Genomic DNA, 57,671 nt, shown 5'->3' on the forward strand with positions numbered 1-57,671 from the left:
GACAGGCCTATTCAGATTGGTCAGTAGAGAAATTAAAGAGCCGAAGATTAAAAAAACTAAAGAAAGCATTAAATGGTCATTCCATAACCGTAGTAATAGATGAAACGGGAGACAGGAAAAAAGGTAAAAAGACAGATTATGTAGCAAGACAATATCTAGGGAGCGTAGGAAAAATAGATAATGGAATAGTGTCAGTCAATGCTTATGGAGTTTATAACAACATAACATTTCCATTAAGTTTTAAGGTATTTAAACCGAAAGGGACACTCAAAGAAGGAGATAAATATAAAACTAAAATAGAGTTAGCATCAGAAATTATTACAGAATTAATAAATAAAGGCTTTAATATTGAACTAGTACTAGCAGATAGTTTATATGGTGAGCAGCGCGTTGGGCGGCTTTGCCGACTTGAAGCGACTGCGAACCCGAAGGGTGAAAGTAGCGAATTCATTAAAAAATTGAATGAACATGAATTAGCTTACGTCGTAGCAATTAGAAGTAATCATGGAGTCTGGCTACCTTCAGGGCAAAGCGTTAGGGCAAATAAGTGGTGTAAGTTTGAAAGAACATTTAGCAATCAAAAATCAGAAACAAGATATATACGAGAAATAATTTATGGTAAAAAAAGAGCCATAACTTACTGGGAAATAACTACTGACCCAGAAACCATGCCGGAAAATTCTACCTCCTTCGTGATGACGAATCTGCAAGGTAATCTCAAGAAAATTTTAGGTGACTTATATGGATTAAGAACCTGGGTAGAATATGGATTTCGACAGTGTAAACAAGAGCTAGGCTGGACAGATTACCGTTTCACCAATTTTCAACATATTGAGAGGTGGTGGGAGATTATTTTTTGTGTTTACACGATGATTAGTTTAAATTCTTCCGTCTTATTAGGCTTAAATCAATCTCGTCAACTTGAGACTGAGGCACAAGATCTGAGTGATGTTGATTTTTCTAACCATCCGCAATGGAACCATGAATCTGGATGGAAGAATGCTTTAAATAATCTGCGTCTCATTATCCAACCACTTTTACTATTTTGGTTAATTTATCCTTGGTTAAGTATTTTCCCTAATTCACATTTGTTACTGGGATTCAATCATTTAATTGCCGCAATGAATCAATTTAAACCCTATTATGCTTCTGGATGATTTAGCTCCTGAACTACTTGCTTATTCCGGAAAGTGACAGAAGAGGGGTAAGTGGCGATCGCTCTCAAACCAGGGTACTAGCAATTGAGTTACAAAATACTCCAGAAAACTTACTTTATGGAAAGATAAGCTTAACTGGAGTATAAGTTTTTCTATTGCTGAAAAAGTTTTTACTCAACTATTCAACATTAGAAATAAACAATGTAGATATTGCAGCGTAGCCAACAAAAAGAACCACAGCAGATAACATAGATAACTCCTAGTTAGAAAACAATTTAATAATCTTTACATAATTGTAATTTACAACTAACTAATACCTATAACCATCTACTAAAAGAGTATTTTATTAAACGCCTAGAGGATGACTTGGTATTAAAAATTTAAGCCTCACAGTTAGGGTGAAGTATATCTCAAGCATTACAGCAGTTCTCATGTTAAAAACCATCAATTAGTACATGTATACTATTTAATCCATTTGGGATTCAAAAGGTGTGTTCAATTTTAGCGATCGCAACTGGCTCATTTTTGAATAGCGCATACCACTTTTAAAGGTCTAGAACCTCAACATTCCCAGGATTCAAATACAGTTAGCCACAAAAGCAATTGAAATATATAGCTGTAGTCACACCCTTTAGGGCAGTGTTGATAGCTCAAAGCCACCAAGCAATTGGGTTTTCACTCAGCGAGTCCTCAAGCGTCGGAGGGTTTCCCTCCAGGCAAACTTCAGTGACTCAGCACTTTGCTATAGTGCAGAATCAAATCTCGGCAGATAAAGAAGTTTTACTGTTACCTATTGATTTAGATCCAAACTTTTTTCGTAAATAACTACTTTAGATAATTCATATACTACCCAAGTAATGCAGTAAAATACCGGATTTTTCACAGCTATTAGAAAATCTTTCAGTGTTTAAACTGAAGCAGGAGCTAAACGCTCAGAGTACAAATTGTAGTGTAATCGTGTGCCAGAGGTGGGTGAAACATTTACCCACTTCTTTATCTACAAATTATTTATTTTATGAAAGTTATATCGGTTAAAACCCCACACTTAGTAATAGCTATCTTAATAGTTACTAACTATGTACTCTTTATGATGTCACTTAAGTATTTGGATAGTATTAACTACTTTTTCGGTGGTTAATACTCTAATTCACTTACAATCGATACTGCTTCGTCGCAAAGAGTAGTAATGATGTCCCTCAATTGACGTTTGCGATCGCTCTGTCTGGTATTTCCTTACCTAAAGAGGGAATGGCACGCTTGTTATCGGCAAATCCGCTATTCATAAGGATGAGCGGGTGTAGGCTGAGTGGGTGTAGTGAGTTAGAGATTTATTTGTGTCCGTACTCATATTTACTTTTCTTGATTTTTCCCTACACCCCGCACCCAAAAGCCTTATATATAAGGGGTTTGCCGTTATCTTAGTGCCATTCGAGCGATCGCGCTTCTACTCCCAGTCCTAACCACCAACAGTTTTTTTAAATTAGCGTTCTTTTGTTGTGTGAGCGTGTTCTGAATTTTTTTTAAAATGCCTTCTACATGCATTTCAAGGCAAGAGTTCTGTTGAAGATGCTGGCAATCGCGAATGAGCGACCAGATGCGATAAAAAAAAGTGCGATCGCCATACAAGATTGTGTCCCCTGATTGATATTTTTGATGAGGCTATTTGGGTTATAATTTTAGATTAGTCTAATTTTAAAGAAGTTCTATAGTTGTATGTCTAGCCTGAGTTCTGACATGGTACGCATTTATTTGCAAGAAATTGGTCAGTTTCCTTTATTAACATCCGACCAAGAAATAACTTATGGCAAGCTTGTACAGCAAATGATTGCCCTTGAGCAGCAACAGCAGCAGCTCGCTCAACAATTGCATCACCAACCAACAGCATCAGAATTAGCTAATTTTGTCAACCTAAGTGAAGCCCAAGTCACTCAAATACTGAAGCAGGGGAGACGAGCTAAGCAAAAAATGGTGACAGCAAACCTGCGTTTGGTGGTTTCAATAGCTAAAAAGTATCAAAAACGTAATTTAGAATTCTTAGATTTGGTTCAAGAAGGAGCAATAGGTTTGCAAAGGGGAATAGAAAAGTTTGACCCGAACCGAGGCTATAAGTTATCAACTTACGCGTACTGGTGGATTAGCCAAGCAATTACTAGAGCGATCGCCGAGAAATCCCGCACAGTTCGCTTACCGATTCACGTTAACGAGAAACTTGCTCAAATCAAAAAGCAAGAGCGAGAATTGTTTCAAACGCTTGGTCGTCGTGCTACTGTTACGGAAATTGCTCAAAAATTGGAGTTGGAACCTAGCCAAATTCGAGAATACCTCAAAGTTGCTAGTGGAACAATTTCTCTAGATTTGAGGGTAGGTGACAATCAAGATACAGAATTGAGCGAACTTCTAGCGGATGAAGGTATCTCACCCAATGAACTCATCACTCAAGAAATGTTACGGCAAGATTTAAATGATTTGTTAGCGTCACTTAAACCCGTGCAGCGTGAAGTATTAATCTTACGCTTTGGGCTGTTGGATAATCAAGAACGAAGCTTGGCTCAGATTGGAGAAAAGCTCAATGTTAGTAGAGAAAGAGTTCGTCAAATCCAGCAACAAGCCATGACTGCTCTGCGCCGCCAACAATCATCTCTTGGGCAGTATCTCACTTCTTGAAGGAGCGATTGCTCGTGTTGAAGAGGCATTGCAGGATGGATGGTGTGAAAATCCCGCTGGGCTGTTTATCAATTCGTGCAAGAGTGGGGCGCAGGGGAAGAATAACCTCACTTTCGATACCAGTACGTGGTTCAGTTGGGCCAGGAAGCAGCGTATTGTGTATACAATGGAGGGCGAGACAGTTTAATTACGGAATTTACTGTAGTATTCAATGCTTTCGCGCAGCCATGAGGCGCTCCCAGTTGCCGTGGGCGACCTTTGAGCGTTCTTCGCTGTTCAGCGATAAATTCTCTGTCACGCTCGAACACATACGGATAGTCCATCGCGAAAAGGATGCGATCGATTCCAATCACCTGCTTTGCCCAATCCAGGTATGTCTAGCATTCCGTTCTTGTAATGCCATTGGATGAAGCGGACATCTCCCGTTCTTGGTTTCCAAACCCAATTACCCCGCAAGGGGATTGATAATTGAAAGTTTCAATGCGATCGCCAGTACTATAAGCCCCCGTTAGGGGATTAAAATCGAACCAAATTCTTAGCTTTCGTTGCAAAGTTCTTGAATCACTCGTGAGAACTCTTGAGTCAGAAAGTCACAACCAGTTGCACTATAGACCTGCTGCAACTGTTGGTAAAACCATAAAGTTCCTTCCCTACCAGTTTTAAACTGTTGCCAAATACTACTGCCATGTTGTCGGAGGTCGGCTAGCAATGACCTAGCATTGTGCAGCTTATCTGCCAAAGACACCCGCCGAACTGAGGCTGAAGCATGACGCAGATTTTCTAAATACTTTTTCTTGCGTTCTAGCCAAGGTGGTTTTGGGTATGTGTCGGATTCGGTGCAGCCATCTACTATTGCAACGACTATCTCACCAAAACGCTGGCGTATTTCCTCACGGGTAGATTTGCCGCCTTGGTCTTCTACTGCATCGTGCAATAGACCAGCGATCGCTTCTTCTTCGGTTCCGCCAGCTTCCAGTACGAGTGCCGCCACACTCAGCAAGTGAGCTATGTAAGGAACGCCGCTAATCTTACGTGTTTGGTTGGCATGAAGATGAGTTGCATAGACTAATGCTTCTTCAAATTTTGCTGTTAACTGTAATGTATTCATCAGAAAGTTCAATCTTGGTGATAAAGCTGAAATTCTTTGGCTACATCAGCGGCAATACTTTGTCTTAGTTCGTAAGGAAAGAGAACTTCGCATTTAGGCCGCCATGCACGTAGGCGCATGATGACGTTGTTATCTCTATATTTCTCGTCTTGATAGCGAATAAATACTTGATAATAAGCATCTTCTGGTGAGCGATTGGCCAAAATTTTGAGCAAAGTCTGTTGTTCTGGTTGTTTGATTTTCTGCTTGATTAGTTTTTGTGCTTGCTGGTAAGATATTTCTTCAAAAGTTTCATGCCGCTCAGTACCTTTAACATAGCGATCGCCAAAGTCTCTATCAAATCGCAACAACGTTAGTTGTGAAGGCAAGTAGAAATCGAATCCCCAAGCTTTAGACATTTCTAAAGCAATATAATCCGGGCTGGGTAAAGTATGCCTTTGATAGCGTTGGCATAAATTTAAAGGCAACTGGGAGTTATCCCAACTCAAAGCAATCATCTTTTGAATATGGTCAAGGCGGAAGTTATACCATTCGGTTTGTTTATCGGGGTTTTCACCGTAAGCACATAAATAAACTGCCCTCTGTACATAGTAAATACAGACTGGATAAACAATACAATCAAGCTGATTTGCAACTTTGGCACTTGCGTAAGTTAGTCTAATTGGTGGGACTGGAGTTTTTGCCCAAAGTTCTCTTAACTGATACTGCCAATCATCAACAGCATCCAAAGTACTACGAGGTACAACATAGTCTACTTTCAGAAAAAAGCGTTGTACCCCGTTAATTTTTTGAAAGTGATTTTGAGCAAACCCCACCAAATCATCGTGAAGAAAATTTAATTCATAAATACTCAGTTTGTTAGATTCAGTTTCATCTTTTGGCGTAAGTGGACGTTGTGGAAACTCGTTAACCCGATAATATTTTTCGTTTTTATAAACCAACCAACCCAAGTCTGCTAAGGTTTCTAAATCACCTTGCAAGGAACGACGAGTTATCCCAAACAATCTTCGCTTTAATACTTTTCTAGAATCTGTTATCCCAGTGTAAACCATCAACGATTCTTGCCATTGGTGAGCAACAACACCTGTTTTTTCGTTAAACAACCACTCTTGAGTTGTTTTAGCACAAGGACAATCAGGATCGTGCAAGTTGGGAACTTCTTCGCCTTTAGTGTGAGTGGAACTGAAAAATGCGTCCCGCCATTCGGCATAAGTAAATGAATCGTCTAAAGCTAAACGTTCTTGACGATCGCCATAAAGCGATCGCAACCACACCCACAACCGAATCGTCCGCAACAGTTTTTGCTTCAGCGAACCGCGTGCTAACCATTGCAGTAATTCAACGTGGGGAACCTCTTGAAATACGAGTTCAGACACTATAGCGTTTCTCTAGATATAACTTTCTTTAAGATACAGCTTGTTGGAAGACATCTTTTCCAAGGGCGTGTATGATGTACCAAGCAAATCAAAGCAATGGTGATGTCTACTTACAAAATTGAGATTAAAGATAACCTATTACGAGTTAGTTTTGGCGAACCTGCCCAAAATGACCAAATTGTACGTGATGCCGCCGCCCGGTTAGAGGAAATGGCAGCATCAGGTGAATTAGCCGGAGGCCCGTTGCTCAAGATTAACGGGCCGATTTCTATACCTGTAGCATTTGTTTTAGCACACAAGCTGGCTCACATATACGGGGCAGTTGCTTTTTACGATCCTAAGTTAGGTAAATATGTGATTTCTATCACACACAATCCTAGTTATAAATTAGGAGACTTAATTGATTGATATTTGATAGGCGAAGCAGCCGGAGGAGTAGATTGGTTCGATCGTAAACCTGCAATAATCATGACTACTTATCATATAGAGTTACAGGGTGAAATTCTTAAAGTAGGATTTGGCAATACGCAAGCTACAGGCGATCGCATTGTCTGCGATGTAGCAACAAAATTAGATGAAATGATTGCTACGGGAGAGATACCCGGAGGTTCCCTGATTAAAATCAACGGGCGGATATCTGTATTAGTTAGTCAGGTCTTAGGAGATAAGTTAGGGAAAGTATATGATGCGATCGCCATCTTCGATCCGAAGATTGGAGATAAAGGGCTTGATAGATATGTAGTGACCATTAGCAGACATCCAGACTATCGAGTAGGAGATACTTTAGATGTGATGCGATCGCAATCACCATCAAATATTAAACTCGTACTCTGCGGTTTTGCTAACACTGGAAAGACTTGCTTTCGAGATGGATTAAAACAAGCACTATTGCAGATTTCCAACGCGCCAGAATCATACTTTATTTCCGGCTGTCCCGATGGCGATGGTTCCTGGTACAGCGAAACAGCTAGACGCGATCCTGATTTAGCCGCCGAATTAAAAGCACAATACAAAGCAGGGTTTACTGAAGACTTCGCCAAACTGAAGGCGCAGGAAGTTAGAGGGATAAGTACTCCGATATTCGTCTTTGATATTGGCGGAAGAATATCCGACGAGAATCGCTTGATTATGGCGGAAGCTACCCATGTGGTAATTTTAGTCAAAGATGAGGCGGAGATTGAGCCTTGGAAAGCGTTTTGTGATGAGTTGGAATTGCAGGTTATTGCGATCGTTTTTAGCGATTTTTTTGGGAACAATGATGTGGTTGAGTCGGAATCACCTATCTTGCGCGGTAGCGTTCATAGATTACAACGAGGTGAGGATGTATCGCAGCGTCCAATCGTGCAGGCTTTGGCGCGGTTGTTGGTGGGGTTGAGTATTGGTTGATTTTCAAGTTTCAGGAGATGAACTTCTTATGGTAACAAATTCTCAAGACGTTGCATTGCAGGTAATTCAACAGGCGATCGCAGCCTTAGCTAAATGGGCTGATTTTGATCATCCTCAACTAAATAATGAATATCCACAAGTCACCAGAGCTAAGGAAATTTTAGGTTGGAGACAAGATACAGAGGTGGGAATATTACGCTTGCTATTTGATAGCGTGAAATTACCAGATGGAAAAGGACAAGATAGAGAAAAGCGTCATTATCATCCATTGGAAGCAATCAAAAATGAAAATAGGGAATACCCAAAAATTCCTTACCCATTAGCTGATGAACCTAGTAACCAACAAATTAAATCCTTTAAAAATCAAATTCAGGATGAAATTTCAAAAGATATTCAAAATAATTGGAATAGTTTATCATATTTATTAGCACTTTTAGAAAAATTTGGTTCATGTCTTAGTCTTAGTGAAGCTGATGTTTCCTTAGTAGACATGGCAAGGTCTACAGCCGCAGTTGCAGCCGCTTTAATTGGTCAATCTCATGGTGAGAATATTAGTTTAATTGCTGGTGACATTTCAGGAATTCAAAAATTTATCTATACTATTTCTTCTGACGGGGCACTTAAATCACTCAGGGCAAGAAGTTTTTATTTAGAGCTGGTTATACAGGAAGTTGTACAGCAATTACTCGAAGAGATAAAACTTCCAATTACTAATATAATTTATGCAGGTGGAGGTAATTTTTACTTAATTAGCTCCGGCAATTTAGAATTAGTAAAAGATTGTATTGTTAGAGTATCTCATAAATTTAATAAATGGTTGTTAAATAATTTTCAAGGTAAACTATTTTTAGCGATCGATTGTATATCTATCCCAACCAAAGATTTAGAAAATAAAAAAATAGCAGATTATTGGACTAAACTTACGAAAAATTTGGCTAATCAAAAAGCACGTAAGTTTAGCAAAAATATCAATTTATTTATTAAAGAAAGTTCAAGCCATGAACCTTGCCGAGTTTGCCATCGAGATGATTTATCTAGCTTAAAACCATTAAGTCGCCTTAATCTAGATTCTTCTCCAGCTTGCTGGGTTTGCCGTACTATGTTTGAACTAGGTGATAATTTATTTGATGTCAATGTTGTATTACGTTCTAAAAGACCAAATATTAAGCATCATGTAGGTAGAGTTTATATTCCTGGTTACTATTATTATTTCTTTACAGATTGGCAACTCGCAATAAAATCATCTAAACCTAATGAAGCGATATTTTTAGTTAATGATTGGGAATTAAGCCATTACCAATCAGAGCAAACCTTACTTTTATTATTAGGTAACTATGGTAAAGAAAGCGATGTAGAACCAGGGAGATTCATTCGTGCTGAAGAAATGGCACAAGCAGCTAAAAAATTAGGTGCAATTCCTAGAGTTGGTTATTTACGTATGGATGTTGACAGACTAGGAAGAATTTTTGCAGAAGGATTAGACAAAAACAATCGCACGTTACCAAGAATTGCTGGATTGTCACGCCAAATGAGCTACTTCTTTAAAGTCTATCTCAATACTTTGGCAGCACAGAGAGAATCAAATATTCCAGATAATATTAAACAGCTTAAGCCCAAGGATCGAAGACTAAACTTACTATTTATATATGCTGGTGGTGATGATTTATTTATAAGTGGTGCATGGAATGAAATTGTAGAATTATCTTTTGATATCTACCAATCATTCCGTGCTTATACAGGTTATAATCGTGATATTACATTATCAGGTGGTATTAGTATTGAAGATATAAAATTTCCACTGTACCAAGCTGCTGATTCATCGGGAGAAGCTGAAGATGCAGCAAAAGGAAATGGTAGAGATAGTTTAGGATTATTTAGTCAAGTTTTTAAATGGAATGAATGGCTAGGACATCCTGATAATACGAAGTTTGATGAGATAAATGAGAGATATAAATATCAAGAAGTTAAACCAAATTTATTAGGTATATTTCCATTTGTAAAAAGATTAGAACAACAAAATATAGGATCGGATTATGCTCATAGTTTTGTACAAAATTTACTTATAACTGCACAGATACAGGAAGAGGCACTGAAAAAGTTTAAAGATAATCAAAAAGAAAAGGAGGTTGTAGATACTCGCTATTATTTGCATCTACCAAAGATTGCTTATACTTTAGCAAGATTACCAAAAAATGTATTAGATGACGTTGATTTTAGGACTTCTTTGAAAAGTCCATATAATGCGCCTTATTTTCGGGCGATCGCAACTTGGATTGAATTACTTACAAGAGAATAAATATTATGATGCAATCACCTCAACCATCTCGAAAAAATAATCTTCAACAATCTTTACCGAATCAAGAAAAACCATCTATTACTCATAATGATATTCGTCAACAATCCAGTTTAGATACTAGTGAGCAAGATATTCAAAATGCTCTTAGTAACTATAAATATCTCAAAGATTATCCAATTCGGGATCTGGTTAAACATACTGATAACTTTGGTAAATACTTGAAAAGACAAGGACTAGAAACTAACCAAATTCGTAAGTTTCTTGATGCTATAAATCGAATCAAAGCTAAATTAGCTGTCATTACTTTGACAGGGGATGAAAAAAAAGATTTCTCTAATATTGAAATTGATGTAGTTATGCTTCAACCGAAGCTTGCTTATGCTGCTGGAAGAAAAGAAACCTCAAAACCTCTAAAGCCTTTTAGTAAAGTTATATCAAATGCAATTGACAAAGTACATTCTTTAGAAGATTTTACTCGTCTAGTTCAACTGATTGAATCAATTATTGCTTATCATAAAGCTGAAGGTGGAAAATAATCATGCCAGTATCATACGCACAAAAACCTCTGCTTGGTAAATTAACACTCACCAGTCATCTTTCCGCCGAAACTGGATTACATATTGGTGGTGGTGGTGAAAATTTAGATATCGGTGGATTGGATAAACCTGTAATTCGCGATCCTTTAACTAAATATCCTTATTTACCAGGATCATCTATTAAAGGAAAACTACGTTCTACTTTAGAAAGGTTATTGAATAAGCCTCTAAATCGCACTGGGGGAAGTGGTACTTGGCGTTATGAAAGTGATGATTTAGTAAATGGATTTACCGAAGTAGAAAATGGTCATTTTGTTGCTTATGAAGGTGCTAGAACCTGTCAAGTTAGTCGCTTATTTGGTTCTACTGGTGGTTCCGGTTTTTGGATGCCAATAGAAACTGCAACAGAAGAAGGATTATTTTCAGACAAGAATCGTACACGCACAATTGAAGGTCAAAATTGCGTCCAAGTTAATCGAGGACGCAATGCACCAGCTAGATTAATTATCCGTGATAGTCATTTAGTAACAGAATCAGCAGAAAAGTTAAAGCAAGTTGATACTGGTTTATACATGACTGAGTGGAAATTTGAAAACGGTATCGACAGAGTAACAGCAGCCGCCAACCCCAGACAATTAGAACGTGTACCAGCAGGGTCAAAATTCAAATTTGAATTGGTTTACACAGTAGAAGATGCTAACCAAGCCATAGAAGACTTACAAAATATTGCCATAGCTCTTGCCATTCTTGAAGATGACGCACTCGGCGGACATGGTTCAAGAGGTTACGGGAAAGTTAAATTTCAACACTTCAATTTTTCCTATCGCAGCTTGGCACAATACCGCCAAATTACAAATACACCTGGAGCATCTGGGATACAGCCATTTGAACCCATCGCTAACACTCAAGAACTTTTAAACAACTTCACCAACTTAAGCGATTACATCAACAGATTATTGCCAGGAAATGAATCATGAGTGTTTGGAAATTAGTAAAACTCAACTTTGGCCGAAGTCCGGCGCACTTTGGCGAAGTAGGAATTGGGATGGAAGAAACAAGCGATCGCGTCCGTTCTGATGCTTTGTTTAGTGCTTGGGTGAGTATTTACGCACGGTTGTTTGGTAAAGAAGCGGTTGAGGAGTTGTTACAGTAATTCCCCACTAAAGACAAACCGCAACTAGCACCCCCATTCCGTATCAGTTCTACATTTGTCTACAGGGAAGTAGGCGATCGCACAATCTATTATCTTCCTCGTCCTCTGAAATTGCCTACTAACTACCCTGACGACGATCTAGCTTTTTTCAAAGCATACAAAAAACTCAACTGCTTACCGTTAGAAGTTTGGCAGAGGTGGTATCAAGGAACGGGATTCGATCAAAAAGCCGATACTCAAGAGTTAGAAAACTATAGCAAAGTAGGTGAAGGAAATGGAAACTTAAATAAATTCGGTACATTTGATTATAAAAAGGCTTTTAAAATTGATAAAGTTCCTAAGATTGCAGTAGATAGAGTCACTAGAGCAACCAACCTTTTTCATACTGGCTTTGTACAATTTGCTTGGGAAAAAGACAAAGCAGGTTTATACTTTCTCCTAGAACTATCTCCAGAAGGTGAAAAACTAGCAGATAAATTACAAGCTGCATTAGAACTATTAGGAGAAGAAGGAATTGGCGGAGAACGTTCTAGTGGTGCGGGAAGATTTAACGTTAATTGGTTAAATTTACCTGAAAATTGGAAGCAGGTAGTTGACTTTAAAGATAGGAAATATCACAGCATTTTAAGCTTATTTTGGGATTCTCGAATAACAGCAGATTGCTTAGAAAATGCCAGTTACGAAATACAAGAACGGGGTGGTTGGATAGCCGAAAGTCAACTACGGCGCAAAATGGTGCGAATGTTTGCCGAAGGTTCTGTTTTCCTCTCACCACCACAAGGAATGTTAGTAGATGTGACACCTCATGAATTTGAAAAACTCAAAAAACATAAAATTTACCGTAGTGGTATTAGTTTAAGTCTGCCAATTAAAGCCAAGGAATAATTAAAATATGGTGGCTTCGCTTCCTTCGCATCTCCAAAAACCTGACTTTTATCAATCGAAAAGAATACAGTTAACCAGTCCTATTCTGCATATAGGTTCATCTGTATCTCGATTAAATCCCTTTGAATATGTGCAGACAGATAAAAAAGTTTATCTTCCTAATCAAGAAGCATTAGCCAAGGGTTTACTATCAAAAGGTGGAAGCTTCTTTAACGACTACATCCAAACAATTGAAGAACGTCGAGACATCACCAGTCTTTTAAAACAAGCCTTTGGTAATGAGTGGTGGAACGCCAAAGATACAAATGACAATCCAATTTTTCCCAAAGAAACCATCAGCCAAAAATTGACAGGAGATAGAATTACAGACTTACGTCCCATGATTCGCAATGGTATGGGACAATTATTCATCCCCGGTTCTTCAATTAAAGGTGCAATTAGAACAGCCATAGCCTATCATTTACTCAGACACGCCGACCGTTATCAAGTACCTTCATCTAGACGGGTGAGTGCAATTGAAGAAACATTGAGGGAAAAATTAGGACAACTTAATCCATATCAGCAAAAATTCTTAGATGATGAGCTATTTATGAATAGTTTGTTTTCTGAATTTCAACTCACATATCAAAATAGGCGATTTTCTGCGAAAGGGCCAAACGCCGATTTTTTACGAGTAATTAAAGTCACAGATTCTCAGCCATTAATAGAAGATATAATGACCACAAAAAGAGGTCAAAAAATACCTGTCAATCTTTCTGTAGTAGCTGAAGTAATTATTTCAACTAGATTCTCTGATTACTTGGCTAAATATAAAGCATCTATATATGCTGAGATGGTGCGTAATGTCCAAACAGAATTTACCTTGAGCCTAGATACGGAAATGCTAACTTGGTTCCAACATCAAAAAGGAATGAAACTACCATTTAATAATCTTGATGAATTAGTGCAAATATGTCAAGAGTTTACACAAGAGCAATGGGATTATGAGCATGATTACTGGCAAGATATTAAAAATAATCCCAAAGCATCAGGCAAAAATTTAGATTTTAATTTCATTCGAGAATTTTACGAATCAGAAAAATGTCCCTATGGCCTCAGATTAGGTTGGGGTAGTGGGATGAATGGAACAACTATAGATTTGTTATTTGCAGATGAACTGCGTGAAAAAATCCGCGATACTTGCGGTTTAAAAGCACCTGGATTTGAAGCACCAAAATCTAGACGTACTGTAATGAATCCTAATGGTGAAATTAAATTTGTACCTGGATGGGTTAAATTTAAGAGTTTAGAATAATGCTAATTCGCTCTACTTGGACACTCAGCGTATCCGAATCAACAATTTTACCTCGTTCCTATAACTTGGAATTGGTTAAGCAAATACATCAACAGCTAGGCTTAGAAATAGGAGGGGAAATTCCACCTATTTCTTATTCAGGAATTATTGGTTACTACTCTAACTCAAAAGACTTTCTGACTCTTTATCCAGAGGAATTTTATCAATTATCAGTCTGTGGATTACAAGATGTTGCAGCCAAAGCAATTGCTCATTTTAATTTTGCCGAATCTTTAGAATTATTTGGTGCGAAGTTTAACGTCATTAATCGGGAAGACGAAATTACCAGTTACGAAGAACTATACACAACTTTAGTCGGAAACGAGCCAGAACCTTCTAGACGGTTTGACTTGCAATTTATTACACCTACAGCTTTCGCACAGGGTGGAACAAACTTACCATTACCTGTACCAAATTTAATGTTCCGTAGTTGGTTAGAACGCTGGAATCATTTTGCACCTGTTTACTTAGGGAGTGATGAATTAATAGCTTATCTTAGCAATGCAGTGATGATTAAAAACCATAAAATTCAAACACGAACTTGGCAATTACATAAAGGTTTTGTGAATGGCTTTGTTGGTGATGTAACTTTACAAGTTTTCAACCGTGCTGATCCCTTACTAGCGAATGTGGCGAACTTATTAGTGCAGTACGCGCGGTTTGCTGGTACGGGTATGAAAACACGTTTAGGTATGGGACAGACGTTAATTAATGTATTAAGGGAAAAAGTATAAAAATATAATGATTTCCACAACTTTATACAGAGGAAAATCTATAACTAAGTTTAACAGTGAATAAATTAGCTGTAAATCATAATTTTACCAATGAAATTATCTTGTTGAACTTTATTTGTTAATACAGCAACATCAAATTTGTTACTATATGTGACAAACAAGATCAAGCAAAATCAACCAAAAGGAATTATATGCCTACTGTAATTGTATCACCTTGTGGAACTAGCTTGCTAACTAATGATACAGATGACTCTCTTAGAAAACTGCTAAATAAAACAACAAACTGTAAAGAAACAGAGCTTAATCCAGAACAAAAAGAAGTTATTGATAAACACATAGCTGAACGTAGAGAGCGTATGCGAAAAGCAAAAGTTAGTGAAGCTCGAAAATTAAGTGCTGAATTAAACGGAATTATCACTTATTACGACGGAAATCCAAAAGGAGAACATCACATTTTACTGGCTACAGATACTTATTTGGGAAGTAACACAGCTAAGATAGTAGCAGAATGGCTAGAGCAACAAAAGTTGAAAGCAATTCCAAAAAATATAAACTATCTCTCTACTAAAGATATTGAATCATTTCGGATTGCTCTATCTGAAATAGTTCAGTGGTGTAACGAGGAGCTTGAGAAGCAATATCCTAGACCTTATTGGACAGTAGTTTTTAACTTGACTGGCGGCTTCAAAAGTGTTAATGGCTTTCTTCAAGCGGTGGCTATGTTTTATGCTGATGAAAGTATTTATATATTTGAATCAGGCTCTCAATTATTAAAAATTCCTCGATTACCCTTACAGTTAGATCCAGAAAGATTTATAGGTAAGCATTTACAAGTTTTTCGTCGTATGGCAGTTCTATCAGAAGAGCTAAATGCAGAAGAATGTAAAGAAATTCCTGAAACATTACTCGAACAAATTGATGATCGTGTTGCATTATCAGAATGGGGTAAACTTTTATGGCAAAAATGCTATAAACAATACTATAATCAAAGCTTATTACCTCCATTGAGTAAAAAGCTGAAGTATTCTGCATCCTTTGAGCAAGTTACTAATAATTTATCTGAAGACCGCTTACTCATTATTAATGAAAGGTTAGATCAACTTTCCCTTTATTTAGAATCTAAAGATTCTAATACACAAGTATATAATCCCAAATCCCTTGATTTCAAATCCTTGAAAGGTAGACCGTTTAGAGGTAGATTTTCTCCAGAGCCAACTCATGAATGCGATGCTTGGTCAGATAGGGATGCTAAAAGATTATATGGGCATTTTGACGGCAATGACTATTGCATTGATATGCTAGGAAATCATCTTTAAATTAGTACTACGAATCTTCCTCAAACCCAAACAGCGATCGCTCTTGCCTATGTAAGCTACCCTAGCTGCTCGGTTTTCACCTAAATCTATGAATAAATTCTCAAATTGTTGCCAAATGATATTATGGAGAACTACCCGGTCAGCGCGACGATCGGTTAACAGTATAATTCCTCGCAACATCAGTGAGCCATCATTACTAGTCGGTAATTATTGAGAAATCAAGTATATTTTCAAAACCTGACTATTATCACAATTCATCTTAATTTATTCTATCAATGATGATTGATAAATACTTCCAAACCCAGACTACCTTCCCTCCACGGAACTTTCAACGAGAAGCGATCGCTAAACTCCTCAATCAGCAAAATATTCTCCTTCGCGCACCCACAGGGTCAGGCAAAACAGAAACAGCGATCGCCTTAAATTCCCGCATCACCTCATCCGAACCCCGTAACTGCACCCCAGACGTAAGCAATTGCAACAAACTCAGTTTTTCGAGTAAAAGCACAGAAGACAACATCTCCCCCTTGTTGAAATCTGGCTTCCAGACAGCGTTCTCCCCAGCCTCAGCCTGTGTTAAGGCGCATGAGTGCATCTCGACGATATCGAGTGGTGGCGATCGCTTTTTTGAAGGTAACAAACTCGATCGCTTCCCACAAGAGCTTGATGCACCCGATAATTTCTCTGAGGGTGCTATTGGGTAAAATTTTACAGGTTAACATTCTTAGAGCAGTCAACTACAAAAGGAACAGCAATGCACAAATATATTCCGATCAACTGTGACTTTCATGACGAGTAGATTAGGTTGTTGCAGAATTTGCAGCTTTTACCCATTAGACACACAGCAAATTATCCAATTTCTAATCGACAGTATCGAATATGAACTACACACTCAAAAATAAACGCGCACTCGTCACAGGAGGAAGTCGCGGTATCGGGGCCGCCATCGTTAAGCGTTTGGCAACTGAAGGCGCTGATGTCGCTTTCACCTATACCAATTCGCCCGATCGCGCCAAGGAAATCGCCGAAGCAGTCCAGGCGCTCGGCGTTCAGGCTTTGGACATCCAAGCCAACAGCGCTGAAGCTAGTGAGGTGGTGGCTGCTGTTGAACAGACAGTAGAGAAACTGGGTGGCATTGATATCCTTGTGAATAACGCAGGTGTAGCGCAGTTGACTCCTATTGAGGATTTCACGCTTGCGGACTTCGATCGCACCTTTGCCATTAATGTGCGTGCCGTATTTGTGGCAACTCAAGCCGCAGTCAAGCATATGCAAGAAGGCGGACGCATCATCAACATTGGCAGCACCAATGCCGAACGTGTCCCATTTGCCGGCGGCTCTGTTTATGCCATGAGCAAATCTGCTTTGCAAGGGCTTGTGCAAGGGCTGGCGCGTGACCTTGGCCCGCGTGGAATTACAATTAATAACGTCCAGCCTGGGCCGATCGCTACGGATATGAATCCCCCAGAGGGTGAGTTTGCCGAGATGCTCAAAAAGCAGCTAGCACTGCCCCGCTACGGCACTGTTGAGGAGGTTGCAGGGATGGTCGCTTATCTAGCTGGGTCTGAGGCAGCTTACATCACTGGTGCAAACCTAATGATTGATGGAGGGTTTAGCGCCTAACTGCCACAGGTGTAGCGAATTGCAAACATCAACCCTCAAAACCGTGTATCCTCAGCAATGAGTGGATACACTAACTGCAAGTATACTATAATACCATTTCACCAAATAAATGATACAAATAATTTCTCCCCTGCTCCCCTGCGGCCTATTCGTATCAAATTTAAAGTGAAACGGTATAACCCATAGTCAGAGCTATTTTTAGCTTCCTGAGTCAAATCAGTAGTTCGCTACAAGTGAGGAATAATACGTATGGTCGTTAACTGTTAACTGTTGAACGCCGGTTGCTTCAATAGGGAGCCATTGCGGTGAGACACTCCGCCCTTGGTGGTTCCCCCGTTGAAGGAAGTGTCGTTAGCGCAGCGTTAGCGAGGCACGAGCGTCACCCTTTAGGGTCTTGGGGTTTTCCCAAGACCGCAGTGGCTTCGGAGGGAAATCCTCCCCGAAGTCGCCTCAATGGGGGAACCCCGCACGGCGCTTCTCTTTGCAGCACTGATCCACCGCAACGCACTGGCTCCTGTCAACGGTCAACACTCAACACTCTAATCGAGCAAAGCAAGAATAGCTCTGCCTCCGGTCAATGTACAATTTTTATGTGGAACAGCTTATTACATATTCGACAATCAACCGTTTGAAAAATGGATAAAAAGTTATGCTCCATCGGAGAAAATTTTTAAAAAGTGCAGGATATACAACCCTTTCTGCCTTATTGACTATGGGGGTTTTGAAGCAAAAACAAAGCCATAACAATAATGTTGCTATGGCAAGTTATCCAAGTACAAATGTAAGTTCTCCCCTTCGGCAATTAGCTGCTGCCAAAGGAAAACTCTATGGTGCAGCAATTGATAGTGTCTATTTACAAAAAGATGCGGGTTATGCCGCCCTACTTGCTCGCGAATGTGGAATTGCGACACCGAATGGTGAATTAAAATGGAACGCTACAGAACCATCGCCAGGAGTATTTAACTTTAAGTCAGCAGATGTAATTGCTGATTTCTGCCAAAAATATAATATCAAATTGCACGGTCATACCCTTCTTTGGAATCAGGCATTACCTAGCTGGGTTTCTTTCCCTCCCACAATGCAACAACTCCAAAAACATGTCACTGGGGTTATGGGACATTATAAGAATAGCCCTGTTTTAAAGTCTTGGGATATTGCTAACGAAATTATTGCTGCTAATCCAAATGAAACTAATGATACTACCTATGGTTTACTTCTAGGATTAACACCGCAATATATTCTAGAATTGTTTAAATTTGCTGCTTCGGTTGATAGTACTAAACTATTTTACCTCAATGAGACTAGCGTTGAAGGCGCTTCATGGAGATCGGATCGCTGGTTAGCATTGATCGAATACTTGAAGAATAATGGAGCTAAAATTGACGGTGCGGGTCTACAATCGCATCTATGGTTTTCAACTGCATACCCTTTTGACGCTAAAGGATTTAGTTCTGTCTTAAAAAGACTTAACGATCTTGAAGTTAAACCAATAATTACAGAATTAGATATTATTATTGATTTGCCACTACCCAACAATATCCAAGATTTAGACCGGATGGTAGCTGACAGTTACAAGCGATATCTCGATCTATGTTTTGCGGCTGATGTTGACACTGTAATTACATGGGGGATTACCGATCGCTATAGCTGGATACGCGATCTCAACTATATGCCAGCAAAATTTAAAGCCGATCGAAGTCGCCAGCAATATCTGCGTCCGCTTCCCTACGATCGCAACTTACAACCTAAACTTGCCCGCAATGCTATTGCCCAAGCTTTTCAACAAGCAACTTAATACTCGCTCATCGAAAACTTGGGTTTGAAACCCGCCTTTCCAGAGCGCTCCATAATTTAAAATTTTTCATTTTCTGAATAAGAATGAAACAAGCCTGGGTAGTTTATTTCCATCGCGTTCGTGCCACCACTCGTTGAAATCCTCAAGCAGGAAACCATGATTTTTTGCTGGTTGAAAAAAATCTGATAAGTGATGTAAAAATGCTGGAATTTGAATCACTTCTTGATTTCTTTGAAAATTAGCTTGTGTGCCTTGATATTGTCTAAATGGATGAAGTTCACAAATGAAAAAATATCCTCCTTTCATGAGTACGCGGTAGGCTTCTGAAAAGACAAATGACAAGTCTTTGATGTGTTCTAGAACGAGATTACAGGTAATTAAATCTGTGGACTCAGAGCTGAAAGTCCATTGGTTCGTGATATCGGCTGTAACGAACATCACGTTGGCTGAATTCACTTTTTCTTTCGCCTTTTCAAGCATGGATACTGAAAAATCCACTGCATAAACCTTTTGGGCGATTTGTGACAACAGCAACGTATTTTTGCCTGTGCCACAGCCAATTTCAACTGCCGATTTACACCTCAAATTCATTAAGGTTTCTTTAGTAACGATTCGATCCAGATCGCGCGTCAGGTTTTCGTCAGCATCATAGGTATTTGACCAATTATCGTATGCGGCTCGAACACTCATATTGACTTAAGAAATGGTTAGACTTTGATGAGTAGAATTATCCTAGCTTTAATCTGATACGTAACATTTTTATGGCGCTGTTTGCTTACAGAGCGCGAGCGTCAGCAATGCTGCTGCTGCAAACGCTGCTATTGTCCGAACATGGTTCCAGAGCGTCCAGTAAGTCAGATATCTAGCCCATAGATTTGCGCCCTCAGTAGTATCTGGTTTGGCGATCGCTAGGGCATCATTCAGAGGCACATTGAAGGCGATCGTCACCAGAATCGTGCCAACCAGATAGAGTAAACTACCAACAAGCAAGTAGACCGCACCAAGTTGATGCAATTTTGACAGCGAGGCGATCGCTATAACCAGGCAAGCCAAACCCGTTCCAAAAAGCGCCACCATAAACAACGGATTGATAGCTGTGATATTAATCGATTGCATGGCGATAATCCCTTCCCTTGGTTGAAGTCGTGCAAGAGCATTCATCACAAAAGTTGAGAAGGCAAAGAAGACTCCCCCTACCAGTCCGCAGCCCAAGGCTGTGAAAAGTTTGAATGCAAAAGGCAAATGGTCAATAGTTGTCATAAATCCTCCTCCAAATGCATTTCTTTTAGACATTTCAGCGTAATTACAGTTGCATATTTTGAAGTTTATATCTACAAAATCGTATAGAAACTCGCAAATCAAAGAAAATCACTCAATTTTTTCGCAAACAGATACTAAAAACTTCTATTTTGTGATGAAACATTTGTTAATCGGTAGTTTATCAACCTTACTTTTTGCAGTCGGAGCTTATGTTTTACCAGCTCCTTCATTGGCACAATTTGCAAATGTCAAACAGCATTTGAATTCTCTGACTACAAGCCGTGTAGTTTTTGCTAGAGGTAAAAGTAGTACCACAATTGAAAATGCCGAAAATAACATCTATATATTAAGAGCTAAAGCTGGACAAACGTTAACTTTAAAAGTTAATAGTTTAGGCGCTCGTGCCAGTGTTACTATCTACGGTGTTAATGGTAAACCTTTAAGTCCAGTTTTCGCTGGTGCTGGCGGTGAAAGTCAGATTTTTCGTCTGCATCTTTCTAACACAGGTGATTACTATATCGTAGGCGGTTCTGGCCCGACTAATCATTTATACAATTTCACAGTTTCTATTAAATAACAATATAAAGTACCTGCTCAATGAGGGATATAAGGGCGAACGTAACAGCGCCTTTACAAGTTTTTGTATGTGTATCAAGATTTTGGGGGATTGGTGTCAAGTCTTGTTACAGTGTGGAATTTATCCGATTGTTAAAACGGACATTCCGCTTTTTTAGGTTTTCGGGGAATTTCTTGCCTATATAAAGTGCGTATAGGTAGATTAGGCTAAAAACCTTAGTGAATAGCTAGAAGTCCCTTCTAAGCCATTTTCTGATAATCTTAGAAGCGGCTTGACTTAATTCTTAAACACCCGACGCGATCGCACCTAATTCACGACGCTAACCTTTTTTTAAGTTCTGCCTCTAGCTGTTCAGGTGTGCTTACAACCACCCCAGGACGCGCCCTAACAATGCTGAGGTAATGCTGAAATGCTTCTTCATCTTGTGGATTAGCTATTACATACTGTCGTAAATCTACCTCGCTTAAGCTCATGTAATCGGTCATCTAATTAATACCTCTCCGTTACCAAGTATTTCTACTTCTATACTTTCGCTTATTAAGATGACTACTCTGGCTGTTCTTTCATCGTACCGGACTAAAGAAATATCTCGTAGTAGGTTGCTAGCCCTTACACAGAAATCAAAGAATGCCTTAAGCTGCTCTATTGTAGGTTCCATAATACCCCCTTTTTTGTTGTTTTGGTACATTAGAAGGATTTTGTTACTTCTGTATAGGGGGTAAATTACCTAAAAAATACGTTTCAGCTTTTCATCAACTTACTATCAACGATAAATACAAATGCGATCGCTCACTTTCCTCACCATCCCCGAATAACTTCGATAAAATCACTATGGTGCTAGTTAACCTTCCTCAAGTCTCATGAAAAGCGATCGCCCATTCTCCTCATCTTCTCTTCAACGTCCGGAAATACTTGCGCCAGCAGGTAACTGGGAATGTGCCAAAGCTGCTGTGGAAAACGGGGCAGATGCGATTTACTTCGGTTTGGATAGGTTCAACGCCAGAATGCGGGCGCAAAACTTTACCGAGGCTGACTTACCTCAATTTATGGCATTCCTGCACCATCGGGGTGTGAAAGGCTATGTCACTGTTAATACCCTCATCTTCCCCAAAGAACTAGCACAAGCGCAGCAATATCTCCGCACAATTATTGCCGCAGGGGTGGATGCAGCGATCGTTCAGGATGTCGGTATCTGTCGTCTCATCCGTCACCTCTCGCCTGATTTCCCCATCCACGCCTCTACGCAAATGACTATTACTAGTGCAGCGGGGGTAGAATTTGTCAAGTCCCTTGGTTGTCAGTTGGTGGTGCTGGCGCGGGAATGTTCCCTCAAAGAAATCAATAAAATTCAGCAGCAGATTGCCCAACAAAACACTTCGCTACCTTTAGAAGTCTTCGTTCACGGTGCTTTGTGCGTGGCGTATTCCGGTCAGTGTTTGACTAGTGAAGCTTTGGGAGGACGTTCTGCTAATAGAGGCGAGTGTGCCCAAGCTTGCCGAATGCCCTATGAATTAATCGCTGATGGGGAAGTTGTAGATTTGGGAAATCGCAAATATTTACTCAGTCCGCAAGATTTAGCAGGGTTAGAAGTGTTGCCTGATTTGGTAAAGTCAGGGGTAACTTCTCTCAAGATTGAAGGTCGTTTGAAAGCACCGGAGTATGTTGCCAACGTCACCCGTGTTTATCGGCAAGCTTTGGATCGGGTGATGGAAGAATTAGACGCGGGGACGCGGAGAGAGGGAGACGCGGGGAATGGAGTAAAAAAAAGCTTTGCGTCTTCTCAAGAAAACTACAATCTAGAGATGGCATTTTCTCGCGGACTTTACACGGGCTGGTTTGGCGGGATTAATAATCAGGAATTGGTTCATGCCCACTTTGGTAAAAAGCGCGGTGTTCTCCTGGGCGAAGTCACCCGCATCCGTAACGAACAAGTCACTGTCAGACTAGAAGCACCAGTTAAACCAGGGGATGGAATTGTGTTTGACTGCGGTCATCCAGAGGCGAAGGAAGAAGGCGGCCGTGTTTATGGAGTTGTTGAAAAGGGTAAAGAAGCCTTACTAACCTTTGGTCGAAGTGATTTGAATCTACGCCGAGTACATGTAGGCGATAAGGTTTGGAAAACAAGCGATCCAGAACTCGATAAGCAACTACGCCAGAGTTTTGCTGGCGATAATCCTCAATTTCAGCGTCCTATTTCTCTAGAGGTTTATGGAGAAGTTGGGCAGCCACTAATTGCGATCGCCCGCGATGAACTCGGTAATATTGTACAAGTGGAATCTGCAATTGCCTTGGTGGAAGCACACACCAAACCCTTAGATACAAATCGTTTGCAAGAACAATTGGGCCGTCTTGGTAACACTCCCTTCGCTTTAGGAACGCTAACCAATCATCTCAGCGGTGCTGTTATGCTGCCCGTAAGCGAGTTGAACCGGATGCGGCGAGAAATAGTAACGCAGTTGGAAGAGTTGCGAACTCAGCCCAAACGCTGGCAACTACACTCTGATGTCTCTTTCCAAAACCTACTCCCCTCCTCATCTCCCAAAAAAGAGGACACGGGGACACGGGGACATGGGGACGCGGGGAATTTATCACAAACACTCTCCGCGTCACCGCATCTCCCCATCTCCGCGTCTTCTTCATCCCCTTCACTCATTGTCCTAGTACGCAACCTCAAGCAACTCCAAGCCGCCCTCCAAGCTGGTGTTGAAACACTTTACTGCGAATTTGAAGACCCCCGCGCCTACCGAGAAGCCGTACATTTAGTACGCCAACAAGCGCAAACACAAAAAGAAAAATTTCTCCCTCATCCCCCTCATCTCCCTCATCCTCCTCATCCCACCATTTGGGTTGCACCACCCCGCATTACCAAACCTGGGGAAAACTGGATTTTGCAGCAAGTGCGTGCCTCAAAAGCAGATGGGTATTTGATACGGAACTATGACCAACTACAATTTTTTGCCGCAGACCGTTGTATTGGAGATTTTTCGCTTAACGTTGCTAACCCTTTAACAGCAGGTTACTTTCAGCAACGTTTTGGTTTGGAAAGATTGACGGCATCCTACGACCTAAATATCACTCAACTCGAAGATTTGCTTACCAATTGCCCACCCCATTGGTTTGAGGTAACAATCCATCAGCACATGCCGATGTTTCACATGGAACACTGTGTATTCTGTGCTTTTCTTTCTGAGGGAACAGACTACACTAATTGCGGACGACCTTGCGAGAAATATGAAGTTAAGTTGCGCGATCGCGTCGGTAGCGAACACGTCCTGCAAGCAGATGTTGGTTGTCGCAATACTGTATTTAATGGTACTGCTCAAACTGGAGCAGAGTACGTACAGCACCTGATACACTTAGGATTGCGTCACTTCCGCATTGAATTTATTAATGAGACTCCAGACCAAGTGCAAAAAACAATACATCACTATCACCAATTATTGCAAGGCAAGATTACAGGTTCGCAACTGTGGCGAGAGTTGAAACTGCAAAATCAATTAGGCGTAACTCGTGGGCCTTTGGGAATGTCTGCATTGCGTTCATAATTTATATTATTGCGATCGCCCAGCTTGAAAAATCTGTTCGGCAGTCAAATTCAATTCTGGGAAAGTGGGCGATACAATCCGGTCATTAGCCCGAAATAGGTTAACTTGATACTCACCGTCCACTAAATAATAGATGGAAATAGTAGGTTGTTTGGGATTACCTATGTACCTTCTACCACCCAAAGCTAAATAATCAATAATCCAGTATTCAGGAACGCCAAAAGTTTCGTAGTCAACTAGCTTATGTGCGTAATCATCCTTCCAATTAGTACTAACGACTTCAATAACTAAAGGAACAGACGCAGCTTGAGTAACCGTTGAAGACTTTTTCCACATCGGTTCTGCTGCAAGATTATTTTGATTTATGACTATCACATCAGGCGAATAACCTGATTCTTTGTCAGGAACTTTGACCAGTGCTTGCTTGGGGATGAGGTATGGGAGTTTTAATCGTTTGAACTCTACAGTTATTTCACCAGCTAAAAAACCATTAATCTCTTCATGATCCCCTATTGGCTGCATTTCAACGATTACTCTATCGTGTAGTTCATAGCGCCCGCCGTCTGGTTTCCAATTTAGGAATTCTTCAAAAGTTACTGTTTTCGGTAAAGCTTGAAACATCAGACTTACTCCTGACTCTGGTTTAGAGTTTAGCAAATTACTTGGTATCACATCACTTGACCGCAGAGCAGTTTGAATTGATTAGTGGTTTAACACGATTGAATTTTAATGCCTCAAACAAAACTTTCCTCCAATTTATTTCCTACACCCCACACCCCACACCCAAAAGCCTAATAAATACTTTCATACTTTCATACTTTCATACCCATAATTTAATTACCTATCTAATTATTGATTTATTAAAAATGAAATTCTTTCAAGACGAGTTCATCCATTGTACTTACCTATCAATCCTCAACATTGAGTGTAAATCAGCACATTACAACCGTTTGTATATTTATGATTTTGGTCACAGCATTTATTCTTTAGACCAAAATAAATTGTAGTTTTTAGAATCCGAGTAGCTGTTAACCTCTTATCCATTTCAATACATGAGGAGCTTTATCGTAACGGTATGTAAAGCCGTCCTTGGCCGCGATCGATTCTCCTTTGCTTGCCTTACTTCTAATAGTTTTAATAGAATATAAGGTTAATTCAGTCATTTCCTTATGAGAAAGTCCTTCACTTGTAGCTTTCTGAGTCAATGTTGCTGATTGGTTTTGGGATTCATTATTAGGCGAACTGTCTATAGTAATGTGAGTATTTTCATTGGAGTTCTGGATAATTGTTTTTTGATTTCGATAATCTTGAACTGTTAAAAGTTGCCAACTGGAATTTTGTGTGAGTTCTAGAACCCATTGATGATAATCAAATAGACTTTCTCGATGTCCAACACTAATAAACGTTGTTTTCGTTTCTTGTAGTTGTTGATATAAATTTCCTTCATTTGTTAAGTCTAAGGCACTGGTTGCTTCATCTAATATCGTAAACCTTGGATGAGTGACTAAGAGGCGTGCGAAAGCAAGGCGTTGTTGTTCTCCTAGCGATAATATATTCTCCCAAGGAACTTCTGTATCAAAACCTTCAACTCGACTGAGCAAGTTCTGTAAGTTGACTTGTTGCAAGACTTCTTTAAGTTCTGCATCGGTCATTCGACGATTAGTTTTGGGGTAAAGTAACTGTTCGCGCAGAGTTCCCAAGATGATATAAGGACGTTGGGGTAAGAATAAAACTTGTTCTAGGGGAGGTCGCACTAAACGACCAGTTCCCGCATTCCACAAACCAGCGATCGCTCTCAGTAGAGAACTTTTACCTCGACCACTCGGCCCAACAATTAATAAACCTTCTCCTGGTTGAACAGAAAGTGACAAATTTTCAACAATGGTCTGTTCATCGTCAGGTGTTTTTAAAGTGACATTCTCAAAAGCAATATGATTTTCTTCGATTGATTTAATGCTATTTACATTCTCTGGTTGTTTACTAACTGCTGCTAAAGCATTTGAAAATTCAGATAAACGCTCAACGTAACTAGAAAATCGTCCAGAATTGCCAAATTCCCTAATTAATGTTGCCAAGGCGGACGCAAACTGATTACCAGCGATACTGGCTTGGACAACTTCTCCAAAATCAGCTTGACCACTCATATATAAAGGTGCAAGTACCAGATATGGAAAGATTTGGATAGCAGACTTATATGCTCCGTCAAAAAATTCTTGATTTCTTTCCCAATCAATCTTGCGTAAAATATTTTTCAGCAATTGCTCAAATCTGCGTTGAATGATATTCGATTCTTGGTTTTCTCCTTGAAAGAAAGCTATTGATTCAGCGTGATTCCGAAAATGAGTCAGGGCATAACTGTATTCTGCTTTAAGTTCTAGTTCCTCTTGATTGATTTTATTTAATTGTTGACCCAAGTAAAAAGCAATTAAATTGCCTACAATAGTATAGACAACCAAAACGCTAGCTATAAATTGAGAAATTGACCAAAGAATTACTAAAAATGTTGTCATTTCTAGCACTTTTTCTAAAAAAACAGCTGAAAACGAGAGCGCATTGCTAGTCAAAGGTTCAATTTCTTGGGATATTCTTTGATCTGGGTTATCTATATCATCTCTAAAGGTGATTTTATAATAAGCACGATTTTTTAAATATTGTGATAATGTATGATTATTTAACCACTTATACCAATCAAGAGCGATTTTTTTTCTAATAAACTTAGAAAATCCATTTAAGAGTGTCACCCCGATAAGAGCAGCACTATAAACTATTAACGTTTTAATAAAATTAGCATAATCTTTCTCTTCAATGACATCGGTTAAATAGCGAGTAACAAAGCTATTAAAGGCACTTAAACCCACCAGCGCGATGATTAAAATTATCAGGAGAATGAGCATTATCCATATACGTAGTACGTCTGGAAATGCTCTTTTATCGGATTGTGTGGGATACCAGTAAGGGCCAAAGATCGCTTTGAAATTATCCCAAAATTTCTGAGAAGCCGGAGGAACGGCATTATTGATTAAGGAGCGATCGCTAACAGCTTGAGTTTGCATATTCTAAGTTCAATTGCATATATTCTGGATGTAAACTTATTACAAAAAATTCATGCTGAAAGTTTTAAGTCTGGATTTAATGGATGACAAGCCTGAGATGTAACTGCATCGTTAATATTAGGCAGTTCATCTTCCACAAACCTTAAGCGAGGATACAAGTAGGCAATAGAGGTTCCTAAAATGGACAAAACTCCCATCATCATTAGTAAAAGTCCCATTCCACGACCTGAACCAACACCGATGATTTGTCCGATGCTTCCGGCTAAATAACCGTCAGTAGCCATTAAAGGTTCAAAAACTTTCTCGGCTAAAGCCCCAATAGTAATTTGTCCTAGAGGTAAAGCTGCGGCTTCAATTGCTCCTTTGAGTGCAAAAATTCTACCTTGTACGCTAGGTTCTACTTTACTTTGGATCGCAGCTAGCGTGGAACTGGAAATGATTGGTTGTGTCAGGGAGAACAAGAAAATGCTCACAGTGAAGACGATCAGCGAAGGTTGCAATCCAGCGACGAAAAGAAATACACCATTCAACAGCATACACCCGCAAATCGCATATATTTTGCGTTCTAGTCCTCCCCAGATACTCATCAGCAAGCCGCCTGCTAAAAGTGCAATGCCAAATAAGGACATGATTGTTCCCAGAACGCCGACGGAAGCGTAATTTAAGACTAAAGGTATTGTGATGACATTAATTCCTCCTACAAGATAAAAGCTTGACGCAGAGAACAATACCAGTCCTAACAGCCCTGGGCGAGAGGTCAAATATTTAAAGCCGTAAGTTGTTTCATTGACAAATGAACCTCGATCTGTTGCAACATCACTTGTATTGACTTGAGGAAATCTCACTAGCATCAGAGAGACAACAGCAATCAACACATTGGTGATATGAAGCAGAATAATTCCTGGCAATTGCAAAATGCTGAGGAGAAAACCACCTAAAGTTGGGGCAATGATGATGGAAATGCCATACATCAGACTCATCAAACCGTTAGCACGGGTGAGGTACTGTTGCGGTACTAGCAAGACTGTGGATGCTGTGTAAGCAGGTGAGTGAAAAGCCATAAAAACAGCAGTGAAGGTATTGGCGAGATAAATGTGCCAAACTTCTAACCGACCCATGACAAATAAAACACCGATCGCAATTGTTCCCAAACAAGCCAAGAGATCGGCGATAATCATTGTCTTGCGGCGATCCCATTTATCTACCAAAGGCCCGGCAATGGGGGAAATTAAAACGTAAGGTAGAGTATTGAATAGAGAAACCAACGCAAACTGAGTGACTGAACCAGTGCGATTGTAAACCCAGACATCTAAGGCAAAGCCTGTAGTAGTCGTACCAATTATGGCAATCAACTGTCCTACCCAAACAATCAGAAACAGTCGCATTTCTCGCAGCACAGTCAGTCTTGATTTTTCCATTATCTGTATGTTGGACATAATTTTTGTCTTATAGGTATTTTGGATGTTTTAATCACAGAAACTATGAAAAAACTAACCGCATAGACGCGCTAGCGGCTACTCTTACGAGAACGCTTGACGGCGAACCCGCAGGGTAGGACACTAAGAATACAAAGGTAAGAAAGTTTAAAAAGTTTTTGCATAAGTCATAAATAATTAATTGTTATTTATATTCACATAGCACGGTATTGAGAATTAAATAGTAAGGAAAGTTCACTCAAATGGCATTCGGGATTAGTAATTATCAGTTCTAGCAACATCAAAAATTGAGTCACTGCACGGCTAATAGTATTAGCATCAAATAAATCGATTTTGTAACACCATTTCCCTTCCATACTTCCTAATGTTGTTTGTTGCAGATAAATATCCCAATCAAACTCTGCTGTATTAGTAGCAATTGACCAGGGATGAACGGTCAAATTTGTCAGTTTTAAATCTGCTGGCGGCAAGAAGTTAAACATTACTTGATAGAGTAAAGAATGACTGGGTTCTCGTTTTGGCTGTAGTATTTCTACTAACTTCATAAAGGGCATTTGCTGGCGATCGCTGGCGGCTAAAAAGTGTCCCCGCACCTGCTGCAACAACTCACTCAGGCTAGGATCGCCCCCTAAATATGTATGTATTGGTAGGGTGTTAATAAAGCAGCCAATCAATTCTTTGGTTTCTAATTGCTGGCGGTTAGCAAATGGAATACCGACGATAATATCTGTCTGTTTAGTGTAAGAAAATAGAACAATTTTGAAAGCTGTTAGCAAAGTCACAAACAGAGTTACATTGTGCTGTTGGCTCAAATTTTTCAGAGCATTTGTTAAGCTTTTAGGAATGATAAAAGTTTGACTCGCACCTGCAAAAGTTCGGATTGGTAAGCGGGGACGATTAGTAGGTAGCTGTAATAAAAGTGTGCTATTGCTTAGTTGCTGCTTCCAGTAATCAAGCTCAGATACAAAAGCTGGACGAGCAACCCACTGCTGTTGCCAATGGGCAAAGTCAGCATATTGAATGGGTAAATCGGCAAGTGGTGAAGGCTGACCGTGAGAAAATGCTGCGTATAATTTTGTGAGTTCTTGTAAAAATACACTTACAGACCAACCATCAAAAACTAGATGATGGATAGTGACTATTAGTAAATGCTCGGCATCCGAAAGCCGTAGTAGTTTGATACGTAATAAAGGCTCTTTTTCTAAATCGAAAGGCTGGTTTTTTTCCTCATTCACAAATTTTTGTGCCAAAGCCTTGCGTTCGGTTTTAGATTTAGCCAGTTTTCGCAAGTCTACAACTGAAAATGGCAATACTGGCTGTTGGGCTATTTTCTGAATTACTTGCTTATCTGCAACTTCAAAAGTAGTTCGCAAGACTTCATGACGGCGGACAATTTCTACCAGGCTTTGGGTCAAGGCTGTGACGTTGAGTAAACCTGTCAAGCGATAAGCTAAAGGAATGTTATAAACGGGAATGCCTGGATTTAATTGTGTTAATATCCAAAACTCCAGCTGAGTCAAGGAAATTGGCAACTCTTTTATTTTCCGGGGTAGTGGTTTGAAAGATAAAGTTGTGAGTCCCAAATCATGCTGGCGGTATTCTAAAATCTGTTGCTCTAACTCAACTATCGTTGGGTAATTAAACAAACAGCTGATGGGTAACTCTACTTTGAAGGTTTCGCGCAACCGCGCAATAACTTGCATTGCGGATAGGGAATGACCTCCTAAAGCAAAGAAGTTGTCGTGAATCCCCACTTGTTCTAGTCCTAAAACATCGCTCCAAATTCCTGCTAAAACTTCTTCAGTTGCAGTACGAGGTGGGGTTAAGTCTGTAGAAACATTACGCGTTTCTCTATTTGCAGGTGCAGGTAAAGCGCGACGTTCTATTTTGCCATTGGGGGTAAAAGGTAAAGCATCCAGCAACTTGACAAAAGCAGCAGGAAGCATATATTCAGGTAGCTTTTGTTTGAGGTAACAAAGCAGTTCGCTGGTGTCTAAGTGCTGGTGTTTGGGGACAATGTAGGCGACTAAACGCTTGTTTCCTGGTTGGTCTTCTCTGGGGATGACTACTGCTTCTTTGACTTGGGGGTGTGCAGCCAGTACGGTTTCAATTTCTCCTAGTTCAATGCGAAAGCCGCGCACCTTCACTTGATTGTCAATACGTCCCAGAAATTCAATGTTACCATCGCTGAGATATCGGGCGCGATCGCCTGTTTTGTATAAACGCCTCCCATCTTTCTCAATGAATTTTTCCGCAGTTAATTTTGGCGAATTAATATAACTTCTCGCGATCGCTACACCACCGATATACAATTCTCCAGCAATGCCAATTGGTAATGGTTGCAGATGGCAATCAAGGATGTAGATTTGCGTATTGGCGATCGCTCGACCAATAGGCGGCAGTTGCGGCCAATTGCTGACAGAATCTTGTAAGGTAAAACTTGTTACTACATGACTCTCCGTTGGGCCATACTGATTTTGCAGCGTACAATCAGGAAGTTGCTCAAAAAACTTGACTAAATCGGGAGTAATTTGTAACTGTTCTCCGGCTGCGATAATTTGACGCAAAGATGCGGGATAGGTTTGAGCAATAGCCGCAGCATGAGCTAACTGCTGAAGGGCGACAAAGGGTAGAAACAGTCTTTCTATGTTTTCCTGGGTAATTAACTGTAATAATGCAAACCCATCTTTCTGTATTTCTGCTGTAATTAATACTAATGTGCCGCCGCTACACAAAGTAGAAAAGATTTCTTGAAAAGAGACATCAAAACTGATAGAAGCAAATTGCAGAGTTTTGGCAAAATTAACAGCACTTTCTTGGATTTGCCAATGTAAAAGGTTCGCTAGAGAACGGTGACTCATGGCGACACCTTTAGGTTTACCAGTTGAGCCGGAAGTATGCATCACATAAGCTAAGTTATCTGGTGTAACTTCACTAACAGGATTTTCTTTGCTGTTGTGACAGAAAATCTCTAATTTATCTAAGCAAACAACTGTTAATGATGGCTGAGATAAGCTAATTGATGAGTCTGTGAGCAAAACCGAGGCTTGAGAATCGCTCAAAATATAACTCAAGCGTTCTTGGGGCGATCGCGAATCTAAAGGTACGTAAGCACCGCCAGCTTTGAGGATTGCCAAAATTCCGACTACCATCGCTAAAGAACGCTCAATGCAAATCCCCACATGCACTTCTGGTTTTACTCCCAGGTTTTGGAGATGGTGCGCTAACTGGTTAGCCTGACAATTTAACTCCTGGTAAGTCAGTTGTTGAGATTGGAAAGAAACTGCGATCGCATTTGGTGTGCGTTCCACCTGTTCTGCAAACAACTGAGCAATACATTTTTGGGGATAATCTTTTTTAGTATCATTCCATACTAAGATTTGCTGCTGTTCGGCAGCCGTAAGCATAGATATTTCTGATACTGTCTGCTCAATGTTAGTAACCATACCCTCTAACAAAGTCACCAGATGACCCATCATGCGGGTAATCGTTTCCTCATCAAAGCGACTACTATCATAAATAATACGGAGAGATAATTCTTGTCCGGGTACAGCAATAACTGTCAGGGGATAATTAGTTTGTTCAATAACTCGCCGTTTGGTAATTTGGATGCTTGCACCGGGAATTGAGATAGATGGATATTGTGGGTAATTCTCAAACACCACAATACTTTCAAACAAAGGTAAATCTTGGGGAATGTCACTAAGAGCCTGAATATCTACTAACGGACACCAAGAATATTGCGATCGCTCTACTTGTTGCGTCTGCAATTCCCTCAGCCATTGCCATAAAGGTGTTGCTGTGGGTACTTTCACCCTGACTGGTAGGGTATTAATGAATAATCCCACCATAGATTCCACTCCCGATAAAGTGGGAGGACGACCGGATACAGTTGCACCAAATACCAGTTCCGACTCATCGGTGTAGCGACTGAGTAAAGTTGCCCAAGCAGCTTGAATAAAAGTGGAAACTGTCAGATGATACTGCTGTGCTTGGGACTGTAAAGCCGCAGTTATTGTTGATGATAAACTACACTGGTGTTCGCGATAAGTTTTCGGTTGAGGAGAATCTTGCACCTCACTCTGATTTAGTAACAACCGAGTAGGACTAGTGAAGCCTTGAAGCTGTTGTTGCCAAAATTTTTCTGCGGCTTTTAAATCTTGTTGCTGTAACCAATTAATATAATTTCGATAAGGACGGGGAGTATTTAAATATAAATATTCGCCTTTAATTAAGGCATGATAAAAAGCAAAAATTTCTTTGCAGAGAATTGGCAAACTCCAGCCATCAATTAGTAGGTGATGAAAACTCCAAATAAATTCGTAAATATCATCAGCAACTCTAATTAAAGTAAAGCGCATCAGAGGAGCTTTATCAACGATAAAACATTGAATTCTATCTGCTTGTAAAACCGCTTCTAGATGCTTTTTTTGTGTTTTTGCAGAGAAGGAACGCCAATCATCGATTTGCCAAGGTAAATCTACTTGTTTACATACTACTTGGAGAGGCTTTTCTTGCTTTTCCCAAACAACTAGGGTACGCAAAACTGGGTGACGCTTGACTACTCGCGCACAGGCTTGCTGAAACAATTCAATATCTAAATTTCCAGATAGTGTGAGACAAAATTGCTCAAAATATACTCCTGATTCTGGCTCGTGTAAAGTATGAAAAAGCATACCCTGTTGCGTAGGTGAAAGAGGATATATAGATTCAATATTATTATTTTTAATTAGTTGCAGTTTGCTCATAATTCGTCATTAAGAAACTACCTATCTTTACTCTTTCTCTAAGATTTTTCAATTGGCTTATCGCTCGCTAAAATTGAAAGTAAACAAAAGGTTGAGGGTTGATTGCTGCCAGCCGAAATAAGCCTGAAACCAACACCCCAAAAACAATAGCAAAACTCCAGCTAGGAATTTTCCGCCACCATTGGGTAAACCAACCCTTATAAGCTGCCCAGTGGAGGATAGTTAAAGGTACAAAAATCCAGGCAATTTGGAGATTTAAGTTTTGAGAACCAAGGGAAGTGAAGAATAAAAAGGATTTTTCTATTTTGAGCGCAGTTATGAGATCCCGACTGCCAAAAAATGGAGCCAAGGCAGAAAAACAATAAAATGTCAGGGGAATACCTAGTAGATTTCGTAGTGGTAATAATGCTTTATAGCGAGCAACCCAAGATGACCATTGCTTTTGAAGCACTAAAATGATTCCATGTAATCCACCCCAAAAGACAAAATGCCAAGCTGCGCCATGCCAAAATCCTGATAAAAGCATCAAAATGAGGAGATTTCTGTATTTAAAGAGTTCTGTACGTTCAGCTTTTGGTCGCCTTCTCATTAAAGGAACATAGACATAATCGCGCAACCAACTGTAGAGGGTAATGTGCCAACGTTGCCAGAAGTCAGTCATATTGCTGGCAAAGAAGGGAAAATTAAAGTTCAGAGGTAGTTTGTAGCCTAGTAACCCAGCAGAAGCGATCGCCATATCCGAATAGCCAGAAAAGTCGCAGTATACTTGGATAACAAAAGAAATAACAGCAATCCAACAACTCACGAAAGTATAATTTTCTGGATTTGAGAAATACTGTTCGACTAAAGGAGAAAGATTATCAGAAATACAGGCTTTCTTAAAATATCCCACAAGAAACAGCATGAATGCTCCCCGAAAATCCACATCGCTTAAATTTTTTGGGGTTAGCAGTTGAGGTAAAAAAGTAGATGCTCGGACAATTGGCCCGGCAACCAATTGCGGAAAAAACGTGACAAATAGAGAAAAATCCCAAAAATTTCTTACAGGTTTGAGTTTACCTAGATAAATATCCAGGGAATAACTCAGAGTTTGAAAGGTGTAAAAACTAATCCCTGCTGGCAGAATAATATTTAGAGTGTTAAAGCTGATAGGTAAACCTAAAAAAGCTAATAAGTTAGCAGCAGAATCGGTGAAGAAGTTATAGTATTTAAAAAATCCTAATATTCCTAAATTTGCGACTAAACTCAGTATTAACCATGCTTTGCGTTGCTGTGGAGTCTGTGGCTTATTTAATAAAGCATTCCAATCCAAAAAACTTGAATTTTCTGCTTTTTGTAATACCTCCGTCTTGGTAACTTCAATTTGTGATCTAGAGAGCATTAAACCAACAAAGTAATCAATGACTGTCGATAGCAACAGTAAAAACAGGAAACGCCAATCCCAAGCACTATAGAAGATATAACTACAGACGAGCAGCCACCATTTACGATGATTGTGTTTCTGTAAAGCCCAATAAACGCAGAACACAACCAAAAAGAAAAATACAAACCGAAACTCTGTGAATATCATATTGATTTACATTTAAATAGTGCTTATTTAATAGAACTTACTAGTTTTTCTTCTGAATTATTTAAATGTTGTTTAAATTCTGATGCCAGTAACAGAGTAAATTCTTGTGCACCTTGATGATTAAGGTGTGCGCTATCAATCCTGCGATTCACCTCATATAAATTAGTGAATTTATTGGGAACATTAAAATTAAATAATGTCTCGATATATCCTGATTTGTATGCTTTGTAAAGTGCGGAGAAATTGGAATCAATTTCTAAAAGTGGTGGAATAAAAAATATAGCTTCAACTTTGTTATTATTTTGCCGAAATTGTTTAATCTTAGCAGTAATGTTTCTCATCATTTGCACTCCATATATTGTGGATGAAGTGTTAAATTCACTATCTGAATCTGCTAATTTTAGTTGTTCTTTTTTGAGATTTTTGAGATAAGTATTTAAACCATTAGCGCGGAATAAAGTCTGCCATTTTTCAGCTTTTTGCTGCCAATCTATAGCGTAATATCCAGACTCTTGTAAGAGTTTATCTTCAGAAACTTTGGCTAAGGGGTCTGGATTTGATAAATCAATATTTAATATTTTTTCTTGCCATAAATTAGCAAACTGACCTAGACCTAACCAACGGTAGATAAAGCTTTGAAAGTTAGCAGATAGATATGAAACTTTAACTGGCCAGCTATCAATTGACGATTCCAAAATTAATTTGAAATTTTCTAAAGTTTTACCAGGAGTATGCCAGTATATTTCTTGAGCAGAAGTAGCACCATAGTTTGTGAATAAGTCAACGGAACAATCAAGAAATATCCATTTTAAGTTAGCTGGCTTTAACTCCAAAATTTTTTGTAAATAAAAGTCAATTTCTGCAACGTTTGCACCTGATATCCCAAAATTAAAAGATTTTACATTCTTACCCTCTGTTGTCATGTATTCATCAAATAATTTTGGAACTACACCAAAGTAAGTAGTGCTTGGCCCTAGAAAAATAGCATTGTAATCATCTTTATGTTCAGTGAAATATTGCCACTTAACACTAATTTCTCCAAGATTTTGGATAGTTTTAGAATAGGGTAAAATTATATTTAAGAAGCCAGAAGATAAAATTATAGTTAGTATAAAAACTAAACTGTAACCAAACATTACTAATTGTTTTAACATAGTTTTTTAGATATCTACAACTACATCTACTGTCTTATTTGTTAATTGCCAGTTTATCTTCAGGTTGAGCCAGAAATTCCAAAGTGTCACACAAGCTATCGCTATCAATTTAGCTATGTATTCATTCACTTGAAATTTATAAAATAGCAAACTTACAATTAAGCTATTTAAAATAAGACCAACTAAACAAATCAGATTAAATTTAACAAATCGCTGCAATTTTTGACTAATATTTGGCTGCAAAGATACATCATTAAACGTCCATAAATCATTCCAGATAAAATTATTAATAATTGCAATTTCCGTTGAAAGCATAGCACTAATAGTTAACGCTAAACCCAATGAACTATGCAAGAAATAGAACATCCCTAAGTCTACAAATACGCCACTCAAACCAACTATAGCAAAGCGAGTAAACCGACTAAAAACTGCTGAGTAGGTAGATAATGAAGCTTGTGACTTCATAATATTTGTATTAAAATAGTTAAGATATTGCTTCATTTTTTTATCGAGATTGCAACATTGTTATTCAAGTTTTCAGATTTTTATCGAGTTGCCAAAAGCCTTCCAGGGAATACACTAGTTTCAGAGAGTTAGCTTTATCCTGCTGAAGTTGAGAGGCTAAACTATTTTCTAGATCGTCAAAGAAGAAAATTGTTTTGTCATTTTGAGCCATCATTGGTAATTGATTATTGTGTACGATCAGTAAGGGAGTTTTTGGTTCTAAATTATGACTTAAGGTGAGTATAACTCCCAAATTATAATCATTTTTGTCACTGAGCAATAAAATACTATTAGACTGATTAATAAGTTGACTAATTGCTAGTAAATTCTTGCCGCCTATTTGTGCCCACCACGCTTCAGCCTGAAAAAATCTAACATCAGAAACTAGTCCAGAGGTGAGTAATCCCACCAATATGAATTGCCAAAGAGTTTTTTGCCAGTTCTTTGCCCAGACAAGATGCCAAGTTAAAATATAGATTACAGAAATTTGGATGCTGAGGTATAACGGTAACTGATAGCGAAAATGAATAGAGCGAATACCGCCAAAAATTATGTCGTAGAATAGCAATGTTAAACCGGGGAATCCTCCTAATAAAGCAATAAATAAACTAGTTTTATTTAATAAATATTTATTTAAAAAAACAATAATATAGATAATTAAGGTTAAACTGAATATTATTGTAGAAATAATATAAACCAAAGGACTTTCTGAAGTTAAGTTATTAACCCAAGCATTATCAGAAGCTAAATTAAAATCAAAAAATATTCTACTAATCCGACTGAGCCAAATACCAATTAAGTCAAAAATAGTATCTGTTTTAAATGTTATCCATGACAAAAGATTTGTGGCAGTATGAACCTGGGTAATGAGTACAATGAGCCAGGGTAAAAACATTAAGCCAGCCGCAATAGAACTCAGTAGATAATTACCCAGGATTTTGTTGAAACGAAACTTTTGCCTAATAACTACATAAATGCCATGAGGGATCGCTACCATTACTGTTAATAAATGGGTGTACAATCCTAAAGCTAGAGTAAGAGCATACACAACCCAACTCAAGCGACTTTCTCGGCGTATAGCTCGCAATAAAGCAGCACTTGATACTAGAATTGTTACCATCCACAAACCGTATTCTCGTGCATCTTGAGCAAAGAAAACCTGCAAGGGAGAAACTGCCATCACAGCCATTCCTACCCACCCAACAAGTGGTGACTCAAACAACTCTAAACACAGCCAATACATACTAGGAAATACCAACAAACTAATTACTGCTGATAAACTCCTGACTCCTGCTGGTAAATCTCCAAAGACCTGCGCCCATAATCTCACCATCACATAATATAAAGGTGGATGTTGTGGATCTGAAGTTATTAAGTAGCGCACTGTATCAACTACATATTTATCGGAATTAATGTGTTGATATCTGTCTAGGTTATTAACAAGAATTAAACCTTTATTAGTGTCCCAATTGTTAAAAACCTCTTGCTTGACCTCAGCTAGAGTATGACCAGATATTGCTAGCGATGTAGCAGATTCATCGTACCAATAAACTTTTTGTCCCAAATGACTAAAGCGAAAGAAAATACCTACACCAATTAGGCTAATTACCAAAAGTTTTAACCAAGTTGGCGGATTTGACTTTGTTAGCAATTGTATTTTGTCCATGTATTGCATCTAAATTATTAGCTATCCTTTTGGTTGCTTGAAATATTCCTGCGCCAGAATTGGTGGATACTTAGGAACTTCATCTTTATCTAAGCAAGTGGGAATGGTGTTAATTGAAGCATCGTGATTAGGACTGGTAAAAAAGGCACATGAGTACCTTTGTTTAGCACTGTGAGATTTAGTTGGAACTATGACTCGATGAGGTGTAGCGCGAAACTTATCGTTTGTCCATCGCTGCAATAAATCTCCAATCAATACTATAATTGCGCCGGGAATGAAGGGCGCGACAACCCATTCTCCAGCATTTGTATGTATTTCTAAACCTTCAGAATCTTGAAATAAAAATGTGAGCGTACCTATGTCTGTATGTTCTGCTAGATAAACTTTGCCTTTTTCTGGAGGCTGATAGATAGATGGGTAATGATGCAAAACTATCCCATGGTTTTGATGTGAATAGAAATTTGTAAAATAATCTTCGGGAATGTTCAAAGAAATAGCTAAAGCTTGGAATACTTTCAAAGTCCTTTCATGACAACTATTGAAAAGTTCCAGCATCACTTCACGAAACTGAAGTGGATTTTTTGGCCATTTATTTGGTTCAAAAAAAGGATCTTCAATATCTCCAACTTCATCAGGATAAATTTCTTTGCCAAAATGAAACCCTTCCGTCATTGCTTCATTGCCGCTGTGTTGGTCGTCGCTCTTTTTGAAATTATGATATCCGCGAAGATTGCGGTCTGGAAAGAAAGATGCTTGTTCTTTTTCTGCTTCTGGTAGTTTAAAAAAGGACTCAGATTGTGAAAATAATTGAGAAATTAGATTTTGAGAAATCCCAGAATTTTTGAGATAGAAACATCCGACTTCATGAAGAGCGAGAGAAATTTGTGAAGCTACAGCTTCTTTGGCAACTTTGTCGCCAGTCAGAAAAGGATTGAAGTCAATGATAGGTATTTGCATTTTAAAGATATCTTTTTTAGTTAGTTTGAATTAGTTTTAGGTCGTAAGGGTTCCAAAATGTTCCTGTAAGGGCAGAGTGTTCAATACCTTGAATCCGATTTCGGACTGCCACCATTGATAAAGGGTTGACTAAATAAATAAATGGTAGATACTCTTGAGTAATGCGTTGAGTTTCTGCATAGATAGCCTTGCGCTTTGCTTCATCTAATTCTGAGGCCGCTTGCATATATAAATCACCAACTTTTCGTTCCCAGCTTGCTATTTCTCGCCCAGTTATTGGCGTTTGTCCTGGTGGGGATGGTGGATTAAAAAAGTGCAAACCAGCATCAGTAAGCCAAACATTAGCCCAATCATTGGGTTCTTGACCGACTGCTACTTCAAGTAATTGGCATTCCCAATCAAAAGTTTGAGTCAATTTGTTAATGAAAATGTTAGTAGCTACAGGATTAAAATCAATAGTTATGCCAAGGTTAAGTAAATTTTCTTTGATGATTACTCCCATTGCCTGCAAGATATTATTACTAGCATTTGTTGTGAGAGTAAAGCGAACAAGATTTCCTTGGTTATCTAATAAGTGACCTTGATTGTTATATTTAAAGCCTACTTTTAAGAGTAGGTCTTTGGCTTTTTGGAGATTGTATTCATATAATTTTAAACCTGCTTTAATAGATAAATAATATTTGCTCTGTACTGCGATAGGTGAATTTTGTAGCTGCCCCAATCCCCTATAGATATTATTGAGTATTTGTTGGCGATTAATTGCATAAGCGATCGCTTGTCTAAATTCGACTTTATTGAACCACTGAGACTTGATTGGATCGACCAATAATTTACTATTTCTACTACCTTTATTGAGATTAAAAGTAATAGCACTTGAGCCGATAAAAAGACCGCCATTATAAATAGTAAACTTTCCTTTCCCTTCTTCATGTTTTAATAAAGAAAAATAATTAGTATTAACGTTGATATAATCCAATCCTCTAGAACGGAATTGAACTAAGGCAGTATCTTGATTAGGAATAATTTGGGCAATGACACGTTCTATATAAGGTTGTGAATTGCCTTGATTATCTTTACGCCAGTAATAAGGATTTTTCCGAAAAGTTATTCGCTGGCTAGGAGTATAAGATTCTATTATATAAGGGCCATTGACGATAATATTTTTTGGTGGAGTATCAGTTCCCCAAGTAGATAAAAATTTCGGTCTACCTTCGGTGTCTTTTTGTTTAACACTTTCTCGAAATACATGCGCTGGTAAAATTTCTAGTTTTGTCGCCCGAATAAATGGCGCAAATGGTTCAGGTAATGTAAATTCAACGCGCAAATCATCTAATTTACGTACTTTGGGAAATGTACGGTTTTTCCCAATTAGGAAGAAGTCTTTAGCATAAGTAGGAATGAGTGGATTGGCATAAATTTCATTGTAAGTAAAAACCACATCTTCCGCAGTTAGTGACTTACCATCTGACCATTTTAGACCTTTGCGGAGGGTGAATATTACTTGTGTTTTATCTGGTGAGGTTTGCCAAGATTCAGCTAGACAAGGTTCAATTTCTCCATGGCCATTTTCTTTAACTAGACCCTCATAATTAAATAGTAAAGTATAAGCTGATTCGAGTATTAAAGCTGGATTAAAAGTCGTGGGTTCATTTGGTACAGAAACAATAATTTGAGATATTGGTTTTGCTTGGGTTGTTAAGTTAATTTGGTTAGAAATAATTATCGCGATCGCAGTTACCAAAGTGAGAACAATTACTAGCCAACGATGACGTATTAAATTATATTTTTTATTGTTTTTTAATAACTTAAAATACGACATCTACAACTACTCCGTTATTTATCTTTAACTAGGTTGAAATAACAACCTATGGGCATCTTGTAATAAAGCTGGTATCTTGTCAGCATGGGGACTATGACACAAACAGTTACTCAAATCAAATTCTTTAACTCGTTCTGCTGTCTTACCTGGAAACCAAGGATCGGCATTATTTAAATGGTTGTAACGTCTTGTAGCATATTCCCACATATCAAACGCGATCGCTAAATTTCGCAACCATAAAATAACTGGAATATTAATCTCACCAGGAGTTTGACTATAGTCGGGTAAACCAATATGCCAGGTACTATACCAGTCTTTTCCAAGAGAGGCGATCGTGGCTGTTTCTAACCGAGTTAAAATTGGCAATAAAATTTCATCAGCTTTATCTAAAAGTTCTATCACCTGCAAATGTTCATCAAAATCTGATGGTTTCGATGCACCTAAACTTAAAGTATGTACTTGCGGATGACTTAAACAAAACAAATCGTTAAACGCCATCGGGCTGAGAGGATAACATAAGTCCAATAACTTTTGTGGCGGCTTATAAAGCATTCCACCTTTATCAGATGGACTAATAATAAATACTCCCATATCGTGACGCGTGGCGGCTTCAATAGCAGGCCAATTAAATTGATTAATGTAGTACCAATGTAAATTTACATAATCAAATTGATTGGTTTTAATAGTTTTAATAATTAAATCCGTTGGCGCGTGGGTAGAAAAGCCAATAAACTTTACCTTACCCTGCGCTTGTAATTGTCGTGCTACATCAAGGCAACCATTAGGACGAATGGTATCGGCAAACTGTGGCTCATAATTAATACCATGTATCGTTAATAAATCAATGTAATCTAGCTTTAATAAAGCTAAAGATTTCTCAAACAAACTGCGGAATTTTTCAGAGTCAGATGTTGGGCAAACCTTAGTCTGGACAATAATTTTTTCTCTAGGCAACTTCGATAAAATAGCACCTAATTGCATTTCCGAAGTTCCATAAATGCGGGCAGTTTCGATGTGATTAATGCCAACCTCTAAAGCACGATAAATAGTAGCTTCTAGATTCTTTTGATTTTCCTCTGGAATTTGTTCTTGAGCAAGCTCTTTATCTTCAGTATAGGCGTAGCGCATTCCTCCACAGGAAAAAACGGGTATTGGCAATTCTGTACGCCCAAATCTACGATATTGCATCATAAAATGTGTTTTGATTAGAGAAGCTCTAAGCATACAACTATATCTACTGACTTTTTGCCGCAATCAAACCCCGCATTACTTTGAGATGGAACATCAAGTATGATTTTTCCACATAATTGAGGCGATGTTTAACTAACTCATGAATATTGGGATAGTTATGCTCTGGCATACTTGGGTAAAGATGATGCTCTACATGGTAATTATTATTAAAGTAATAAAACCTCACTATAGAGTTAGAAAGCATTGTTCTTGTATTATTCCATTCGTTGTGATTTAAGCCAGACTCACAGCCATAGTGATCTGTAATAGTTAATATGAAGCCGAATGGAGCAGCAAAAGTTAATAATGGTATCCAGTAACCACAAAAAAGCACCCAAGGATAAATTACTGTTAATCCTGCCATTACTACAACCCAACCCAATAACAACCAATTATTTTGTAAAACTACTTGGCGTTGTTCTGGGGTTTTAAAATAGTTCACATAAAACTTAATTGCTACGTCCGATTCTTCTTGCTGAGGATCGATCGAAGAGTTTATATACAATCCTTTGGTTGCTATCCACCAATTCTTCCATGTCGCGAGTGGATAAAAATATGTCAAAGCAATAAAATAAGTTTTGATATCGGGAAATGTCTGCCAACCTGAGGTATCTCCTACGATGATGCCTTTATTTCTTGTTTCTTGATGATGTCCTAAATGAATATATTTGTGAAAATAAAAGTTCATCAATAATACTAATGACAAGAAAGTTCCCACAAATCGGTTAGCATTTTTTGACCTATACAAACTAGTGTGAGAACAATAATGTATTGCCGCAAAAATGCAGACAAATAAAAATCCTTGCACAAACCAAATTAATAACCACACTGCCCAGTTATTCAACCAAAAACCAAGAGATGAGAGGGTTAAATATGTACCAATAACAACAAACGTTTGAATAATCGGTCTAAACTTTGGGATTTCGTGCAATATACGTAATTCTTCGTTAGATAGTTGAGTCACTTCTTTAATACTAGGTGCTATGTTTTCTTCAAATTCTTGATTATTAGCTGTAAGTTCCATATTGTTTACCTTTACATTGACAAGTTAAATTTGTTAGCAGAATCTAAGTATTAGATTTAAATTTACTGGCTGTTTTATTGAGTTTGAATTGCTTTTGTTAGTTGAATTATAGTCGGTTTTTCAAACAGGTAAGTTAAAGGAATTTCTCTTTGGAAATATGACTGTAGTTTGCAGGTAACTTCCAGAGCTAGAGAAGAATTTCCTCCAAGTTCAAAAAAGTTGTCTTGAGTGCTAATCTGCTCTCGTCCTAAAAAATCTTGCCAGATAGCTAACACAACTTCTTCATCAGGATTTTGCGGTTTTACAAATTCCTTCGCTTTTGGCAATTTAATAGTTTGATTGGGCAAGCTTGGAGGCTCAGATATTAAGATAATTTCATTCAGACGTTGATTAGAATTAATGGTGATTTTTTCTAGCAAAATCAAGAAATTATCGACCATCTTGGTAATAGTCGCATCTGTAAATAAATCGGTTCTATAAACTAGCAGACCTTCAATACCTGTTGATGTTTCTTCCAGCGTTAACTCTAAATCAAATTCTGCGGTATCTTTGGTATCTTTAGCAATCAACTCCTCTTTTAAAATCAGATTGGAAAACTCTAAATTGTCTTCTGGAGTATTTTGAAAGACAAACATTACTTGATTGATTAATGTGTAACTAGGGTCTCTCACTGGCTGGAGTTCTTCTACTAGCTTGATTAGGGGCATTTCTTGATGAGCGTAAACACCCAAAGCTACCTCACGCACTCGACCCAATAATTCCCGGAAGCTGGGGTTTCCTCCTAAGTTGGTGCAGAATGGTAGCAAATTGACAAAGAAACCAATTAATCTCTCTATTTCTACTCTGGTGCGATTGGCTAAAGCACTACTGACAATGATATTTTCTTGTTTGGTATAGGCAAAAAGTAATGTCTGGAATGCTGCCAACAAGGTCATAAATAAAGTTACGCCTTCTTGTTGACTCAGAGTCTTCAGTGCATCGGTTAGTTTTTGGGAAATAACTACAGATTTAACTGCACTTTCAAAGGTGCGTACTGGTGGACGAGGATAATCAGTTGGTAGCTGCAATATTGGCGGACTAATGCCTAAATGCTTTTGCCAAAACTGAAGCTGAGATGCTAAAACTTCTCCTTTTAACCACTGTCTTTGCCATTGAGCAAAGTCACTATATGTGATAGGTAAATCTTTCAAAGGAGATGGTTTACCTTCACAAAAAGCTGCGTAAAGTTCGGCTAATTCTTGGGTGAGGATACTAAAAGACCAACCATCAGCAACAATATGGTGGGTGACGGCAATAAATAAATATTCTTGTTCGTCCAACCGCCACAGTTTGCTGCGTAATAGTGGTCCGCGTGCTAAATCGAAAGGCTGCTTAATTTCTTGCTCAGCTAGTTGTTTAACTTGAGTTTCGCGTTCGGCTGCGGGGATGTGACGCAGATCAATTACGCAAAAATCGAATACAGGTTCGTCAATAGTCGCATAAACAACTTGTCCATTTTTTACTTGAAAAGTCGATCGCAATGTTTCATGCCGTCGGACAATTTCTCTTAAACTCTCTTCTAAGGCTTTTTCGTTCAGCGCACCTGTAATCCTATAGATTAAAGGTAAGTTATAGATGGGATTGCCGGGATAGAATTGGTCAAAAAACCAAAATTCCAGCTGGATTAAAGAAATTGGGATGGTTTCGCCTGAAGAGGGCAACTTGGTGAGAGCTAATTCCTGTCGATTTGGTGCTTTAGCTGTGGCGATTTTTTGGGCTAAAGGTGCGATCGCTGGCGATTCAAATAAACTTAAAAGGGGTAATTCTATGCCAAATGCTTTGCGCGTTAAAGCAATTACCTGAGTTGCTAATAAAGAATGTCCCCCCAAATCAAAGAAGTTATCGTAAATGCCAACTTTTTCTAACCCTAAAACATCTTGCCAAATTCCCGCTAAAATTTCTTCGGTGGGTGTGCGCGGTTCTACATAAGTTTGGCTTAATTCGGGTCGGCTGTTTGACGGTTCTGGTAAAGCGCGACGGTTGACTTTGCTATTAGGCGTGAGGGGAAAAGATTCCATTTCCACAAACGCCGATGGCATCATATAATCTGGCAGTTGCTCGCTCAAAAAAGTTCGCAATTGTTCGACTTTGATTGTCTCGCCAGGAATTGGCACAAAGTAAGCAGCTAAATATTTTTCCCTGGCACTTTCCCCAAACACTTTGGCTACCGCTTGGTTAATTTGCGGATGTTTGCTAAGAACAGCTTCAACTTCTCCCAGTTCCACGCGAAAACCCCGGACTTTCACCAAATCATCTATCCGTCCCAAAAACTGGATATTGCCATCCGGCAAGTATTTTGCTAAATCTCCTGTTTTGTATAAGTGCTGAGTCACCGAAGTTTGCTCAACGGGGGGAACCCCCGCACGCAACTTCTCGCTGAGTGCTGAGTGCTGAGTGGGGAGTGCTGAGTGCTGAGTGGAAGAATTTTCTTCTGCCTCCTGCCTTCTGCCTTCTGCCTTCTGCCTCCTGCCTCCTGCCTCCTGAAACGGATTCGGGATAAACTTTTGATTGGTCAAATCTGGACGGTGGAGGTAGCCGCGCGCCAAGCCATCACCACTGACGTAGAGTTCTCCAGGTACGCCAATGGGTACGGGTTGGAGATTGCGGTCTAATAGATAAACTTGCACATTGACAGCTGGTTTACCAATGGGCGGATAAATCGGCCATTCATCTGGGTTTTGGCTAAAAGTATAAGCTGTAACTAAATCTGCCTCTGTAGGTCCGTAGAAATTGTAGAGCGTACAATTGGGCAAACGCTTAAACAGCTTAATCATCGGCTGCGTAATTTGCAGTTGTTCGCCACAAGCGATCGCTTCCCTAATATTGTTAAATAAATGTACTTGCTCTCCGTAAATTTCCGCTAATTGCTGCCACAGGGTAACAGGTAGAAAAGCTTTACCAATTGGGTTATTAGCCAGTAATTGAATTAATTTATCTAAATCTTTGCGATCGCACTCTGGAATTAGATACAATGTACCGCCAAAGCCCCAAGCCACAGATATTTCGTGATAGCTGACATCAAAACTCAAGGAAGCAAACTGAAGCACACCCACACCTGTAGCCATTTTCGCCTGATGGTGTGCGACTAAATTAGTGAGCGAGCGATGGGGAACAATCGTTCCTTTAGGTGTGCCGGTAGAACCAGAAGTATAGATGAGGTAGGCTAAATTCTCAGCAGTAACTTCAATTTGTGGATTTTCCGCAGATTCTTGGCTAATAACCTCCGCATCATCATCTAACATAATTAGATGACGAGTCGTATTACCTTCAAGTAACGATCGCCAACGGGATTGAGTTAACACAACTGGTGCTTGCGAATCCTGAAGCATGAAAGCTAAACGCTCTGGCGGATAGTGGGGATCGAGAGGAACGCAAACTCCCCCAGCCTTGAGCGTGCCTAAAATAGCGATCGTTGCATCTAGCGATGCCTTCAGCAACGTCTTCGACGAACGCTCTACGCAAATGCCCACTGGAATATCTTGTTTTACACCTAAGCGTTGTAAGTGGTGGGCGATTTTATTGGCTTGCTGGTTTAACTCCTGATATGTCAATTGCTGCTTGTCGTATACCACCGCCAAGGCTTGGGGGTTCTTTGCAACTTGCTCCTCAAATAACTGATGGATGCAACGATTAATGGGATGCGCTGCTGCGGTTGCATTCCACTCTCTTAACAGCAAATCTTCCTCAGCTGGCGTTAATAGCGGTAACTCCCCTGGGGTGCGATGGGGATTCGTGGTAATTCCTTCCAACAAAGTCAGGAAATGACCAGCCATGCGATCGATGATATCTGCTTGGAAGCGATCGCGATCGTAACTAATTTTGACAGTCATTTCCTCGCCAGGAATCGCCACCACTGTTAGAGGATAATTAGTTTGCCCTTTATCCTGAATTTCCCCGATGCTCAAATTCCCAGGAAGTTCCTGCAAAGTTGCGTTGATAGGATAGTTCTCAATGACAACCAAACTTTCAAACAAAAGTTGAGTGCGAGGAATTTCACTCACACCTTGAATATCTACCAGTGGAGTATATGAATACTGTTCTCGTTCGATGTACTCTTCTTGTAACAACTGCAACCAGGTTAACAAATCAGTTTGCTCAGGGATTTTTAACCGTGCTGGCACAGTATTAATAAACACCCCTACCATCGACTCTACACCGGATAAAACCGGAGGACGACCAGAGACAGTAGTGCCGAAAACTACATCAGACTCGCCACTATAGCGACTGAGCAACAAAGCCCAAGCTGCTTGTATTAAAGTGGCAAGTGTCAGATGATGTTGTTGGGCAAAAGTTTTTAAGGCTGTTGTCGTCTGGGCCGATAGATTATGGCAGAGAACATCAATATATAGTTGTTGGTGAGAACTCTGCCCGATAGGTCGTTCTACAATCAAAGGCGTAGGTGCAGAGAAACCCTCAAGATTCCTTTGCCAAAATTCCTTCGCACCAGCCAAATCTTGCTGCTGCAACCAATTAATATAATCGCGGAAAGGGCGACTTGGAGGTAAATTTAACTGTTTACCTTGCTGAATTGACTCATAAATATAAAATAATTCTTTGAAAATAATCGGCCAACTCCAACCATCAAGCAGCAAGTGATGAAAACTCCAAACAAACTCGTAAGTTTCATCAGCTACCCGAATTAATGCACACCGCATTATAGGAGCTTTGTCAAGTTCAAAACCTTGCTTTTTATCTGCCTCTAAAAAAGAATTTAGCCGAATTTCTCGCTCCTGTTGAGATAACATCCGCCAGTCTAAATTAGACCAAGGCAAATTAACTTGTTTCCGTACTACCTGTACGGCTTGCTTGCGATTCTTCCAAACAAAAAGAGTCCGCAAAACCGAATGTCGCTCAACTAAAATTTGCCAAGCACGTTCAAATATACCTGCATCTAAATTGCCATGTAGAGTTAATTGAAACTGCTCAAAATAGAGTGTCGATTCCGGCTCATACAGAGTATGAAATAACATCCCCTCCTGCATCGCCGATAGAGGATATATAGATTCAATATCTTTACTTTTATTTTGCTTTTGTGCAACTACCATTGTTTTAAAGATGATAATAATTATGTAAAATTTCTCTCTTCTTCTCTTCTCTTTGTGCTCTTTGCGTCCTACCCTGCGGGAAGCTGCTTGCGCGTCTATGCGGTTCGTTTAAAAAATAAATCTAAATAAAAACCATAAACTTAAAAAGCCGATGTCGATAATCCACCATCAACCGGAATAGTCACACCCGTAATATAGCTAGCACATTCTGATGCTAAAAACGCAACTAAATTTGCCACCTCACTAGATAAACCACGACGACCAAGAGGAATCATTTTATTACTTCCGGCGATAATTTCATCAACCGTCCGTCCTTCCTGTTCGGCAAAAATCTCTAAATATTCTCTATGTCTAGGAGTATCAATCAAACCAGGATTAACACCAGTAACTAACACATTCCATTTAGCAACTTGCGTCGCCACAGTTTTAGTAAAATTCATTAATGCCGCATTCGCTACTCCCGATTTTATAAGACGGCTAGAAGGTTCTTTTCCTGATGTACCAATGATATTAATAATCCGTCCCCTTTGCTGATTTTTCATCGTTGGTAGCACCAAATTAGTCATGCGAATATAGCCCATTAACTTGCGCTCAAACACATCTTCCCAATCTGCATCAGAGATATTTTCTATAGGTTCAAGAGAAAATGTTGCCCCTTCAGAATTATTGACCAAAATATCGATTTTGCCAAATTGTGTAATAGCTTCTTGTACTAGTTTTTGAGAATCATCAGCATTTTGCACATCAGCACAAATGTGAATAACTTTTGCTGGAGAACCAACCAAACTTTGATAAGCTTGTTCCAATCGTTCAAAATTTCTACCACAAATTACTAAGTGACAACCTTCTGCTGCCAACTTGTGAGCAACGGTGTAACCTATACCAGCGCTGGCTCCTGTAACTAAAGCGACTTTCTGTGTTAATCCTAAATCCATAATTAATATTCCTTTAGGAAGCAGTTAGTGCTGTCTTTAAACAAGCATCTTTAATTGAAAGAGTAGAGGAAGGTTTAATCAAAATCTCAATTAAAGTTACAATTTCATCAGAAGCATTATATCCCCCGTATAACACCTCAGCCGGAGCATAATAAACGCTACCATATTCTAACTGTTGCTGTTCGTTTTGAATGGCGATCGCTAATTTACCATTCAGGACTATTCCCATTTTGTCAACATTAGCTCGGTGAATTGGGATGATTGCTCTAGGAAGAATTTTAGTAATAATAATTTCAAACCAAGAGCCAATAACAGACTGACATTCAAAACCTGTAATTTTATCAATAGTTAGTGAAACTTTTAAAATCGCCTCTTCAGGTTCCTCCAAATTTGTGATGCGTTTTACATCAAATGCTAATGCTGTTTCTGAGAAAGGATTGGTAGAACCATGCAGCACATTAGCACCAGCTACATACACTTGCTCAAGAGGTTCGAGAATTTCTTTTGTACCGTTGAGGTTAAATTCTAACCTTCCCGTAATTTGCATTCCTATTTGGCTTTCGGAATGTTGATGTAATGTAAAAGTTGCGCCTGGGGGAATAGAAGCTAACTGCACAACGGTATCTTCACATTGGAAGGCGAGTAACTCTACATTAGAGTTAATTATAATAGTTTTTGGTTGGGGAAAATATTTAGACATAACTTGTTGTTAATTTAATCTTTTTTTTTGAAAAAGTGACCAACTCATCTGGATATTTCCATAAGTAGAAATAAATTCTAAATCGTAAGCTTTCACAGCATTCTCATTAGTAATAGCGAAATCGGCTAAACCCTGTTTGACTTGCATCGCGCAATCGCTAGTAGAAGGAGATAAATCAACTTGGATTTGTGCTTTATCTTGAGTATCTGGCAAAAGTTGTTTTAACAAAGGTAAAGGAGCCGGATGAGTAACAATTCTCGAACCGTTGAAAACTGCCTCTTTATCTTTCTTTTTCGCCAACCCATAAACGGGAGTAGGATATATAAAAATAAAGCCTAATTCCAAATCAGGCTCCATATAAAACTCATTAATTCGGTCGTAAGCATGAGGAACTAACGCTAAATCAACCTTGTCTTCCAGCAAGGCTGCTTTAACATCAAGAAAAGTATCGAACAACTGAGTTGATACAGTAAATTCTTCGGAGATTATTTGATTAATTATGTACTTGGAAGCATAATCACTACTAGTAGCAGCAGGCCCCAAAGTACCTATGACTAAATTTTTTGAAGGAGGGATACGAGGTTCAAATTCAATCTGAAATTCCAGCATAGTTCTTCCTGAGTTATCATCATATTTTTGGGTAGCGATTTATTGATTGCTTGGTGATAAATAACCTCCTAGAACGTAGTTTTTATTCAATTTCTGCTAACAGTTCGTCCAAAGCTTCTTGGCTAAACTCAACATCCGGGAAGTCTGAAGGAGTATAGCCACCCGCTTCTGGAGATAAGCAGTGGGCAATAATAGCTTCTAGCGCTGCTATATACTCGTGCGCCAAATGTTCTACAGTCTTCCGGCGATGGAATTTTTCGCTGTAGTACCATTCCAGTTTCAGCCGTCCTTCTATCACCAAACCATCCACCGTGATTAAGTGGCTGCGTTGTCCTTGAGGACTGTGAATAGAACCGCTAGACTCGCAAGCATATTTCCATCCCAAGGTGGCTAACTGAGTTTGGTCGTATTGACCCAAGTAGTTAAAGCTCACCTGGGCTTTGGGTAGGGCTTGTAACTGATGGCGTTCTGCGTTTCGTAGCAGCGCTTCGCTATCGCACTCATCTATACTCAAATAACGCAAGATGCCATAACCAATCCCCTTGTTAGGTATCTGGCGCAGTTGTTCTTTAACTGACTTGAGAACTTCTTTGATGTCATCTTGCGCTTCCAGCCTTAACAACACGGGGAAGATACTGGTAAACCAGCCTACCGTGCGCGACAAATCCACATCCTCAAATAAGTCCTCTCGCCCGTGACCTTCTAAGTCAATCAGTAGGGAGGGAGAACTTATCCAGCGAGTGAAGGTCTGCGCTAACGCTGTCAGCAGCACATCGTTAATTTGAGTATTGTAAGCCGAGGGAACATCCTGTAACAAAGCGCGAGTTTGTTCTACGCTCAGATGTACAGAGACAGTCCGGCTGGAGGCTACAGTATTTTCTTGAGTAGCAGCAGTATAATCCAACGGTAACGGCGCAGTTGGGAAACGCATTGATTCCAGCCAGTAATCTAGCTGTAAGCGGAGTTCTTGACTGCGCGCATAATCCTGCAACCGCATTGCCCATTCCTTAAAGGAGGTGGTTTTTGCAGGTAGTTGGATAGTTTTACCAACTTCTAACTGTTTGTATGCTTGCGATAAGTCTTCTAGCAAAATCCGCCACGAAATCCCATCGACAGCCGCGTGATGGATGACGATGAGTAACCGTCCGGCAGAATTTCCTAGTTGAAACAGAACGACCCGCATCAACGGCCCATCTGCTAAGTTGAGCGTTCTTTGTGCTGAATCTGCTTTAACTGCGATCGCCTTTAACTGTTCCCCTTGAGGCAGATGTGATAAATCTGCAATGTCCAACGAGACTTCATCTACATCACTGTTGTACTGCTGCCATTTTTCATCCTGCTGCACAAATCGCAGGCGTAAAGCATCGTGATGATAGAGTAGCTTCTGTAGTGCCTGCTGTAATAGTTCCGGTTGCAAATTTGCGGGAACTTCTAGCAGGACTGATTGGTTAAAGTGATGCGGTTCTGGCTGATTTTGCTCAAAGAACCAGTGTAAAACAGGTGTTAGAGGGATAAAACCTGTAACTAACCCTTGTTCTGATTGAACCGAATTAATTTTACCAGCAACACTGGCTAATTCAGCAATTGTTTGATGTTGAAATATTTGTTTGGGCGTGAGTTTTAGCCCAGATTGATTAGCTTTGGCGATTATTTGCATACTAATGATGGAATCTCCGCCCAATTCAAAGAAATTGTTGTGAATCCCAACTTTTTTAAGTAATAAAACCTCCTGCCAAATCTTGGCTAAGACTTCTTGAGTGTGAGTGTGCGGAGAAACAAAACCTGTTGATTCATCAGACTCAAACTGCGGTACTGGTAATGCACGGCGGTCTACTTTGCCATTAGGCGTAATCGGCAAAGCTTCTAAAAATGTGAAGGATGCAGGAACCATGTAACTGGGGAGCTTTGACTTGAGAAACTGGCGTAACTCATTACTGGTAGGCTGCGTGAGTTCTGGGATGATATAAGCTGCCAAACTCTTCACACCAGGTATATCTTCCCTAACGATCGCCACAGCCTCGCGCACCTGGGGGTGTTGAGTTAAAGTAGCTTCAATTTCTGCAAGTTCAATGCGGAAGCCGCGAATCTTAACTTGGTTATCAATGCGACCCAAGAATTCTATATTGCCATCGGCTTGATAGCGAACTAAATCGCCTGTTTTATACAAGTGCTGAGTGCTGAGTGCTGAGTGCTGAGTGTTGAGTGCTGAGTGCTGGGTGCTGAGTGCTGAGTGCTGAGTGTTGAGTGTTGAGTTCTGAGTTAAAGATTCTCTTTCTCCCCCTGCTCCCTGCTCCCTGCTCCCTTGCCCAATTCCTGCCTCCTGAAACGGATTAGGAAGAAATTTTTGATTTGTCAAATCTGGACGGTTGAGATAGCCTCGTGCCAAGCTTTCGCCACTGATGTAAAGTTCTCCAGTTACACCAATGGGTACAGGTTGTAAGAGAGAATCTAATATATAAACTTGAGTATTGGCGATCGCCCTCCCAATCCTAGGTGATAAAGTTTGTTGTCCTTTCGGCACAGTCCCAGAGGTTGTTACTACAGTATTTTCTGTCGGGCCGTAATTATTCACCACCTCAAAGGGATGGAAATCTGAAGGATACTGATGCAGTCGATCGCCACCTGTGAGCAAAGTTCGCAAAGCAGCATTCGCAGGCCAATTTAATGACAGCATTTTCTCTGCCATTGGCGTTGGTAAAAAGCTAATAGCGATCGCCTTTGCTAACATCCAATCCCGCAGTTGTTCAGGATCGAGTCGGGTTTCATCATCAGGGAAGTAAATACTAGCTCCCGCCGCCAGATAAGGCCAGATTTCCCAACCACAAGCATCAAAAGCAACTCCTGCAACTTGTGTGGCGCGATCGCCAGAGGACACCGCAAAAGCTTGCTGATGCCAAAAGACTAGGTTTAACAAGCCTCGATGCTCAATTTGTACCCCTTTAGGTCTGCCAGTGGAACCGGAGGTGTAAATTACATAAGCGAGATTGTTAGTTGTCGTAGTGTGAGTTAAATTCTCTGTGCTGGTGCTGGAGATTGCTTTGTCGCTATCCAGACAAATCACCTGCGCTTTGTGTGGCGGTAGGGTTTTAACTAAACTTTCCTGCGTCAGCAGTACCGATACCTGAGCATCTTCTAGCATGAACGCCAAACGCTCTTGGGGATATGCCGGATCGAGTGGTACATAAGCCCCACCAGCCTTGAGAATGCCTAGCATTCCTACTATCATTAGGGGCGATGCCTTCGGCAACGTCTTCGACGAACGCTCGATGCAAATTCCCACTAAAACTTCTGGTTTTACCCCAAGTGAGCGTAAATAATGCGCTAATTGATTGGCGCGATCGTTCAACTGTTGATATGTCAGCGATTCCTCTTCATAAACCACAGCCACAGCATTTGGTGTCTTTTCTACCTGCTGTTCAAATAACTGATGGATACATTTGCTGTGAGGATAAGGTCTATAAGTATCATTCCACTCTACTAGTAACTGATGTCGCTCCTGCTGACTTAGCAATGGTAATTCGCCAATACTTTGATGGGGATTGGCAATTATCGCTGCTAACAAAGTCTGGAAATGACTCGTCATCCTAGTAATCGTATCTGGCTCAAATAGGTCGCTGTTATATTCCCAAGAACCTATCAATCCTGCTTTTGTCTCCCAAACTGCCAAGGTCAAGTCAAATTGAGAAGTGCCACGTTCGACAAATTGGGGAGTCAAAGTCAAATCGGGCAATTCTACTTTATCTAACAAAAAATTCTCTAAGACGAACACCACTTGAAACAGGGGATTGTAGCTGAGAGAACGTTCTGGTTGCAATGCTTCTACCACTTGTTCAAAGGGAACATCTTGATGAGTGTAAGCAGAAGTTGCAACTTGCCGCACTTGGGAGAGAAATTCTACAAAACTAGGATTTCCCTCAATCCGGTTCCGCAATACCAATGTATTGACAAAAAAGCCAATCAATGACTCTAATTCTCTGCGGTTGCGGTTAGCTATAGGGCTACCAACGCAGATATCATCCTGACCACTGTAGCGAAACATTAAAACCACAAAAGCCGCCAGTAGGGTATGAAATAAGGTCGCCCCTGACTGTTGGCTGAATTTTTTGATTTGTTCGCTTAAATTCCGGTCTATTTGGAATTGCTGGGTCGCACCACAAAAAGTTTGAATGGCGGGGCGGGGCTTGTCTGTGGGTAGTTCTAACAAGGGTGGTGCGCCAGCTAGTTGTTGCGTCCAGTAATTGAGTTGCTGTTTTTGTACTTCCTCTGTCAACCACTGTCGCTGCCAAACTGTAAAATCACCATATTGGATAGGTAATTCAGGGAGCAGTACAGAAGAATCCAGTGTCAAAGCTCGGTAGAGGCTAGATAACTCTTGGATAAATAGCCCCATTGACCAACCATCGGTGATGATGTGGTGCATAATCAACGCCAAAACATGGGACTCTGACCCCAGCTTTAATAAAGTCACCCGCAACAATGGGCCATGACTTAAATCAAAAGGCTGACGAGCTTCTTTGGTGACAATTTGTTGTACCTCTGATGCTGCTAAACCTTGCAAGTCCAGCACTGGGCTTTTGATTATCAAGCTCGGAGATATGACCTGCACGGGTTTGCCATCGACGGCGGGAAAAGTTGTGCGGAGAATTTCGTGGCGACGGATAATTTCGTTGATACTCTGTTCTAGAGCAGCTAGGTTGAGTACACTTTCAAGGCGCAGCTGCAAACTCTCGTTATAAAATGCGCTTTGGCTCTCTAGTTGATAGAGAAACCACATCCGTTGTTGGGCAAAAGATAAGGGTAATTCTCCAGAACGGTCTATAGATGTTATTGGTTCAAAAGAGGAGTCTGTGGCATTTTTTGCTTCTTCCAGAAAAGCCAGGATTTCTGATTTGTACGCTAGTAGTTTGTTTTTGAGGTCTGGGTTCATCACTCCCTTGGGAGCGACATATTTTAACTGGTTGTTTTCCAGCCAAACTTTGATGCCTAAACTATTTAAATAAGAGACGAATTCTATTGTTGTCATTTACAGCACCCCCACCTCATATTCGTTTTCTGCATCATCAATACTTTCATTCCACTGTTTACCAACAGTTAACAATGCTTCTAGGCTTTCTCCTAAACCAGCGACAGTCGGAGATGCAAAAAAACGATTGGGCGATAATTCCACAGCAAAAGCTTCGCGCAATCGCGCAATGACTTGGAAGACTAACAAAGAATTTCCTCCCAGTTCAAAGAAGTTGTCGTGAATGCCGATTTGGGGTATGCCTAAAACATCTTGCCAAGTTTGAGCTATCTGCCTTTCTGTGTCGTTACGGGGCGGGGTAGTCGCGCTTTTACGAGCCATACCCTTAGCTAGTAAGTCTCGATTAATTTCGCCGCTAGGAGTGAGGGGCATTTCTGATAGTTGCACAAAGTCACAGTTAACGGTTTTGCCGAAGCGATCGCGCACCGTCAAATCTGGTAACTTTGGTACAACAGCACCATCTTTGGAAGTGAAATAGGCAGTTAATTTCTGTAACCCTTGAAATTGGGAAGTAAAACGCTGAATTTTAGCATGGCTGCCATCTAAACCAACTATCAGCGCTGTTTGATCGTGATATAAACCAGCTAAGAAGGAATATAAACCTTGTTGCAGGCTCATATCATAATATCCTTGCGCACGGATGATTTCTTGTCTCTGATAACCCTTGTTAATCCCGGTATCACGCCAAATTGTCCAAGCAAAACAATAGCTGCGTAACCCAGCAACAGAATTTTGGTATTGATTAAAGCTTTCTAAGAAATTGTTAGCCGCAGCATAAGCCGCAATTGTCGCGCCACCAAAGAAACTTGCCAAGGACGAAAAGCTGATGAAAACCCCCTTTCCTTTCAACACCTGATGCAGCACCCAAGCACCTAAAACTTTAGGACGTAAGATTGCAGCTAAACCCTCTGGTGTTTCATCCACTAGCATTTGTTCGTGGTAAGTTCCCGCCAGATGAATCACGCCATCTAGTTGACTGACCCAGATATTCTTGGCTTTTTCGATGACTTGTTGAGTGGCTGACAAATCGCAGATATCTACTGCTTCATAAACCACTGTTCCCAGTTGCTTTAATTCCTCATAAGCTTTAACTTTATCTAATATTGATGCAGATATAGACTTTGTACTTGGCAGAGGAGTACGACCAAGTAAGAGCAATTTAGCATCAAAAAACTTAATCAGATATTTAGCGATTTCAACTGCGACCCCGCCAAGACCACCGCTAATTACATACATTCCTCCTTGTTTAAAAGGTAGTGCTTGCTTTGGTTTATGTTGTAGATTAACTTTTTCTAAACCTGCAACTAAACGCTTGTTGTCACGGTAAGCAACCTCTTGTTCTTTTGATACACTTTGGAGTTCTTGCAGAATGTAATTTGCATTAACCTCGGTTAAATTTGTTGGCAAATCGATGT

At 39.7% G+C, this 57,671-nt stretch carries 42 protein-coding genes and 1 pseudogene (1 of these 43 running past the window's edge); 17 read left to right on the forward strand and 26 right to left on the reverse strand.

All coding sequences use genetic code 11. From position 1 onward, the window contains the following. Positions 1-1,157: IS701 family transposase (locus I8752_RS35045; RefSeq protein ID WP_214436747.1), on the forward strand; the 1,157-nt coding region annotated here is incomplete at its 5' end. A 1,713-nt stretch (positions 1,158-2,870) separates the two neighbouring features. Next, positions 2,871-3,821 (forward strand): RpoD/SigA family RNA polymerase sigma factor, encoded by a 951-nt coding sequence (locus I8752_RS35050; RefSeq protein ID WP_214436748.1) that lies wholly within the window; start codon positions 2,871-2,873, stop codon positions 3,819-3,821. 377 nt (positions 3,822-4,198) lie between these two features. Here the strand turns inward: I8752_RS35050 and I8752_RS35055 are convergent, their stop codons facing one another. Genes I8752_RS35055 through I8752_RS35065 form a run of 3 tightly spaced genes read right to left on the reverse strand, consistent with a single transcriptional unit; the run spans position 4,199 to position 6,305 of the window. Beyond that, entirely contained in the window at positions 4,199-4,372 is a 174-nt protein-coding gene (locus tag I8752_RS35055; protein WP_214436749.1) for a hypothetical protein, read from the reverse strand. Next, positions 4,357-4,929: an HD domain-containing protein gene (locus I8752_RS35060; RefSeq protein ID WP_214436750.1), complete on the reverse strand. Its 573-nt coding sequence runs from the start codon at positions 4,927-4,929 to the stop codon at positions 4,357-4,359. Before I8752_RS35060 ends, I8752_RS35055 begins: the two co-directional genes overlap by 16 nt. Positions 4,930-4,937: 8 nt before the next feature. Continuing rightward, on the reverse strand, positions 4,938-6,305 hold the full coding sequence (locus I8752_RS35065; protein WP_214436751.1) for a TIGR03985 family CRISPR-associated protein: 1,368 nt from the start codon (positions 6,303-6,305) through the stop codon (positions 4,938-4,940). A gap of 102 nt (positions 6,306-6,407) precedes the next feature. On the opposite strand from I8752_RS35065, the gene I8752_RS35070 reads away from it, so the two are divergent. The 9 genes and pseudogenes from I8752_RS35070 (at position 6,408) to I8752_RS35110 (ending at position 15,944) form a co-directional block, all read left to right on the forward strand. Beyond that, positions 6,408-6,713 carry a CRISPR-associated protein Csx3 gene (locus I8752_RS35070; RefSeq protein WP_214436752.1) on the forward strand — a complete coding sequence of 102 codons (306 nt, stop codon included), beginning with the start codon at positions 6,408-6,410 and terminating at the stop codon, positions 6,711-6,713. 60 nt (positions 6,714-6,773) lie between these two features. Then, entirely contained in the window at positions 6,774-7,691 is a 918-nt protein-coding gene (locus I8752_RS35075) for a CRISPR-associated protein Csx3 (protein ID WP_214436753.1), read from the forward strand. Then, positions 7,684-9,987, forward strand: coding sequence for a type III-A CRISPR-associated protein Cas10/Csm1 (cas10, locus tag I8752_RS35080; protein WP_318780938.1), 2,304 nt, complete (start codon positions 7,684-7,686; stop codon positions 9,985-9,987). The genes I8752_RS35075 and cas10 overlap by 8 nt, the downstream gene beginning before the upstream one ends. Before the next feature lie 5 nt (positions 9,988-9,992). Continuing rightward, positions 9,993-10,523, forward strand: coding sequence for a type III-A CRISPR-associated protein Csm2 (csm2, locus tag I8752_RS35085; protein ID WP_225896109.1), 531 nt, complete (start codon positions 9,993-9,995; stop codon positions 10,521-10,523). A 2-nt stretch (positions 10,524-10,525) separates the two neighbouring features. Further along, complete coding sequence (csm3, locus tag I8752_RS35090; RefSeq protein WP_214436755.1) at positions 10,526-11,500, forward strand: type III-A CRISPR-associated RAMP protein Csm3; 975 nt, start codon at positions 10,526-10,528, stop codon at positions 11,498-11,500. After that, positions 11,497-12,561: pseudogene (gene csm4 / locus I8752_RS35095) on the forward strand (type III-A CRISPR-associated RAMP protein Csm4). The gene csm3 and the pseudogene csm4 overlap by 4 nt, the downstream one beginning before the upstream one ends. Before the next feature lie 7 nt (positions 12,562-12,568). After that, entirely contained in the window at positions 12,569-13,855 is a 1,287-nt protein-coding gene (csm5, locus tag I8752_RS35100) for a type III-A CRISPR-associated RAMP protein Csm5 (protein WP_214436756.1), read from the forward strand. Next, the gene (gene cas6 / locus I8752_RS35105; RefSeq protein ID WP_214436757.1) at positions 13,855-14,628 is read left to right on the forward strand and encodes a CRISPR system precrRNA processing endoribonuclease RAMP protein Cas6; all 774 of its coding nucleotides are present in this window, start codon (positions 13,855-13,857) and stop codon (positions 14,626-14,628) included. Before csm5 ends, cas6 begins: the two co-directional genes overlap by 1 nt. Positions 14,629-14,819: 191 nt before the next feature. Next, positions 14,820-15,944 (forward strand): putative CRISPR-associated protein, encoded by a 1,125-nt coding sequence (locus tag I8752_RS35110; RefSeq protein WP_214436758.1) that lies wholly within the window; start codon positions 14,820-14,822, stop codon positions 15,942-15,944. Here the strand turns inward: I8752_RS35110 and I8752_RS35115 are convergent. Continuing rightward, positions 15,927-16,124 (reverse strand): hypothetical protein, encoded by a 198-nt coding sequence (locus I8752_RS35115; RefSeq protein ID WP_225896110.1) that lies wholly within the window; start codon positions 16,122-16,124, stop codon positions 15,927-15,929. The genes I8752_RS35110 and I8752_RS35115 overlap by 18 nt on opposite strands. 95 nt (positions 16,125-16,219) lie before the next feature. On the opposite strand from I8752_RS35115, the gene I8752_RS35120 reads away from it, so the two are divergent. The 4 genes from I8752_RS35120 to I8752_RS35130 all read left to right on the forward strand — a co-directional run bounded on the left by I8752_RS35120 (position 16,220) and on the right by I8752_RS35130 (position 19,362). Further along, positions 16,220-16,648 carry a DEAD/DEAH box helicase gene (locus tag I8752_RS35120; protein ID WP_225896111.1) on the forward strand — a complete coding sequence of 143 codons (429 nt, stop codon included), beginning with the start codon at positions 16,220-16,222 and terminating at the stop codon, positions 16,646-16,648. A 175-nt stretch (positions 16,649-16,823) separates the two neighbouring features. Beyond that, positions 16,824-17,567: a 3-oxoacyl-ACP reductase family protein gene (locus I8752_RS35125; protein WP_214436759.1), complete on the forward strand. Its 744-nt coding sequence runs from the start codon at positions 16,824-16,826 to the stop codon at positions 17,565-17,567. Between the two features lie 305 nt (positions 17,568-17,872). Further along, positions 17,873-18,199, forward strand: coding sequence for a hypothetical protein (locus I8752_RS37855; protein ID WP_225896112.1), 327 nt, complete (start codon positions 17,873-17,875; stop codon positions 18,197-18,199). A gap of 125 nt (positions 18,200-18,324) precedes the next feature. Beyond that, complete coding sequence (locus I8752_RS35130) at positions 18,325-19,362, forward strand: endo-1,4-beta-xylanase (RefSeq protein WP_225896113.1); 1,038 nt, start codon at positions 18,325-18,327, stop codon at positions 19,360-19,362. Between the two features lie 66 nt (positions 19,363-19,428). On the opposite strand, the gene I8752_RS35135 is transcribed toward I8752_RS35130, so the two are convergent. After that, a complete protein-coding gene (locus I8752_RS35135; RefSeq protein WP_214436761.1) occupies positions 19,429-20,052 on the reverse strand; it encodes a class I SAM-dependent methyltransferase in 624 nt (207 codons plus the stop codon). 69 nt (positions 20,053-20,121) lie between these two features. Further along, entirely contained in the window at positions 20,122-20,622 is a 501-nt protein-coding gene (locus I8752_RS35140; RefSeq protein ID WP_214436762.1) for an anthrone oxygenase family protein, read from the reverse strand. Positions 20,623-20,776: 154 nt separating this feature from the next. On the opposite strand from I8752_RS35140, the gene I8752_RS35145 reads away from it, so the two are divergent. Further along, positions 20,777-21,199: a hypothetical protein gene (locus tag I8752_RS35145; RefSeq protein ID WP_214436763.1), complete on the forward strand. Its 423-nt coding sequence runs from the start codon at positions 20,777-20,779 to the stop codon at positions 21,197-21,199. A 311-nt stretch (positions 21,200-21,510) separates the two neighbouring features. On the opposite strand, the gene I8752_RS35150 is transcribed toward I8752_RS35145, so the two are convergent. Beyond that, positions 21,511-21,684 (reverse strand): DUF6887 family protein, encoded by a 174-nt coding sequence (locus tag I8752_RS35150; RefSeq protein ID WP_214436764.1) that lies wholly within the window; start codon positions 21,682-21,684, stop codon positions 21,511-21,513. Beyond that, positions 21,681-21,857, reverse strand: coding sequence for a DUF6888 family protein (locus I8752_RS35155; protein ID WP_214436765.1), 177 nt, complete (start codon positions 21,855-21,857; stop codon positions 21,681-21,683). Before I8752_RS35155 ends, I8752_RS35150 begins: the two co-directional genes overlap by 4 nt. A gap of 202 nt (positions 21,858-22,059) precedes the next feature. Between I8752_RS35155 and I8752_RS35160 the strand changes: the two genes are divergently transcribed. Next, the gene (locus I8752_RS35160) at positions 22,060-24,744 is read left to right on the forward strand and encodes a peptidase U32 family protein (RefSeq protein ID WP_214436766.1); all 2,685 of its coding nucleotides are present in this window, start codon (positions 22,060-22,062) and stop codon (positions 24,742-24,744) included. 6 nt (positions 24,745-24,750) lie between these two features. Here the strand turns inward: I8752_RS35160 and I8752_RS35165 are convergent, their stop codons facing one another. The 18 genes from I8752_RS35165 to I8752_RS35250 form a co-directional block, all read right to left on the reverse strand. Next, positions 24,751-25,365 (reverse strand): Uma2 family endonuclease, encoded by a 615-nt coding sequence (locus tag I8752_RS35165; RefSeq protein ID WP_214436767.1) that lies wholly within the window; start codon positions 25,363-25,365, stop codon positions 24,751-24,753. A gap of 407 nt (positions 25,366-25,772) precedes the next feature. After that, a complete protein-coding gene (locus I8752_RS35170; RefSeq protein ID WP_214436768.1) occupies positions 25,773-27,797 on the reverse strand; it encodes an ABC transporter ATP-binding protein/permease in 2,025 nt (674 codons plus the stop codon). A 50-nt stretch (positions 27,798-27,847) separates the two neighbouring features. Continuing rightward, positions 27,848-29,233 (reverse strand): MFS transporter, encoded by a 1,386-nt coding sequence (locus I8752_RS35175; RefSeq protein ID WP_214436769.1) that lies wholly within the window; start codon positions 29,231-29,233, stop codon positions 27,848-27,850. Between the two features lie 194 nt (positions 29,234-29,427). Next, positions 29,428-33,981 carry a non-ribosomal peptide synthetase gene (locus I8752_RS35180; protein WP_214436770.1) on the reverse strand — a complete coding sequence of 1,518 codons (4,554 nt, stop codon included), beginning with the start codon at positions 33,979-33,981 and terminating at the stop codon, positions 29,428-29,430. 67 nt (positions 33,982-34,048) lie between these two features. Continuing rightward, on the reverse strand, positions 34,049-35,551 hold the full coding sequence (locus tag I8752_RS35185; RefSeq protein ID WP_214436771.1) for an MBOAT family O-acyltransferase: 1,503 nt from the start codon (positions 35,549-35,551) through the stop codon (positions 34,049-34,051). 23 nt (positions 35,552-35,574) lie between these two features. Next, complete coding sequence (locus I8752_RS35190; protein ID WP_214436772.1) at positions 35,575-36,705, reverse strand: SGNH/GDSL hydrolase family protein; 1,131 nt, start codon at positions 36,703-36,705, stop codon at positions 35,575-35,577. Between the two features lie 6 nt (positions 36,706-36,711). After that, a complete protein-coding gene (locus I8752_RS35195) occupies positions 36,712-37,170 on the reverse strand; it encodes a GtrA family protein (protein WP_214436773.1) in 459 nt (152 codons plus the stop codon). Positions 37,171-37,234: 64 nt separating this feature from the next. Continuing rightward, on the reverse strand, positions 37,235-38,875 hold the full coding sequence (locus I8752_RS35200; RefSeq protein WP_214436774.1) for a glycosyltransferase family 39 protein: 1,641 nt from the start codon (positions 38,873-38,875) through the stop codon (positions 37,235-37,237). A 21-nt stretch (positions 38,876-38,896) separates the two neighbouring features. After that, entirely contained in the window at positions 38,897-39,832 is a 936-nt protein-coding gene (locus I8752_RS35205; protein WP_214436775.1) for an isopenicillin N synthase family dioxygenase, read from the reverse strand. Between the two features lie 16 nt (positions 39,833-39,848). Then, positions 39,849-41,651: an ABC transporter substrate-binding protein gene (locus I8752_RS35210; RefSeq protein ID WP_214436776.1), complete on the reverse strand. Its 1,803-nt coding sequence runs from the start codon at positions 41,649-41,651 to the stop codon at positions 39,849-39,851. A 24-nt stretch (positions 41,652-41,675) separates the two neighbouring features. Beyond that, entirely contained in the window at positions 41,676-42,839 is a 1,164-nt protein-coding gene (locus tag I8752_RS35215; protein ID WP_214436811.1) for an aldo/keto reductase, read from the reverse strand. A gap of 46 nt (positions 42,840-42,885) precedes the next feature. Then, positions 42,886-43,905 carry a fatty acid desaturase family protein gene (locus tag I8752_RS35220; RefSeq protein WP_214436777.1) on the reverse strand — a complete coding sequence of 340 codons (1,020 nt, stop codon included), beginning with the start codon at positions 43,903-43,905 and terminating at the stop codon, positions 42,886-42,888. A gap of 74 nt (positions 43,906-43,979) precedes the next feature. Then, positions 43,980-48,989 carry a non-ribosomal peptide synthetase gene (locus tag I8752_RS35225; RefSeq protein WP_214436778.1) on the reverse strand — a complete coding sequence of 1,670 codons (5,010 nt, stop codon included), beginning with the start codon at positions 48,987-48,989 and terminating at the stop codon, positions 43,980-43,982. A gap of 140 nt (positions 48,990-49,129) precedes the next feature. Further along, a complete protein-coding gene (locus I8752_RS35230; RefSeq protein WP_214436779.1) occupies positions 49,130-49,924 on the reverse strand; it encodes an SDR family oxidoreductase in 795 nt (264 codons plus the stop codon). Between the two features lie 13 nt (positions 49,925-49,937). Next, on the reverse strand, positions 49,938-50,624 hold the full coding sequence (locus tag I8752_RS35235) for a cupin domain-containing protein (RefSeq protein WP_214436780.1): 687 nt from the start codon (positions 50,622-50,624) through the stop codon (positions 49,938-49,940). A gap of 9 nt (positions 50,625-50,633) precedes the next feature. Next, a complete protein-coding gene (locus tag I8752_RS35240; RefSeq protein WP_214436781.1) occupies positions 50,634-51,233 on the reverse strand; it encodes a LysR family transcriptional regulator in 600 nt (199 codons plus the stop codon). Positions 51,234-51,315: 82 nt separating this feature from the next. Next, on the reverse strand, positions 51,316-56,256 hold the full coding sequence (locus I8752_RS35245; protein WP_214436782.1) for a non-ribosomal peptide synthetase: 4,941 nt from the start codon (positions 56,254-56,256) through the stop codon (positions 51,316-51,318). Then, positions 56,257-57,671, reverse strand: the final stretch of a protein-coding gene (locus I8752_RS35250) for an AMP-binding protein (protein ID WP_214436783.1). Its footprint extends 2,794 nt past the window's final position; 1,415 of the gene's 4,209 nt are visible here — the last part of the coding sequence; its start codon lies off the right edge, out of view; the stop codon is at positions 56,257-56,259.

The organism is Dendronalium phyllosphericum CENA369, assembly GCF_016056275.1.
In the GTDB taxonomy this organism is placed as follows: domain Bacteria; phylum Cyanobacteriota; class Cyanobacteriia; order Cyanobacteriales; family Nostocaceae; genus Dendronalium; species Dendronalium phyllosphericum.

Coding starts and splice junctions, on each gene's coding strand:
- I8752_RS35050 (WP_214436748.1), top strand. CDS start 2,871: ATGTCTAGCCTGAGTTCTGACATGGTACGCATTTATTTGCAAGAAATT.
- I8752_RS35060 (WP_214436750.1), bottom strand. CDS start 4,929: ATGAATACATTACAGTTAACAGCAAAATTTGAAGAAGCATTAGTCTAT.
- I8752_RS35070 (WP_214436752.1), top strand. CDS start 6,408: ATGTCTACTTACAAAATTGAGATTAAAGATAACCTATTACGAGTTAGT.
- I8752_RS35075 (WP_214436753.1), top strand. CDS start 6,774: ATGACTACTTATCATATAGAGTTACAGGGTGAAATTCTTAAAGTAGGA.
- csm2 (WP_225896109.1), top strand. CDS start 9,993: ATGATGCAATCACCTCAACCATCTCGAAAAAATAATCTTCAACAATCT.
- csm3 (WP_214436755.1), top strand. CDS start 10,526: ATGCCAGTATCATACGCACAAAAACCTCTGCTTGGTAAATTAACACTC.
- csm5 (WP_214436756.1), top strand. CDS start 12,569: ATGGTGGCTTCGCTTCCTTCGCATCTCCAAAAACCTGACTTTTATCAA.
- cas6 (WP_214436757.1), top strand. CDS start 13,855: ATGCTAATTCGCTCTACTTGGACACTCAGCGTATCCGAATCAACAATT.
- I8752_RS35110 (WP_214436758.1), top strand. CDS start 14,820: ATGCCTACTGTAATTGTATCACCTTGTGGAACTAGCTTGCTAACTAAT.
- I8752_RS35115 (WP_225896110.1), bottom strand. CDS start 16,124: ATGTTGCGAGGAATTATACTGTTAACCGATCGTCGCGCTGACCGGGTA.
- I8752_RS35120 (WP_225896111.1), top strand. CDS start 16,220: ATGATGATTGATAAATACTTCCAAACCCAGACTACCTTCCCTCCACGG.
- I8752_RS35125 (WP_214436759.1), top strand. CDS start 16,824: ATGAACTACACACTCAAAAATAAACGCGCACTCGTCACAGGAGGAAGT.
- I8752_RS35130 (WP_225896113.1), top strand. CDS start 18,325: ATGGCAAGTTATCCAAGTACAAATGTAAGTTCTCCCCTTCGGCAATTA.
- I8752_RS35135 (WP_214436761.1), bottom strand. CDS start 20,052: ATGAGTGTTCGAGCCGCATACGATAATTGGTCAAATACCTATGATGCT.
- I8752_RS35140 (WP_214436762.1), bottom strand. CDS start 20,622: ATGACAACTATTGACCATTTGCCTTTTGCATTCAAACTTTTCACAGCC.
- I8752_RS35145 (WP_214436763.1), top strand. CDS start 20,777: ATGAAACATTTGTTAATCGGTAGTTTATCAACCTTACTTTTTGCAGTC.
- I8752_RS35150 (WP_214436764.1), bottom strand. CDS start 21,684: ATGACCGATTACATGAGCTTAAGCGAGGTAGATTTACGACAGTATGTA.
- I8752_RS35155 (WP_214436765.1), bottom strand. CDS start 21,857: ATGGAACCTACAATAGAGCAGCTTAAGGCATTCTTTGATTTCTGTGTA.
- I8752_RS35160 (WP_214436766.1), top strand. CDS start 22,060: ATGAAAAGCGATCGCCCATTCTCCTCATCTTCTCTTCAACGTCCGGAA.
- I8752_RS35165 (WP_214436767.1), bottom strand. CDS start 25,365: ATGTTTCAAGCTTTACCGAAAACAGTAACTTTTGAAGAATTCCTAAAT.
- I8752_RS35170 (WP_214436768.1), bottom strand. CDS start 27,797: ATGCAAACTCAAGCTGTTAGCGATCGCTCCTTAATCAATAATGCCGTT.
- I8752_RS35175 (WP_214436769.1), bottom strand. CDS start 29,233: ATGTCCAACATACAGATAATGGAAAAATCAAGACTGACTGTGCTGCGA.
- I8752_RS35180 (WP_214436770.1), bottom strand. CDS start 33,981: ATGAGCAAACTGCAACTAATTAAAAATAATAATATTGAATCTATATAT.
- I8752_RS35185 (WP_214436771.1), bottom strand. CDS start 35,551: ATGATATTCACAGAGTTTCGGTTTGTATTTTTCTTTTTGGTTGTGTTC.
- I8752_RS35190 (WP_214436772.1), bottom strand. CDS start 36,705: ATGTTAAAACAATTAGTAATGTTTGGTTACAGTTTAGTTTTTATACTA.
- I8752_RS35195 (WP_214436773.1), bottom strand. CDS start 37,170: ATGAAGTCACAAGCTTCATTATCTACCTACTCAGCAGTTTTTAGTCGG.
- I8752_RS35200 (WP_214436774.1), bottom strand. CDS start 38,875: ATGGACAAAATACAATTGCTAACAAAGTCAAATCCGCCAACTTGGTTA.
- I8752_RS35205 (WP_214436775.1), bottom strand. CDS start 39,832: ATGCAAATACCTATCATTGACTTCAATCCTTTTCTGACTGGCGACAAA.
- I8752_RS35210 (WP_214436776.1), bottom strand. CDS start 41,651: ATGTCGTATTTTAAGTTATTAAAAAACAATAAAAAATATAATTTAATA.
- I8752_RS35215 (WP_214436811.1), bottom strand. CDS start 42,839: ATGCAATATCGTAGATTTGGGCGTACAGAATTGCCAATACCCGTTTTT.
- I8752_RS35220 (WP_214436777.1), bottom strand. CDS start 43,905: ATGGAACTTACAGCTAATAATCAAGAATTTGAAGAAAACATAGCACCT.
- I8752_RS35225 (WP_214436778.1), bottom strand. CDS start 48,989: ATGGTAGTTGCACAAAAGCAAAATAAAAGTAAAGATATTGAATCTATA.
- I8752_RS35230 (WP_214436779.1), bottom strand. CDS start 49,924: ATGGATTTAGGATTAACACAGAAAGTCGCTTTAGTTACAGGAGCCAGC.
- I8752_RS35235 (WP_214436780.1), bottom strand. CDS start 50,624: ATGTCTAAATATTTTCCCCAACCAAAAACTATTATAATTAACTCTAAT.
- I8752_RS35240 (WP_214436781.1), bottom strand. CDS start 51,233: ATGCTGGAATTTCAGATTGAATTTGAACCTCGTATCCCTCCTTCAAAA.
- I8752_RS35245 (WP_214436782.1), bottom strand. CDS start 56,256: ATGACAACAATAGAATTCGTCTCTTATTTAAATAGTTTAGGCATCAAA.